56 protein-coding genes and 2 pseudogenes (1 of these 58 running past the window's edge) are annotated in these 57,671 nt (G+C 52.4%); 23 read left to right on the top strand and 35 right to left on the bottom strand.

The genetic code is table 11. The annotated features are described in order from the left end of the window. From B7L15_RS16930 to B7L15_RS16905, 6 genes are all read left to right on the top strand, one after another. On the top strand, window positions 1-343 hold the 3' end of the coding sequence (locus B7L15_RS16930; RefSeq protein ID WP_085920098.1) for a helix-turn-helix transcriptional regulator. It extends 389 nt beyond the left edge of the window; the window shows 343 of its 732 coding nt (coding positions 390-732); the start codon falls outside the window, past its left edge; it ends in the stop codon at window positions 341-343. Window positions 344-530: 187 nt separating this feature from the next. Next, window positions 531-1,769 carry a 5-aminolevulinate synthase gene (gene hemA / locus B7L15_RS16925; RefSeq protein ID WP_085920097.1) on the top strand — a complete coding sequence of 413 codons (1,239 nt, stop codon included), beginning with the start codon at window positions 531-533 and terminating at the stop codon, window positions 1,767-1,769. Continuing rightward, complete coding sequence (locus B7L15_RS16920) at window positions 1,753-2,277, top strand: GNAT family N-acetyltransferase (protein ID WP_176243719.1); 525 nt, start codon at window positions 1,753-1,755, stop codon at window positions 2,275-2,277. Before hemA ends, B7L15_RS16920 begins: the two co-directional genes overlap by 17 nt. Further along, window positions 2,274-3,356 carry a Gfo/Idh/MocA family oxidoreductase gene (locus B7L15_RS16915; RefSeq protein ID WP_085920095.1) on the top strand — a complete coding sequence of 361 codons (1,083 nt, stop codon included), beginning with the start codon at window positions 2,274-2,276 and terminating at the stop codon, window positions 3,354-3,356. The genes B7L15_RS16920 and B7L15_RS16915 overlap by 4 nt, the downstream gene beginning before the upstream one ends. A 50-nt stretch (window positions 3,357-3,406) precedes the next feature. After that, window positions 3,407-5,263, top strand: coding sequence for an asparagine synthase (glutamine-hydrolyzing) (gene asnB / locus B7L15_RS16910; RefSeq protein ID WP_085920094.1), 1,857 nt, complete (start codon window positions 3,407-3,409; stop codon window positions 5,261-5,263). A gap of 67 nt (window positions 5,264-5,330) precedes the next feature. Further along, the gene (locus tag B7L15_RS16905) at window positions 5,331-6,533 is read left to right on the top strand and encodes an MFS transporter (protein ID WP_254902973.1); all 1,203 of its coding nucleotides are present in this window, start codon (window positions 5,331-5,333) and stop codon (window positions 6,531-6,533) included. Between the two features lie 308 nt (window positions 6,534-6,841). Here the strand turns inward: B7L15_RS16905 and B7L15_RS16900 are convergent, their stop codons facing one another. From B7L15_RS16900 to B7L15_RS20040, 14 genes are all read right to left on the bottom strand, one after another. Continuing rightward, window positions 6,842-7,408 (bottom strand): DUF1993 domain-containing protein, encoded by a 567-nt coding sequence (locus B7L15_RS16900; RefSeq protein ID WP_085920093.1) that lies wholly within the window; start codon window positions 7,406-7,408, stop codon window positions 6,842-6,844. Window positions 7,409-7,608: 200 nt separating this feature from the next. Continuing rightward, entirely contained in the window at window positions 7,609-8,133 is a 525-nt protein-coding gene (locus B7L15_RS16895; RefSeq protein ID WP_085920092.1) for a hypothetical protein, read from the bottom strand. A gap of 83 nt (window positions 8,134-8,216) precedes the next feature. Beyond that, the gene (locus B7L15_RS16890) at window positions 8,217-10,553 is read right to left on the bottom strand and encodes a TrlF family AAA-like ATPase (protein WP_369596875.1); all 2,337 of its coding nucleotides are present in this window, start codon (window positions 10,551-10,553) and stop codon (window positions 8,217-8,219) included. Window positions 10,554-10,796: 243 nt separating this feature from the next. Continuing rightward, the gene (locus tag B7L15_RS16885; protein ID WP_085918935.1) at window positions 10,797-12,158 is read right to left on the bottom strand and encodes an IS1380 family transposase; all 1,362 of its coding nucleotides are present in this window, start codon (window positions 12,156-12,158) and stop codon (window positions 10,797-10,799) included. Between the two features lie 87 nt (window positions 12,159-12,245). Further along, window positions 12,246-12,929 (bottom strand): hypothetical protein, encoded by a 684-nt coding sequence (locus tag B7L15_RS16880; RefSeq protein WP_085920090.1) that lies wholly within the window; start codon window positions 12,927-12,929, stop codon window positions 12,246-12,248. A 147-nt stretch (window positions 12,930-13,076) separates the two neighbouring features. Further along, a complete protein-coding gene (locus B7L15_RS19875; RefSeq protein WP_254902972.1) occupies window positions 13,077-13,199 on the bottom strand; it encodes a hypothetical protein in 123 nt (40 codons plus the stop codon). A gap of 32 nt (window positions 13,200-13,231) precedes the next feature. Then, on the bottom strand, window positions 13,232-13,570 hold the full coding sequence (locus B7L15_RS16875; RefSeq protein ID WP_085920089.1) for a hypothetical protein: 339 nt from the start codon (window positions 13,568-13,570) through the stop codon (window positions 13,232-13,234). 43 nt (window positions 13,571-13,613) lie between these two features. Continuing rightward, entirely contained in the window at window positions 13,614-13,901 is a 288-nt protein-coding gene (locus B7L15_RS16870) for a hypothetical protein (RefSeq protein ID WP_085920088.1), read from the bottom strand. Between the two features lie 60 nt (window positions 13,902-13,961). Next, the gene (locus tag B7L15_RS16865; protein ID WP_085920087.1) at window positions 13,962-14,300 is read right to left on the bottom strand and encodes a hypothetical protein; all 339 of its coding nucleotides are present in this window, start codon (window positions 14,298-14,300) and stop codon (window positions 13,962-13,964) included. Window positions 14,301-14,386: 86 nt separating this feature from the next. After that, window positions 14,387-14,584 (bottom strand): hypothetical protein, encoded by a 198-nt coding sequence (locus B7L15_RS16860; protein WP_085920086.1) that lies wholly within the window; start codon window positions 14,582-14,584, stop codon window positions 14,387-14,389. Window positions 14,585-14,639: 55 nt separating this feature from the next. Continuing rightward, entirely contained in the window at window positions 14,640-15,002 is a 363-nt protein-coding gene (locus tag B7L15_RS16855) for a hypothetical protein (RefSeq protein WP_085920085.1), read from the bottom strand. A gap of 47 nt (window positions 15,003-15,049) precedes the next feature. Then, window positions 15,050-15,535 carry a hypothetical protein gene (locus B7L15_RS16850; protein WP_085920084.1) on the bottom strand — a complete coding sequence of 162 codons (486 nt, stop codon included), beginning with the start codon at window positions 15,533-15,535 and terminating at the stop codon, window positions 15,050-15,052. A 527-nt stretch (window positions 15,536-16,062) separates the two neighbouring features. Beyond that, window positions 16,063-17,364 carry an IS1380 family transposase gene (locus tag B7L15_RS16845; RefSeq protein ID WP_085920083.1) on the bottom strand — a complete coding sequence of 434 codons (1,302 nt, stop codon included), beginning with the start codon at window positions 17,362-17,364 and terminating at the stop codon, window positions 16,063-16,065. Between the two features lie 134 nt (window positions 17,365-17,498). Then, complete coding sequence (locus B7L15_RS20040; protein WP_085920082.1) at window positions 17,499-17,756, bottom strand: helix-turn-helix domain-containing protein; 258 nt, start codon at window positions 17,754-17,756, stop codon at window positions 17,499-17,501. Window positions 17,757-17,880: 124 nt separating this feature from the next. On the opposite strand from B7L15_RS20040, the gene B7L15_RS16835 reads away from it, so the two are divergent. From B7L15_RS16835 to B7L15_RS16810, 5 genes and pseudogenes are all read left to right on the top strand, one after another. Further along, window positions 17,881-18,120 (top strand): hypothetical protein, encoded by a 240-nt coding sequence (locus B7L15_RS16835; protein ID WP_085920081.1) that lies wholly within the window; start codon window positions 17,881-17,883, stop codon window positions 18,118-18,120. Continuing rightward, window positions 18,113-19,339 (top strand): site-specific integrase, encoded by a 1,227-nt coding sequence (locus tag B7L15_RS16830; protein ID WP_085920080.1) that lies wholly within the window; start codon window positions 18,113-18,115, stop codon window positions 19,337-19,339. Before B7L15_RS16835 ends, B7L15_RS16830 begins: the two co-directional genes overlap by 8 nt. Then, the gene (locus B7L15_RS16825; RefSeq protein WP_085920079.1) at window positions 19,326-20,291 is read left to right on the top strand and encodes a TraI domain-containing protein; all 966 of its coding nucleotides are present in this window, start codon (window positions 19,326-19,328) and stop codon (window positions 20,289-20,291) included. The genes B7L15_RS16830 and B7L15_RS16825 overlap by 14 nt, the downstream gene beginning before the upstream one ends. Before the next feature lie 893 nt (window positions 20,292-21,184). Continuing rightward, window positions 21,185-21,924 (top strand): annotated as a pseudogene (locus B7L15_RS16815) (IS5 family transposase). A gap of 232 nt (window positions 21,925-22,156) precedes the next feature. Then, a complete protein-coding gene (locus B7L15_RS16810; protein WP_085920077.1) occupies window positions 22,157-22,690 on the top strand; it encodes a hypothetical protein in 534 nt (177 codons plus the stop codon). A 765-nt stretch (window positions 22,691-23,455) separates the two neighbouring features. Here the strand turns inward: B7L15_RS16810 and B7L15_RS20105 are convergent. Continuing rightward, window positions 23,456-24,523 (bottom strand): annotated as a pseudogene (locus B7L15_RS20105) (IS1380 family transposase); the annotation flags it as partial. A gap of 298 nt (window positions 24,524-24,821) precedes the next feature. Here B7L15_RS20105 and B7L15_RS16795 point away from each other — a divergent pair. Together B7L15_RS16795 and B7L15_RS16790 are read left to right on the top strand one after the other, a co-directional pair. Further along, window positions 24,822-26,201 carry an IS1380 family transposase gene (locus B7L15_RS16795; protein ID WP_432414724.1) on the top strand — a complete coding sequence of 460 codons (1,380 nt, stop codon included), beginning with the start codon at window positions 24,822-24,824 and terminating at the stop codon, window positions 26,199-26,201. Between the two features lie 271 nt (window positions 26,202-26,472). Then, window positions 26,473-26,982, top strand: coding sequence for an IS701 family transposase (locus tag B7L15_RS16790; protein ID WP_085920073.1), 510 nt, complete (start codon window positions 26,473-26,475; stop codon window positions 26,980-26,982). A 36-nt stretch (window positions 26,983-27,018) separates the two neighbouring features. On the opposite strand, the gene B7L15_RS16785 is transcribed toward B7L15_RS16790, so the two are convergent. The 8 genes from B7L15_RS16785 to tnpA form a co-directional block, all read right to left on the bottom strand. After that, window positions 27,019-28,249, bottom strand: a protein-coding gene (locus B7L15_RS16785) for an IS3 family transposase (RefSeq protein WP_254902971.1) whose coding sequence is annotated in 2 segments (ribosomal slippage) — window positions 27,019-27,952 and window positions 27,951-28,249 — 1,233 coding nt in all. Because the reading frame shifts where the segments join, the coding sequence is not laid out codon by codon here. Window positions 28,250-28,393: 144 nt separating this feature from the next. Continuing rightward, the gene (locus B7L15_RS19610; RefSeq protein ID WP_176243718.1) at window positions 28,394-28,558 is read right to left on the bottom strand and encodes a hypothetical protein; all 165 of its coding nucleotides are present in this window, start codon (window positions 28,556-28,558) and stop codon (window positions 28,394-28,396) included. A gap of 149 nt (window positions 28,559-28,707) precedes the next feature. Beyond that, on the bottom strand, window positions 28,708-30,453 hold the full coding sequence (locus tag B7L15_RS16780) for a SulP family inorganic anion transporter (protein ID WP_085920072.1): 1,746 nt from the start codon (window positions 30,451-30,453) through the stop codon (window positions 28,708-28,710). A 2-nt stretch (window positions 30,454-30,455) separates the two neighbouring features. After that, window positions 30,456-31,691 carry an NAD(P)/FAD-dependent oxidoreductase gene (locus B7L15_RS16775; RefSeq protein ID WP_254902970.1) on the bottom strand — a complete coding sequence of 412 codons (1,236 nt, stop codon included), beginning with the start codon at window positions 31,689-31,691 and terminating at the stop codon, window positions 30,456-30,458. An 86-nt stretch (window positions 31,692-31,777) separates the two neighbouring features. Further along, entirely contained in the window at window positions 31,778-32,206 is a 429-nt protein-coding gene (locus B7L15_RS16770) for a TIGR01244 family sulfur transferase (RefSeq protein WP_085920070.1), read from the bottom strand. A 27-nt stretch (window positions 32,207-32,233) separates the two neighbouring features. After that, window positions 32,234-33,142 (bottom strand): MBL fold metallo-hydrolase, encoded by a 909-nt coding sequence (locus B7L15_RS16765; protein WP_085920069.1) that lies wholly within the window; start codon window positions 33,140-33,142, stop codon window positions 32,234-32,236. Between the two features lie 186 nt (window positions 33,143-33,328). Beyond that, complete coding sequence (gene tnpB, locus B7L15_RS16760; protein WP_176243717.1) at window positions 33,329-33,556, bottom strand: IS66 family insertion sequence element accessory protein TnpB; 228 nt, start codon at window positions 33,554-33,556, stop codon at window positions 33,329-33,331. Beyond that, window positions 33,553-33,921: an IS66-like element accessory protein TnpA gene (tnpA, locus tag B7L15_RS16755; RefSeq protein ID WP_254902974.1), complete on the bottom strand. Its 369-nt coding sequence runs from the start codon at window positions 33,919-33,921 to the stop codon at window positions 33,553-33,555. Before tnpA ends, tnpB begins: the two co-directional genes overlap by 4 nt. Window positions 33,922-34,944: 1,023 nt before the next feature. On the opposite strand from tnpA, the gene B7L15_RS19945 reads away from it, so the two are divergent. From B7L15_RS19945 to B7L15_RS16735, 4 genes are all read left to right on the top strand, one after another. Beyond that, window positions 34,945-36,099, top strand: a complete 1,155-nt coding sequence (locus B7L15_RS19945; protein ID WP_085920067.1) for a hypothetical protein — start codon at window positions 34,945-34,947, stop codon at window positions 36,097-36,099. 105 nt (window positions 36,100-36,204) lie between these two features. Next, window positions 36,205-36,633 (top strand): hypothetical protein, encoded by a 429-nt coding sequence (locus tag B7L15_RS16745; RefSeq protein ID WP_085920066.1) that lies wholly within the window; start codon window positions 36,205-36,207, stop codon window positions 36,631-36,633. A gap of 46 nt (window positions 36,634-36,679) precedes the next feature. Then, window positions 36,680-37,384 (top strand): C39 family peptidase, encoded by a 705-nt coding sequence (locus tag B7L15_RS16740; RefSeq protein WP_085920065.1) that lies wholly within the window; start codon window positions 36,680-36,682, stop codon window positions 37,382-37,384. Between the two features lie 201 nt (window positions 37,385-37,585). Beyond that, entirely contained in the window at window positions 37,586-38,098 is a 513-nt protein-coding gene (locus tag B7L15_RS16735) for a hypothetical protein (RefSeq protein WP_085920064.1), read from the top strand. Window positions 38,099-38,142: 44 nt separating this feature from the next. Here B7L15_RS16735 and B7L15_RS16730 read toward each other — a convergent pair whose 3' ends face one another. Together B7L15_RS16730 and B7L15_RS16725 are read right to left on the bottom strand one after the other, a co-directional pair. Beyond that, window positions 38,143-39,234, bottom strand: a complete 1,092-nt coding sequence (locus B7L15_RS16730) for a transporter (protein ID WP_085920063.1) — start codon at window positions 39,232-39,234, stop codon at window positions 38,143-38,145. A gap of 38 nt (window positions 39,235-39,272) precedes the next feature. Further along, entirely contained in the window at window positions 39,273-40,664 is a 1,392-nt protein-coding gene (locus tag B7L15_RS16725) for a sigma-54 dependent transcriptional regulator (RefSeq protein WP_085920062.1), read from the bottom strand. Between the two features lie 533 nt (window positions 40,665-41,197). Here B7L15_RS16725 and nhaD point away from each other — a divergent pair. Beyond that, window positions 41,198-42,664, top strand: coding sequence for a sodium:proton antiporter NhaD (nhaD, locus tag B7L15_RS16720; RefSeq protein WP_085920061.1), 1,467 nt, complete (start codon window positions 41,198-41,200; stop codon window positions 42,662-42,664). Between the two features lie 66 nt (window positions 42,665-42,730). Here nhaD and B7L15_RS16715 read toward each other — a convergent pair whose 3' ends face one another. From B7L15_RS16715 to B7L15_RS16705, 4 genes are all read right to left on the bottom strand, one after another. Beyond that, on the bottom strand, window positions 42,731-43,330 hold the full coding sequence (locus B7L15_RS16715) for a CBS domain-containing protein (RefSeq protein ID WP_085920060.1): 600 nt from the start codon (window positions 43,328-43,330) through the stop codon (window positions 42,731-42,733). A gap of 85 nt (window positions 43,331-43,415) precedes the next feature. Then, window positions 43,416-44,363 carry an ATP-binding protein gene (locus tag B7L15_RS16710; protein WP_369596872.1) on the bottom strand — a complete coding sequence of 316 codons (948 nt, stop codon included), beginning with the start codon at window positions 44,361-44,363 and terminating at the stop codon, window positions 43,416-43,418. Between the two features lie 100 nt (window positions 44,364-44,463). Continuing rightward, the gene (locus B7L15_RS20035) at window positions 44,464-44,832 is read right to left on the bottom strand and encodes a hypothetical protein (RefSeq protein WP_369596871.1); all 369 of its coding nucleotides are present in this window, start codon (window positions 44,830-44,832) and stop codon (window positions 44,464-44,466) included. After that, a complete protein-coding gene (locus tag B7L15_RS16705) occupies window positions 44,829-45,494 on the bottom strand; it encodes a response regulator (protein ID WP_085920059.1) in 666 nt (221 codons plus the stop codon). The genes B7L15_RS20035 and B7L15_RS16705 overlap by 4 nt, the downstream gene beginning before the upstream one ends. A gap of 90 nt (window positions 45,495-45,584) precedes the next feature. On the opposite strand from B7L15_RS16705, the gene B7L15_RS16700 reads away from it, so the two are divergent. Next, a complete protein-coding gene (locus B7L15_RS16700; RefSeq protein ID WP_085920058.1) occupies window positions 45,585-46,490 on the top strand; it encodes a GNAT family N-acetyltransferase in 906 nt (301 codons plus the stop codon). Between the two features lie 159 nt (window positions 46,491-46,649). Beyond that, window positions 46,650-47,096, top strand: coding sequence for a c-type cytochrome (locus B7L15_RS16695; protein WP_254902969.1), 447 nt, complete (start codon window positions 46,650-46,652; stop codon window positions 47,094-47,096). A gap of 114 nt (window positions 47,097-47,210) precedes the next feature. Here the strand turns inward: B7L15_RS16695 and rep are convergent, their stop codons facing one another. Further along, window positions 47,211-49,277, bottom strand: a complete 2,067-nt coding sequence (rep, locus tag B7L15_RS16690) for a DNA helicase Rep (protein WP_085920057.1) — start codon at window positions 49,275-49,277, stop codon at window positions 47,211-47,213. Window positions 49,278-49,372: 95 nt separating this feature from the next. Between rep and B7L15_RS16685 the strand changes: the two genes are divergently transcribed. Then, the gene (locus B7L15_RS16685; protein WP_085920056.1) at window positions 49,373-49,843 is read left to right on the top strand and encodes a tRNA (cytidine(34)-2'-O)-methyltransferase; all 471 of its coding nucleotides are present in this window, start codon (window positions 49,373-49,375) and stop codon (window positions 49,841-49,843) included. Window positions 49,844-49,847: 4 nt separating this feature from the next. Here B7L15_RS16685 and pyrE read toward each other — a convergent pair whose 3' ends face one another. Further along, window positions 49,848-50,513: an orotate phosphoribosyltransferase gene (pyrE, locus tag B7L15_RS16680; protein ID WP_085920055.1), complete on the bottom strand. Its 666-nt coding sequence runs from the start codon at window positions 50,511-50,513 to the stop codon at window positions 49,848-49,850. A 138-nt stretch (window positions 50,514-50,651) separates the two neighbouring features. On the opposite strand from pyrE, the gene B7L15_RS16675 reads away from it, so the two are divergent. After that, window positions 50,652-51,419 (top strand): exodeoxyribonuclease III, encoded by a 768-nt coding sequence (locus B7L15_RS16675; protein ID WP_085920054.1) that lies wholly within the window; start codon window positions 50,652-50,654, stop codon window positions 51,417-51,419. Between the two features lie 89 nt (window positions 51,420-51,508). Here B7L15_RS16675 and rph read toward each other — a convergent pair whose 3' ends face one another. After that, a complete protein-coding gene (rph, locus tag B7L15_RS16670; protein WP_176243720.1) occupies window positions 51,509-52,231 on the bottom strand; it encodes a ribonuclease PH in 723 nt (240 codons plus the stop codon). Window positions 52,232-52,390: 159 nt separating this feature from the next. On the opposite strand from rph, the gene B7L15_RS16665 reads away from it, so the two are divergent. Further along, window positions 52,391-53,269: a YicC/YloC family endoribonuclease gene (locus B7L15_RS16665; protein WP_085920052.1), complete on the top strand. Its 879-nt coding sequence runs from the start codon at window positions 52,391-52,393 to the stop codon at window positions 53,267-53,269. Between the two features lie 133 nt (window positions 53,270-53,402). On the opposite strand, the gene B7L15_RS16660 is transcribed toward B7L15_RS16665, so the two are convergent. Genes B7L15_RS16660 through B7L15_RS16650 form a run of 3 tightly spaced genes read right to left on the bottom strand, consistent with a single transcriptional unit; the run spans window position 53,403 to window position 57,524 of the window. Further along, window positions 53,403-54,191: a DUF3800 domain-containing protein gene (locus B7L15_RS16660; RefSeq protein WP_176243716.1), complete on the bottom strand. Its 789-nt coding sequence runs from the start codon at window positions 54,189-54,191 to the stop codon at window positions 53,403-53,405. Between the two features lie 4 nt (window positions 54,192-54,195). Further along, window positions 54,196-54,888 (bottom strand): M48 family metallopeptidase, encoded by a 693-nt coding sequence (locus B7L15_RS16655; protein WP_085920050.1) that lies wholly within the window; start codon window positions 54,886-54,888, stop codon window positions 54,196-54,198. A gap of 2 nt (window positions 54,889-54,890) precedes the next feature. After that, a complete protein-coding gene (locus tag B7L15_RS16650) occupies window positions 54,891-57,524 on the bottom strand; it encodes a type I restriction endonuclease subunit R (RefSeq protein WP_085920049.1) in 2,634 nt (877 codons plus the stop codon). Between the last annotated feature and the right edge of the window lie 147 nt (window positions 57,525-57,671).

Here is a 57,671-nt window from a genome sequence, read left to right as displayed (position 1 = left end):
AATCTGCGCTGACAAAAAAGACCCATATTTAGACTCAATAGTTGACGCCCACAAAGCTGAAATTCAATTTGTTTTACTAAGACACCATGAGAACTATGTAAAACAATATAAGCAAAACAGAAACATCAAAAGAAATGAACAGATAAAAAGGCTTTCTTGGAGAGAAAAAGAAGTAATAAACTGGATAGGCTGCGGCAAAACTTATTCAGAAACTGCCATAATCTTAGGTATTTCTGAACGTACAATAAAATTTCACGTAGCAAACATAAAAAACAAGCTGGATGTGTATAGCTCGAGACAAGTTATTTCAATTGCGTCTGAACATGGTTTGATAGGAAAATAATAAGATAGTTAGCCCCGAAAACAAAGCGGGGCTTTTTTCTGCCTAAAATTCACGCCCCTGACCCTAAGTACAGTTGCTGGTGCACCAAGAAGCGCTAGAATAATACTGTCTTTTGCAAAACTGATAGAAAAGATCATAAAAGCTTGATAACGGCTTTTATTGTCTAACTATTACACAGGGGGCTTGTATGTTTGAACATAATATTAAAAAGAGGTTAAGTGATTTAAAAAACTCCGGCCAGTACCGAGAATTCATTACTCTAAACAGGGTTTGCGGAAGCTATCCTCTAGCGCGAACACCAAGCGATTCATCATCTCATAACTCAATTGTTATGTGGTGCAGTAATGATTATCTTGGCATGTCGCAACATCCTTGTGTACTTGCAGCGATGCACAAAGCCATAGACGATTATGGTGCTGGCGCAGGCGGCTCACGCAATATCGGAGGCACGCATCAAAGCTACTCTGAATTAGAAGCCAGTATCGCTGACTGGCATGGTAAAGAAGCGGCTTTGGTCTTCCCTACTGGCTACAGTTCAAACGATGCCACCATCCAATGCCTTCTTCGCCTTACACCGAATGTACTTGTTATCAGTGATGAAAAAAATCATGCCTCAATCATCAATGGCGTTCGCTCCACAACGGTCGAGCGATCTGTTTTTCGTCACAACGATGTTAGCCACCTTGAAGAAATATTGGCAGCCCAACCACTAGATAGACCGAAGTTAGTTATCTTTGAGTCAATCTATTCTATGGATGGAGATATCGCGCCAATTGCAGAAATTGTTGCCATTGCGAAAAAATATCAGGCTTTAACCTATTTAGATGAGGTTCATGCAGTAGGAATATACGGACCTCGTGGTGCTGGAATTGCAGCTGACCTTGGTTTAGCCGACCAAGTTGATTTCATACAGGGCACGATGGCTAAGGCGGTTGGGGTCATCGGCGGCTATATCGCCGCATCTCACAACTTCATTGATGCCATTCGCTCCTTTGCTTCTGGCTTCATCTTCACTACAGCACTTCCACCAGCGATAGTAACAGCTTGCCACACCAGCATTTCCCATCTCATGACAAGCACGCATGAACGGCATGCCCTACATACTAAAACGCTAATATTACGAGACGCATTAAACAAATCGTGTATACCGGTCATGTCATGTTCACAGAGCCATATCTTGCCGGTACTGATTGGCGATGCGCGCAAGTGCAAAGCGGCTTCTGAAAGACTGCTCAAAAAGCATGGCATCTACCTACAACCCATCAACTCACCGACTGTGAAAGTTGGGACTGAACGCTTCCGGGTCAACGTCACACCAAACCATTCAATTGACCATATCAATGCACTGGTATCAGCACTTGTTGAAGTGCTAACGCATTTCGATGTCGACTTTGCAGAAGGGGATCGAGATGACGTACCTGCCTAAAAGCCATAATCACGTTCTATTTAACGTATGCCATGCTCGCCTAAAGGATATTGATGCGCTTATTCAACTCCGGGGACATCTGCTAGATGACGGACGGAGCAACTATGCCAGCCACTCGCCCGAGGAGAAAAAACTCTGGCGCACACACTATCGGGCGTGGCTTGAAAATATACTTGAGTGCAAAGACCAGACTCTAGTCGCAGTAGCCATTAATGAGCTTGAAAAGCCAATTGGCTGTGCTATCGGCATTATCGATCAACGAGCGCCGTGTCCAGGTGCATATAACGGTATGACTGGTTGGATACAGACGGTCGTAGTGGATCCGATTTTTCGCAACCTGGGAGTTGCAACTGCCCTTGTGGAGTTTATTCATAACTGGTTTCGGCATAATGGAATCACTAAATGGGTACTTCAAACAACACCGGATGCCGAAATACTTTATCAACGCCTCGGATACAGGGATACCGAAGAGAAAACGCTTTACTATATTGAGGTAGACAAAGCATGAATATTCTCATAGTTGGGCTAGGGTATGCAGGAAATCGGTTTCTTCGTGCTTTCAGATATTTGGATGAGCAAGGGCATTTCCATACTCCCCTGAAGCTAGCCTATGTTGGTCGAACAAAACGTGACAATACACTGCAGCATTATTTCTCCCTTAGTAAGGCTCTAGTCGCCTTTAACCCACAAATAGTAGTTGTCACGGTCAACGATGCAAATCATGCCGGTGTTCTTTCGCAGTTAAGGGATTACACAGGGCATGTGGTGTGTGAAAAACCACTAGTCACTGCGATCGATGACCTTGATGCAGTAAATGACGCACTGAGAGGTGTGAGCGGGTTCAGCTTTGATTTGATTGAACGTTATTCGCTCATTAGTACGTCACTCAAAAGTTTCATATTAGAAGAGGGACTCAAGTTACTGCGGAGCAATTTTCATTGGGGCAAGGATCGCATCAATGACAGACGCCCTACTTGCGGGGCGACCAGTGAAATCATTCATGCACTCGACCTGATCCAGTGGCTTTGTCCAAACGAGGGCCAGTTCAAGCTGCAAGATGTATCAGGTGTCATGTCTGACTTCTCGGTTTCAGGGAACCAAGTGATTGATACGGTTATATTTTCTAGTCGATTAGGTAATGCAGTGGTCACTGGATACAGCAGTTTCGTCAATATCGTTCGCCAACGCACTGTGGATTTGGTCTTTGCGAACCCATCAGGAGAGTTGGTGTATGCCCGCATGATTTTCGATACACCTAACTGGGACGAAGACAATCTACGTGTATGGAAACGTCTCGCAGGTGGCCAAGAAACCGAACTACTTAGCGTTTCAACTGAAGAGTCCCGAACGGGTACGGCTCTGCATACCATCTACAAGCTGGTGCATTTATGCCAGGACGTGCTCGATCAGGTTTACAAGCAAGCCCCACCAAGCATTTCTTCAGCAGACCTTACAACTGCTCTCTCGCTTCAGCGCCAGCTTAATGAAATTGATCGGCGCGCCAATTTAGTTGGCCCCGTCAAGTACGTGCAGGGTTCCAAGCGAACTTTCACGCAGGATGAATCAAGCCTTGAGGGGCTGGGTTAGTTCCTTCGCAAATAAAACGCTTCAATCCATTTATTAAAGAGAATCCGATTATGTGCGGAATAACAGGTTGGTTGTCATTTAAACGAGATATGAAATCAGAACAGGCCACTCTGAATGCAATGACAGCAACAATGTACAACCGAGGCCCCGACGCTGGTGGAACATGGGTTTCAGACCATATTGGGCTTGGTCATCGTCGCTTATCCATCATCGATCTTGAAGGGGGGCGTCAGCCGATGGTGGAGCGCGATTCGTCTGGGCAGGATACCGTGGTTCTAACCTACAGTGGTGAGGTCTACAACTTTCAGGAGCTCCGCTTAGAACTCCAGGCTCAAGGTCACGTTTTCGAAACACGAAGCGACACAGAAGTCGTTCTTAAGGCCTTTATGGAATGGGGTGATGATTTAGTAACCAAGCTCAATGGCATGTTTGCATTCGCTATTTGGGACGCCCGTTGCAAAGAGCTTTTCCTGTTTCGCGACCGGATGGGTATCAAGCCGCTTTACTACTTCCAGACACAAGATGGGATCGTTTTTGGCTCCGAACCGAAAGTTCTGCTTGCCAACCCGTTGGTACCGCGCCGGATTAAAGCTGATGGGCTCCGTGAAATACTTGAGATGGTAAAAACACCCGAGCACGCGATCTTTGATGGCATGAAAGAAGTACGCCCTGGGCAGGTTATTCGTATATCGCCCAACGGATTGGATAAGCGAACCTACTGGCATCTTGAGGCAGCGGAACATACTGATACTCAGGAACAGACCATAGCCTATACCCGTGAGCTATTAGAAGACATTGTTGATCGTCAGATCATCACCGACGTGCCTCTTTGTAGCCTTCTCTCTGGTGGTCTCGACTCTTCGATAATAACGGCCCTGGCGTCCAAGAAGCTGCTTGAAAAGGGCCATGAAAATATTCGGTCATTCTCCGTGGACTTTGAAGAACATGGAGCAGGCTTCGTAGAAGATGCCGTTCGTGGTTCGAGCGACGCTCTTTTTGTCTGGGATTTGGTAAATAGAATCCATTCTTCGCACGGAGAAATCGTTCTCAACAGTGCGGAGCTTGGAGACCCGGGGCTGAGACAGACGGTTATTCGAGCTTTGGATTTACCGCCAGCCTATTGGGGCGACATGTGGCCCTCGCTCTATCGTTTATTCCAGGAAGTGCGTAAACAATCGACCGTTGCTTTGTCTGGAGAGTCCGCTGATGAGGTCTTTGGTGGCTATCGCTGGTTCCACGATCCAGAAGCTATTGAAGCCGAAACATTCCCCTGGCTGACATCAGCCACAGGTAAGTACTTCGACGGTAAAACCCTCTTCAATCCGAGTCTACTCAAGCAATTAGATATGGAAAACTACTTGCATGATAGCTATCAGCAGGCGATTAGCGAAACGCCAGTGCTGCCGGGTGAAAATGCCACCGAGCAGCGCATGCGCCAGATGACCTACGTAAATCTAACCCGTTTCGTCCAAACACTGCTTGATCGTAAAGACCGCATGAGCATGGCTGTGGGACTAGAAGTCCGTGTGCCCTTCTGCGACCACCGCTTAGTGGAGTATGCATTCAATATCCCTTGGGAAATGAAAAGCTTCGATGGTCGTGAGAAGAGCATCCTTCGTGCTGCTACTGGAGATATTCTGCCTGAATCTATCTCCCAGCGTGTGAAAAGCCCTTACCCATCAACGCAGGATCCAGCCTATGAGAGGACATTACGTACCGAAATGGCACGCATCTCTAAGGATCCTAACGCGCCAGTCATGCAACTACTCGACCGAAAGCTTGTGGATCAAATTCTCGACCGTACGCTTGGCACGGTCTCCCCGATGTATGACCGCATGGGACTTGAATTAGCCACCGGACTCAACGCTTGGCTGACTGAATACGACGTCACTGTAGATATTCAGTAGCAAGTACTTACTCGGTTTTGGCAATTGCCAGCCTCAATTCAGATTTTATTATTTTTTGGAGGTAAACGTGAAACAGCAAAATATGGGGGCGGTTTTTCTGATTGCTCTGGGTGCCTTTGCACTAGGAATGGCGTCCTACGTCATTGCTGGGCTGGTGCCAATGATTGTCAGCGATTTCAGTGTGTCAGTTGCGACAGCTGGCCAGCTGGTTACGGCCTTTACGCTGGCCTATGGAATCGGATCACCAGTATTCGTTGCAATGCTTCCTGCCCATAAGCAGCGTTTGGGCCTACTCATTGCGTTGGCCATTTTTACAGTTGCAAATTTGGCCAGTGCGCTGGTAACAAACTATGCAGTACTGATCGTAACTCGAATTTTTGCTGGCGTTGGTGCGGGAGTGTACCTAGCCATGGGAATTGCAGCATCGGCTGCGCTCGTGCCAAAAGATAAACGTGGCAAAGCACTTGCAATCATTATGGGAGGGATGGCCAGCGGTACCGTCTTGGGAGTTCCTGCCGGACTGATGATAGCTGAGCAATTTGGATGGGCGTCAACAATGTGGCTAATTGCTATTCTGGGGCTTGTTTCAATGGTGGGTCTGGCAATAAAGCTCCCTGCACTTCCCGCCTCTGAAGCCTCTACCCTGCGAGAAAAATTTGCCATCCTTAAAGATAGAAAAGTCACATTAATTCTGACAGTTTCACTATTGGCAGCGGTATCCAGCCTTGGGCTCTACACCTACATCGCACCCATGATGGCTAATGAAAGCTTCGGCGGTATTTCAAATATTACTCCCTGGCTCTGGGTATGGGGTATTGGCGGCGTAGTGGGCAGTTTCCTTATTGGTCCAATAGCAGACCGAGTTAGCGGGCCAAAACTGGTAGTCATCATTATTCTTATGCTGGCAGTATCACTAGCAGCCTTGCCTTTCACTGCGGGAATTAATGCCTGGCTGGCAATGGTTCCAATTGCTATATGGGGTGCTGTGGGTTGGGCCCTACAAGTACCACAGAACAACCAGTTGATATCCGCTCGAGAAGGGCTTGGCGGCGGTAATGTAGCCGTAGCACTCAATGAATCTGCGCTTTACCTGGGTAGCGCAATTGGCGCCGCAGCTGGTGGACTGATTTTCGCCTTCCAGTTGGGGGGGTGGGCCCTGCCTTTTGCTGCCGCATCAGTGGCAGGGCTTGGCCTACTGTTGCAATTAGTAGCTTTGAAATCAGATGGTATTTTCAGCGCAAATAAACCTGCAAGCTGTAGCTCTTCCTGACTTTCGTATCAATGTGGCATGGCCTCGCTGCTCTCTAGTTGAACTTAACTAAGGCGGCGAGGCTCTGCTTGTATAGACTACAACCCGTTTCATCCACACAAGCGAGTTGGTCTACACCGGCATCCCCCGCGCCCGCGAATGGCTCACGGTGGTGGAAGCCAAACGTGGGATATTGAATGATGCGTTGACGAGGGAGGTTATGAGGGTGAGTGCGTACGCGGAGTAAAACCAGCCGGAGAACATTCGCTGGCTGTATGCTGAGCTCGTTCAACGGTTACGCTGCCACACTGCACGCCATAACCAAGCATTCAAGCTTTAGGAATCGTTTCCGGGCGAATATACGGAAACAGGTGCGCTACATAATCAGCTTTTCCAAGTTCTACCTTCTTGCTGCGCAATATGGAATAGGCGGTCATGATGTGAAAATAAAACTGACCCAGTGTCCAATCCCGCGCATATTGTTCCGCGGTTAAATCGAGAACCATGCCGTTGGGTAGTTCGTGCACCAGGGGCTTGTCCGCGCCTACATCCAACGCATCGTGGGAAAGGCCGTCGAGCAAAGCGGTGGTTTCATCAATACGCGTTTGCGCATCCGCGAGCGAGCCGGGTTGCTCTCCTGCGTTTCGACCTTCTTCAAGCAGTGCCATGATAGAGGCTGGCAGCGGCTTGTCTTGAAGCCGGTAGACCGCCTCTTGGACCTGTACACAAGCAAACCGAACCTGAGTCGACAGCGGATACATATCCGGCGCGAGACGTTCGGATAGCAGCGCTTGTGCGTCAGCTTCAGGCATTTGTGCCTGCGCCTTTTTCAGCCAGCTCGAAAGCGCACCAAGCATATGTGTATAGGTGGGAACCAGCAGTTGCGTTAATGACATTAGCGTTCTTCCTATTGAATCTATAGTGACAGAATGGTTGCTACCGCACGCTCATTTAATAAACTCGCCTGAGCGCACATGATAGCCATCAAGCCGTAAACCCTGCTAGCTACAAGCATTAGAACCCGTGTTCACCACACGCGTGGTGTTGGAGTGAAGTCGAAGCCTCAAAGGATGCGCCATAGCCGTGCATGGCTTTGTTAAGTATTTTCCTCGGCGCCAACCCGAAGTAAATCTATGAACTCTTGCCATTTTTTATCGCGTTCCTCGCCTTTGTATTTCTGCAACTCTTTGAGTGCGCGCTCATACTTGAACAAATCATCAATTTTATCTTTAGGAATATCTAAACTTGCACCAAGTTTATTTATTTTATTCCTTACTAGCGCCTTACTATATTTTGATGAGTTTTCATCACCCCACATACCCATAAGTGTAGAATTAGCAGCTATCAGCTCCGATAATATATAAGAAGTTTCTTTCAAAGATTCTTCCTTCGCATAAATCTCGCCCTTCGCTTGCTCAATTTTTTCGAGTGTAAGCTTTAAGTTTCTAACATCCAGCTCTTTAAGACGACTAAGAACCGGAATAACCACGCACACAAACGAAAGTAGTGATAATAAAGAAAAGTACCCTAAAACTCCAATTTTTTCATTAAGTAGCAACAGGGTGAATGTTACAAATCCAATTAATGCTACCAATATTGATATCACACCTTGGCTCTTCATCACGCACCTTATTCTTAACGCCTCAAAAGCTGGCACAGGTTTGCTGCTTCCGCTAACTTTTACTTATTAGCACATGGTTTGCTTTAAACATTGAACATCCTCTTATAGCGTTGTTGAAGAGCCACCTCTCCACCTTCCATTATTTCACAGACATTTCTTCGAACATTTACTTCTTGTAATGCACCAGAAGCTACAGGACTAATCTGACCTCGGTCTTCTAACGCGACCACATACTCCGAGTCACCATTCACAACAATATTTGGATTATGCGTTACAACTATAATTTGCCTATCTGACTTATTTTCATGAAGTTTTGTTACTATTAAGCTTGTTATAAGACCATTATCAAGATCATCTTCAGGTTGGTCCAAAACGAGCGGTTCTGTTCCATATGACAATAAGAACGAAAGTATTGCGGAAGCTTTTTGCCCCGCTGACCCTTGTGAAACATCTTTAAACCTATTTCCATCATTAAACTTTATTGTCAGCCTGTCTTCAGGAAACCATGTGCTTATGGAATCAAAATTTTGAGGCTGAAGCGAAGACATAAAATCAACAAACCGTTTACCCAACTTTGTATTTAATACACTACCACTGTTAAAATCAAAAACTTCTTGCTTAAAACAATGTATTTTCGATAGCCAAGGATCGAGGTTTTCAGATTCACTCGAACCCGGTGTAGAAGATAATTGCTTATTGAGATCAAAGAGAATTCCACACTCCCGATCCTGGTCAAATAGGTCTGCCGAAAATGCACCATCTGGACGACCAATAACGTTCCTAAATGAGTTCTCTAAATTATCAACATCAGAAAAAGGTGCGATCTCAATATGAATTGACGAGTTCCCAGCCAGATTTTTCTCTATAAAATTAATTCTATTTACAGTTAGTTTTTTCCTGCATTCAATTATTTCTTGGTAAGCATTATTTATCTGTGCAGTTAATTCATTGATTTCTTTCTCGAGAACACCCAGCTCCGCTAAAGATTTGTTAATCACTTCTCTTTGATTGATTAACCTTGAATATTCATCAGGACTTTCAACCCCTTGGCTTTGCAAGTCAGCTATGAGAGCATTATATTGCTCTTCCACGGAAACATGAGCTTGATTAAAGTCTGATCGAGAATACCAGCTCTTAAATTGATCTATTTCTTCACCAATTTGCTCTATGGCGCTATTAATATGGGCTTTAAAAGTGGAAGCAGCTTGATTCAAGCTTTGAATTTTATCAATGACTTCTTTTTCACTTTCAACATCCAAACTAAATGCTTCAGAATCAAACGAAATAATATTAGATGAATCAATCATCGACTTAATCTGGTTTTTTAGCCCCTCAACCTCTGCTTCATAGTGGTCAATAGCTGCTCTTTTAGATCTAAAATCCTGATAATTCTTTAGAATCTCAGAATGACCTGACTTCTCAATAGTTTTAATTTTTTGTTCTACATCAGAGAGCTGACCAAGAAGAATACTTTTATTAGCCAGTTTTGACTGAAGCTCCCTTTTCTGGCTACACAGTGTTTGAAAGTGAGCATACTTATCCTTCCACTCCATCTTCCATTGTTGATATCCTACGGTTGAAGATTCATCTATCAGTTTGAGAAGAGTGTTTGGATTCTTGGCAAGATTAAAAATTTGTTTCTGGCTAAAGATCTTTATTGGGAATCGAGAATACGCTTCACCCTCTTCCGCGATCCACGCGTCTCCATCAAAGCGAGAAATTTTTACTTGGTCGTTTTCCTTCGCCCACGTCAAGCAGTAATAAATGTTATCCCTCGAGTAAATACAACTTATATGAGTCCCGGCAAGCATAACACCCTCTGAACCCCTGCCAGATGACTCTTGAATGAAGCTTTCGAATGATCGTCTAATTTCATTATCAATACTTAAATCACGTAAATCTCTCCCTCTATCCATACCTAAACGGATAAATTCAAGTACAGATGATTTGCCACTACCTCGCCCCCCAATAATTGAATTCAACCACGGGTTAAATTCGATTGTTAGTGGAGATGAGCGACCGGCATACTTAGCATTTTCTATTCTCACGGAGTGTAACAACGTATTCGAGGCACGATTAGGGTTTGAGGTTTCTTCATCTGAACGAATTATCGAAGAGGAGCCATCGACTAGTGCAAGCTTAAGACCCTCAATGGAAGGGCGTGACATTTTTACCCAATTATATGCCCGTGCTATATCATTAGGGTGATGCGCATCCGAACCAATCACTAATGGCAAATCAATATTGAGGTTTCTGTATCTTGATAAAGGCGCATCAGGTCTCTCTTGGTCAGGGTAAATAACTTCAACGGCGCTTGCGAACTTGCAAACCTGTCTAATAGTGTGTGAAGAGTACTGCTGACAAAGACCAGCTTTCATATCAATGTGCGCAGGTATTGCTACGCCGCCTGCAGATAGTATTTCTTTAATTATCCTGAATCCGTGAAGCCGGCGCCGACACTTTCCCTATCACCGCCAGCGAGCACTTTTTGATCATTCGCCCCGTGCAAGTTGGCTTTCGCAAGCCCGTTATTGCCAAAACCCACCGTGCTGATCGGTGCTGACGGCCCGTTTTGTCATGCCTTTCCACCCGCCAGGCACGACATATCTGGCGATCGCGTGTCGCTTGGAACTGCTTGTGGATAGAGTGTCGCCGATTGACGGTCAGCATGGCGTTCCTCGTGGATAACGCAGTCGGCTCCGCAGCGTCTTGAGCACCGTCATGCGCCCGATATCCTGCCCGAAGTCGAGGATGATCTGCCGTGCCTTGTGAATCACGAGAGCCGCACGGTGCACCARCTCTTGTAGCACGGTGCGCAGCCGGCGCCGCTTGGCCGGGTGGCGAACCGGGCTCAGCTCGCCGGTCATGCCCAGCTGTCCCATCAGGCGCAGGATGTTGTAGGCCAACTGGGCGAGATGCAGGATCAGATCGTTGGTGGCGAACTTGCCGGACGGCAAGCGCTCCAGGTCGAGATCGGTCTTGATCTCGCTGTGAAACTGCTCATGGGTGGCATGCGCCTGGTAGCGYTTGATCACCGCCTCCGGCGCCTCGTCCAGGCTGGTCCACCAGCCTTCCAACTCATAGTCCGGTTCGAGCAGCAACTGGCCATCGCSATCGGCGGTGCGCTCTACCAGGCGCATCACGCGTTGGACGACGTATTCGGTCTTGTTGTCGTCGTGGATCGAGACGGTCTGCGTCCACAGCGCCTGGCGCTTGCCAGGACGCAGCTCTTCCCAGTAGTCCGCCGCCACCGCCAGCCAGGTATCTCGATCAGCCGTGGCCGAGCCRCGCGGGTTCCATTTGACGACATAGTCGAGCCGGCGCCCCTCGTCGGCAAAGACCTGGCGTTGCTGTTCGAGAAGCGCCAGGTGCGCCTGGCTGTCGAAGCCGCTGTCCTCGCGTAACAGGATCGGTTGCTTGGTCAGGCATTGGGCGCGAGGCAGTACCCGCTCCAGGAAGGCGTTGCTCTCCTTCATGGTGTGCTGCTTGCCAGGCCGCAGTTCCAGACCCAGGCACCACCCTTCGTTGCCCAGATAGGCGGCGATCGGGGTGTAGCCATCGACCTTCTGGTAGGTCCGCGAGACGCCTTCCTTCTTCGAGTTGCTGTTGTCCATGACGAAGGTGTCGATGTCCAGGCAGACGTGCGTCGTCTCGGCGGTGATCGGTGCTTCGATCAGTGACAGCAGGGTCGTGGACCAGGTGGCGGTGCGCGCCTGCAGGTCGTTGGCGGCAAGTTTTTCCAGCCGCTGTCGCAGCGTCGCCGCGCTCGGCACCTTCTGCAGGGTCAGCAGTTGTTGGAAGGGCTTGTCGCGGCGGAAGTTCTCGACAGCGTCATAGTCGCTCATGCCCAGACACAGCAGGCCCAGGTAGCTCTTGATCACGTCACTGGTGCGCATGCCCAGCGTGGTGGGGAAGCGGCTGTCGATGCTGTCGACGCCAGCGATCTCGAAGCATTGCCCGATGATGGACAGCCCGGCGTGGCTRGTGAGGGTGCGGCGACTGGCGCGGAACTTTATGTTGGGCATGGCACTGTCTGGGTGAATGGCGATAATGGCTATATTGCCATGCAGGTCAGTGGGTTAGAAGTGCTTCCGGGGGCCGGTCTCACGGATTCAGGTTTTTTTCTGTTTCTGCTTCGGTTCTTCTGGTATTTGGTCATGCTCAAGCCTTGTGTCAATTTTCTTTTCAAGAATATCTAAAACTGCTTCAGTTGCTTTCAAGCCATAACCTTCTTCATAAGCCTTTTCACCATAAAGAGCTTTAATATCGTTCTCTACTGCTTCTTTGATTTCTTTGTTTGTGCCATCGAAACCACCAGCTATATCATATGAATCACCATCTTTTGATACAATATATTCACCATCTTCGTCTTTGGCAAGGTTCAATACAGCTTGGTATTGTTTACCGTCAACATCAATATCTAACTCATAAATAGCGAAGCCTTCTTTCTCAAACTCATTTATGAAAGCACTTTCTATTTTCGGTGTGATATTGTTCTCGACTGCATTGAAACGAACGTGACTAGGTAAATCATCACCGATATTTTCTAAAAGTCTTTCTGCTCTATAAGTAGCCCTTTCAGAACCACCGTGGGTAAACACTTCTGAAGCTTGATTTATAACATCAAGGGCTGGTGTTTCAATTTCTACATACTCATTGAATTCAAGATTCACTCTACCCTCTGCTAACTTTTCATCTGTTAACGTATCCACGTAAGCTATATCTGCTCCAATCTGTTTACCTGTAATTGAGACAAACTTATCTAAATCATACTGTATTCTAAATCTATCTATCATAATTATTCTCCTATATTATTTTGGTTATTTATTAAACAACTTTAACCTTTAAAAGTTCCTTAATTATTGTTTATATTGTCGCTATAATATTTTTACTTATAAAATCAATATAACTTAATTATTAAACACTGTTAAAGAACTTTAAAGTTAATCTTTATTGTCTTCAAAAGAGATATCTTCATCAGCATCATCAAGCATCTTTCTTCTAGTTTCTTCGTCTATTTGTGCTATATCATGCCTCTTTAGCCAGTCTTCAAAATTTTCGCTCATATAGTAGCTCTCCTTTTTGTATGATATATTTTTTATAGGTTAATTTTTAAATGCTTACTCAATGAAGCTAAAGCAACACTCTTCAATAGTTGCTTAAATTCTTCTCTGTTTTTGCTTGCAATATAGTTAGCTCGGTTTCCTTCATAACTAATCACACGTATAGAATCATCATCATTATCATGGGAACACCTGAATACATCTGTTTTTAAAGACGTTATTAAAACAACACCACTACTAGCAACATCACTTTCTTGAAGTTTTATTATATTTAAAATTCTTAGATATACATCTAAATCAATCTTTGCGAGCTCATTTATGTGTAACATGTATATAAAACCTTTCTTATATCTTTTTAGAAAACTGTTCGTCATATTTTTCTCCTTTTTTATATCTTCAATTTGATGGTTATACTTTCTATTCAGCGAAACGAATTCCTAACTGCTGTGTCACCATATCCCCGTAAACACAATTTTCAGCTATATAAATCGCTTCCTTTTTATCATCTTCACCTATGAAGTGGTTAGTTAAATCAAGTATCATTTTTTTAGGTAAAACATCGTGAGACTGTGGCACTCGATATAAACCTAACCAAATACTCAACTTGATTTCTCTGCTTTCACCTCCGTAAGTAACGATTACGGTTCTTTCATCTTTGAAAACAACTTTCGCTTCGTTAACAAACTCATAAACTTCATCTTCCATATTATTCTCCTTATTTTTGGGCTCCAGCGGAATTACTGAAGCCCACTCGCTAAGTATTTATTAAACTTGTACTTCTTCTACTGACTCAATAGCTTCTAACATTAAATCTTCAATCTTACTTGATGCCTTATCCATAACAGCTAAATAAAGCAATAAAGATACATTGTCTTTATCAATATCCTCATCTAGCAATTTATCTAAGCAACCACCTTTAGCATATTTAAAATTATAAGTGTCATCTTGGCTACATACTTCCATTTCCATATGTTCTTTGTTGAGCAAGAATTTAATAACTGTAATAGAACTCTTTACATCCATATCTTCAATTTCTATTTTATTTTTTAAAAATGCAATTACCACATCACTCATATTATTACGTTGTTTTACTTTAAAATTCATAGTTATTCTCCTTTTTTAGACAAAGCTTCTCTATTAGCTTTAACGGAATTGTTAAAACTATTATATTACTTTTAATATTTAAATAATTATGCTGCTTCTACATTCAAGGCAAGTTTAGAACACACTGCTTCAAATATTTTATCTGATAACTCTCTATGCTTAACACGGCAAGCAATTACTAGTTTTAAGTGATGGACACTAACATTTTTATAATAATATTCATCAATAATAAAATCTGAAGTAAAATCAACAAACCATTCCTCTTTTTCTTTATTTTTTGTCATAGCCTCTCCTTTTATGAAGGTAGCTAAATACCACCTTCTTTATTTTTAAATTTAATTATTCAAAATCTTCTTCTGTAAGACTAGCTGCATTGATATACCCTTCAATTTCAATCATTAGAAATTGATTGAGCTCAGTTTTAATAAAAACCTGCTCATCTACATTGAGAGTCTTATTTTCTTTGGCTTCAATCTGCTGAACCAGATAGTCAATAAATGGCTCAAAATCGCCCTGAATTGGTTCTTCCCGCTTGATAGTAGACACAGAAGACATAATGCTTCCTTTTCTACTGATACCATATATAAGGCAAAATTCTTTATCTTCTGGACTCATGACAACAGCAAGGTGTTTACCGTTATCTTCCGTTTCAGTAATCATACCTTTAATTAAATCTGGATATTTTTTCTTAATTACATTCATTCATTTCTCCTTTTAGAGTTTTAAGTAAGTCTATATTTATAATTCAGCTATAAAGCTCGGATGCTCTGCCCTTTTTTACTGAACTGCTCTTCCACCCGCTTCTTCTCAATATGCTTCTCAAGGAAGTTGAAGCCAACCTCAATGATATTTTTTAGTAGCTTAAACAACTCAAGCTCTTTATCTTCACCTGTATCTATCTTTGACTTCAATTTGTTGATGGCAATATAACTATAATCGCTATCAATTAAGGTCAATGTTCTAAACATAAAGAAACTATAATTCTCGATATCATTAGGCGGTCTTATAACCACTTTAAATGGATCTCTTATAAAGCCTAGTATTTTATTAGGGTCAATAGTTATTTCAAAAATACCGTCTTCATTGATATCTTCATACTTATCATAAGCATAATCACCGCCTAATACGTCTTCTATACGGATCGTATGCGGGTTGCCATCAATAACGAACTTTATATTGATATCAAACATAAACTTTTTAGGTTCCGCTATTTCAATCTCATAATCTAATTCCATAAATCCTCTGCCGTATGTGGTTAACTGGGGAGCATTAAAGCCTTTCCAAAACTAAAAGTCAATTTTGTGGAACGGTTACTTTTTGATCTGTCAAGCCCTAAAAAGCACTTTTTTAAGGAAGCCGCGCGGATTTTGATACCATGTTTATTGATATCAATTACTTAGCGGTTTATATTTTTACGAAATAAAATGCATGATCGTTATTAACTATCGTAAAATCGATAGTCGATCATAAATTACAATCGAAAAAGGTGTTTTTTATATTGATTTGGTGGAAATAAGGGAGTATTGCGTATGTAGGTGAGCTATACAGGGTCATGGACCTTCTTCCTGTATATCGCCGTGAAGGCTTCTAAAAGCCTCTCTAACCTGGATTTCTCATAGCACCTCAGCCAGTACCGCACTCAGGCTAACACCGCTAAACACCTATTGGCTCGACTTACATCGGCTACTTTTTAACCACTTTTCGTCGTTCAGACACACCTCCCCCTTCCCCCCATTGCGTCGGGCCGGGGGMGCCCGAGCAGTCAGTTCGGCACCAACCGCCTGACGAGATCGGATAGCGCCGTTTTATAGGGGTAGCTGTCACTCATGAGTACGCGGATTCGACGCGTATTGCGGATGATGACCGCGCCTACTTTGATGAGCTTGAGCCTCAGGTTGCTCGGACTCATGCGCGCGAAGGGCGTGTGCTTCAGGTAAGTCCGTAACCGCTCGAACAGYGTATAAGCGAAGCCCGACAAGATYAGCCGCCACTGATTGGCCCACCAGTGCGTGCTGGAGGTMCGGTCAGCRAACAGGCTCAGTTGTTGATCCTTGATCCGGTTCTCCATGTCACCCCGGGCACAGTACTGCTCGTAGTAAAGCTTGAAGCCGTCATCGTAACGGGAACTGATGATAAACCGGGGATTAGAGCCCAGCTCGCCTTCTTCCAGACGGGCCACCACCCAGCGTGGGTATTTCCAGGAGTGKGCTTGATACTGGAAGCGGAACGTCCCCGCTACTTTCCCTCCCACCTGCCATTGGGTCTTGCGCACCAGCATCATGGGGACGTCCACTTCCTTGAGCAGCCGGCTGTTCTTKGCGATTCCCACGATGTAGTCGACGTGATGCCGATCACACCAGTTCAGCATCCGGGGACGACAAAAGTGGCTATCACCYCGTAACACGATRCGCGTATCGGGCCAGTATTGACGGATAAAGCGTACCAGTAAGGCGAGGATCGCCCAGCTATGGCGGCTGTCGCTGCGGTCACTGRTGCGCAGATAGCTCACCAGTAAGTGGCGCCCACAGAAGACATACAGYGGGAAGTARCAGTGGTGATCGTAATAACGGTTAAAGAACTTGCCGGGTTGCTCGCCATGCACGGGGATGTCGGTGCCATCAAAGTCCAGCACGATCTCCTTGGGTGGTTCGTCATGCTGTTCAATGAAGTGATGCCASAGCAACTCATGGGCCTTCACTATKGCTTGCCGATCGGCGTTCTGCTCCACCCGGCACAGCGTCGAYTTGCCTGCCAGCGTATCCTCTTCACCGAGYGCTGTCTGAAGGGCCTGATCATAGCGCAGGGCCTCATGGTCGTTGAAATCTTCRTAGCCAGCGGCGACACCGAACACCCGCTGACGAACCARAGTGTCGAGCTTATGACGAACCTGTTCCGGTGCGCGGGGATCATGAAGCACGGYGGCCAAGCGGCGTGTCAGGCGATGCTGTTTATCGACTTCACGAAGCAGGAGTAATCCGGCGTCCGACGTAATGTGGCCCCCGGAGAAGTCGGCTTCAATTTGGCGGCGTGAGAGTGGCGAGAAGGTCAGYTTTTCAGGTACCATTTTGGAAGCGGCTGTTGGTGCTTGATGGATTGGTTAGGTTCTTGAAATCATAGCACTTTCAGCCGCTTTCTTTTATACCCTGTGAGAAATCCGGGCTAGCGCGCATTTTTTATCTCCGTTGATTTCACCAACGCTTAGTCTTTTGGTATAGCCGCGTCATCTGGCGCTTTAACTTCCTTGATATGCGTTACTAGCTGCTCAATTTCACAGTCAAAGTAGTAGCAGAGCTTATCTAGGTTATCCGTCACCGTACTATGCCCTGGATGGTTGATGATCTTAGACAGCGTCATTCGATTAATCCCTGTCTCTTTGGCAATTTCCCCGATCGTAATTCTTCGCCTCTCTGCAAACTCCTTGTCCGCTATTAGCTCCTTTAAGTGATACCTAATCATCCCAATCCCCAAAAAAGATTAAAAGAATTATCAAAAAGCCCTTGAAATAATCAAATGAGCGTATATATTTCCTATAGAGCGATTAACGAAATTATCAATTGATCACTTTAGAGGAGATAATCGCATGGACGTTACATTTTTGACAACGGAAGAGCTTGCTGCCCGCATCAAATACGATGCGCGTACGATTCGTCAGCAACTCAAAGATAGCGTTCTGATTGAAGGCACTCACTATATCCGCCCCTTTGGGCGTCGGAAAATCCTCTATATCTGGGAAGTCATTCAGGAAGAAATGCTGCAAACAACCGCTCGCCAGCAAGAGCTTGCAATTCCGATGGCAAACGGAGGCATGTGCCATGGGTAAAGTTCGCGCTCGCAAGGAAAGCAAAAAGCTGTTTATCGACTTCCGCTATAACGGCCAACGCTTTCGAGAACAAACATTGCTAGACGACAACGCCAAGAATCGCAAGCAGTTAGAGAGCCTTCTTCAGCGTATGGAAGCAAAAATGCTGCTTGGCGACTTTGTCTATGCTGATTTTTTTCCTAACAGCAGCAACTTGCAGAAATTAAAAAACGAACGTTCTCAGGAGTCGCTAGCTTCTAAAGCTGACGAAGCCTTAGAGACAGACACTCCCCTGTTCAGCGACTTTGCGGCGCAGTGGTTTGAAGAGAGCAAGATTCAATGGCGCTCATCGCATGTTCGCAACGTCAGCTCGATTCTCGACAGTTCACTCATTCCGGCCTTTGGTCAAAAAGCGATGGGTGACATCACCAAAGCCGACATCATGGGGTTTCGGGCCAAGCTGGCCAAACGCAAAGGACGCAGTGCCACGGGGGTAATATCGCCCAAGACGATCAACAGCCACATGACCATTTTGCGGATGGTGTTGGATGAGGCGGCAGAGCGTTTTGATTTCGAAACGCCCTACAAGAACATCAAGCCGTTAAAGCTGCAGAAAACCCATATCGAGCCGTTCTCCCTGCAAGAGGTGCAGCGCATCATCGATAACGTCCGCCCGGATTATCGAAACTATTACACCGTGCGCTTTTTTACCGGGATGCGTACCGGCGAGATTGACGGTCTCAAATGGAAAAACGTTGATTTTGCCAAGCGGGAAATCCTGGTGCGCGAGACACTGATCAACGGGGAAACGGAGTACACCAAAACGGACGGCTCGCAACGAGAAATCCCGATGTTCGGTCAGGTATATGACGCCCTCAAAACGCAGTACGCGGCGACCGGGCATAAGAGCGCGTACGTGTTCTGTAATCAGTTAGGGCAGCCACTGGACCACAACAACGTCACCAAGCGGGTGTGGTACCCGCTTATGAAAGCCCTTGGGCTGAACAAGCGGCGGCCCTACCAAACCCGTCATACCGCCGCGACGCTCTTCCTGGCCTCGGGGGAAAACCCGGAATGGGTCGCCCGCGTTTTGGGCCACAGCTCCACCGAGATGCTGTTTAAGGTCTACTCACGCTACGTTCCTAATGCCACGCGCATGGATGGCTCGGCCTTTGAGCGTTTACTCGGCAACACCCGTCCTGTCACTTCTCGGAAGGAGGGTTCCCATGAAACCGCTTGATGCTCACCGCCCTGCTCACCCTCCCCATCTTGCCCGCTCTTTCACGGGCACCTACCGGCTCACAGGACGCGTGGTGTTTTTTGATGATGTGAAAACGCCTTTCTTGAAACTGCGGTTAAGTGATTGCGAGGGGGATCACGTGGCGCTGCTGAATTTGGATAAAACGTCGGTACCCGAGCGCATCGGTCACCTGGATACGGTGACCGCCACCGGCGTTAAGGGCTTGTCGAGCCCGTTCATGCTCCACGAATTTCGCCCAGCGACGCAAGACGAAGTGGCCTCGCTGGCAACGCTACAATCGTTACCCCGGGTTTACTGCCCAGTGCGGGAGACCTTTGACCAGCTCGTATCAACTGCTCAGTCGCTGCACTCAGCGCATCTGCGTGAGTTTTTGACGCGCGTGTTGGAACGCCAGGATCGCATGGAGGCCTTTTTAAACGCCCCGGCGAGCGTGTCGTATCACCACGCCTATCCGGGTGGCTTGCTGCAGCATTCGCTGGATGTGGCCAACAATGCCGTGGCGATGCTGCGCCTTAACGAGCCTGACACATCACGCCTCATGCAGGAAACGTGCTTCGTCGCGGGGTTATTGCACGATATTGGCAAAACCTACACATACGATTCGAAAGGCAAACCGAACGCCGCCTGGAAACTCTGCAGCCACGATGCGTTTACCTTGGAAGCCTGCGCCTACGGGCTGGCGTATTTGGATCAGCATGCGCCTGACCTGGCGATCATGCTGCGCCATGTATGGACATGTGCCTCACCTGGGGCTCGGTATGGCCAGCCGGCCGCGATGACGCTAGCTCGCTATGTTCGTGATGCCGATGGACAGAGTGCGATGGCCGATAACCAACAACGGGCGTTTAGCCGCACCAACGGTTGGGGCTTTAGCCGTCTGGGTCAAAATCTCTTCTGGCGACCGGAAGGACCCACGTTACAGCCACAATAGTAGTCGGTATGAAACCACCCTAATGCCGCCAGCGGATTTCGTTTGGCGGTTTTTTATACGTCAGATGTTGGCCAAGATCAGGTTTTCAGTGAGTGCTGATATAACGCCAGCTTCGATCTATTGGTTCATGAATGATATGACTATCCGCAAGAAAGGCCGCCATTCGATGGGCGGGATCACTGGTTGGCAAGAAACGGATGCACTAAAATCGACGCTTTCGAAACGACTGACGGATTCGCTAGGGGCCACGTTGGCTACTCAGTTCAATATTTATTAGAGCCATTGCATGTGGCAATTCTAGGAGATACGGTTTCTTCCATTTGTGGGTCAGCTCAGTGAATGAAGCAGGCTCAAATCGTGGTTCCTACACTTTAAAGTATGGTTACAGTGTCCTCGTTATAAAGAGATACCCTGTTGAAGCTCGGAGCCGTACTGAAAGCTGGGGTATCGGACTTCTATTGGGTAATGCCGGCTTTTGGACATCTTGAAGGCGGTAAAGCGCAAGCCCCCACTGCGGCCGGCACGCATGCCGCCGTGTAGGAGCCCATCTGAAAGCGCTGAACAGAATTTGGACACCAATATCGAATTTCATCCCAGTTGCAGCGCCGAGATCTTGATCAAAGCAGCGACCAATTCAGGGAACTTTGAGCTTCACTAGCAGTGGTCGAACAGTATTCGGGTGCTTTGGCCGACCAATGCCACTCTCATGGTATGGTCTAAAACCTTGACCGACATGCAGCAAGCCACCATCGATGACCAGGAAAACCCAGTCAATGTGATCCACTCGCACAAACTCTACTAGGTCGTGTTGACGTTTTAGCGAAGATGATTTGGCAGGATAGGGACAAGCTCGCAGAATAGAGGTTCTCACGCCAACAAACTGCGAGCCTGCGATGCCACGACAAATGCTCACGGATGAACACTGGTCGAAGCTAAAACCTATCCTGCTTCAACAAGGTATTTATGACAAGGCCAACTTGCGCACCACTGTGGAAGGCATTCTTTACCGAATGCGCGCTGACTGCCAGTGGCGGGATCTGCCAGAGGCGCCTGGGCTTTGGAATACTGTCTACAAGCGCTTTAAAGCCTGGTCAGCAGCTGGAAAACTGATGATGCTTTTCAAGGCGCAGGTGGAGGATCTGGATGTCGAGTGACTATTCATTGATGGCTCCCAGGACAGTGCATGGGCCGCCACCGATGAGACAGAAGCCATTGGTAAAAGCCGTGCAGGCAACACCAGCAAAACTCATCTGGTCGTTGACGCTTTTGGCCTTCCCTATACCTTACCTTCAGGATGACGGGCGATGAGGTTCACGACAGCACAGAAGCCCAGGCATTGATTAACGACTTGCCGTCAGGTGATTCGCTGGTGGCTGGCAAAGGCTATGACAGCGAGCGTATCCGTGAGCAGGTTAAGGCAAAGGGCATGGAGGCTGTGATTCCACGCAAGCGTAACTCGAAAAAGGGAGATACCAGCCTGGACAGAGGGTTATATCGCTATCGGCATCTTGCCGAGAATGCTTTTGCTCAATTGAAACCGTATCGCGCCATAGCGACGCGATACGATAAACTGAAGCGAAACTACGAAAGCATGGTGGCCTTGGCCTGCGGCTTTTTATGGCTACCCATGTGAAAGATCAACAGGCGCTAAGCGGGTGAAAAAATCAGCTAGGACACGATAACTAGCCATTAGAATTGCAACAGGGGAATCAATGCGCCTATTGGCAAGTTTCTCACTTATGATAAGTCAGTTGCACGCCTATAAAAGCTAACGCATAATCCTTCGGTATTTTGCGCTGCCACTAAGGCATGCCATACACATCGAAATACCTAAACAAACTGCGCTCTAGTAAGGGAAGCTACCAATGGACTTGAAAACAATCCTCTTAGCGGCGGCTTGCATTGTCGTCATTATTGGCATTGTCAAAGGATGGGGCGAAGACAGATCAATCATCGTCTTTCAAGATTTTGACGACTTAGGGCTAACGTTTTTAGTGCCTGCTTCAGGTTTCGGCATAATGATTTTATTTAACTGGATGGGGGCGAACCCAACCGTAGGCTTGGGACTAGGCTGCGCGATTTCATTATGGCTTCTAGTAAAAGTAGCAAGAAACACTCATGTCTTAAACGGCTGTGATATAGGAAGAACCACGCTGGCATTAGCAACCAAGCTTCCACTCTCCCTCATCTGGGTGCTCAACTTCATCCAAATGCTAAACCCAAGCGGTAAAACAGCAGCTCAAAGGCGTTCGAGCCGAGGCCAAGCCATGGTGCTTCTAGCTATCTTCACTCCGATAATCGGCGCACTCGTTGTTGAAAGAAATGGAAGTTACTTCAGCCCCGCGAACTGGATCAAAGGTCGACGTGTTGGGAGTGGTATTCGTGATCACCTGAATTAATAGCCCCACTAGCTAGGGCAACTTTTAACTGCCCTAGCTTTCCTGGACTCAAGCAATAAGCCGCCCACCATATGCCGTGCTTTTTGCCGATTGAAGTGATTATAGCTTCCTCCCGATCCCTGGATAGGGAGTGACAGACCTTGGCAGTGGCGGATACCCGGTAGTTTATTTCCTGACGGCTTGATCTCTATCGCCCGCTGGCGAACCCGCAAAGCCAACGCGCATCTGCTGAAACGCTTTTCTTCCTACTTCGGTCTGGACTTTAATCGTATAAAATCCCGACCCGACTTTGACGAGATGTGCCACTACGGCGCTATCGCGTCATGAAACTGTCCGAACCATTGACTGACTGAGAAGCCCCTGAATATAGCGTAGGGCATCGCACGTCTCAGAACGCGGAAAGAGAGGGCCTAACCGCTTTGCCAGGTCATCCAACAATGCTGAGACAGAGAGATCAAGCTCTTACATTCTTCACCCTGTGATCGCTTTCATATCAATCACATGCATTGTAGCTTATGCAGTTACGGCTGAAGTACTATCTGAATCCGTGATGGCGGCGTCGATACTTTCCCCATCACCGCCAGCAAGCATTTTTTGACCACCGATACCGTCTCAATCGACCAACACATGCCTGCGAGGGCCGACTATTGTTGCGTCGTCGACGACGACGATCTGTTTTGTCAGGCATTTCCACCGGCCGGGCACGGTGATTCTGACTAACGGTGTCCGTTAGCCCGCTGCCTGGCTGCCTTGTCCGACAGACGATCAGCATGGTGACCCTCTCGGGTAACGCAGCCGAGTGTGCAGGGTGTTGAGCACCGTCATACGCCCAATATCCTGCCCGAAGTCTAGGGTGATCTGCCTCGCCCTATGGATCACCAGAGCGGCGCGATGCACCAGTTCCTGTAATACGGTGCGTATTCTGCGTCGCTTTGCGGGATGGCGGACCGGACTTAGCTCGCCGGTCATGCCTAGTTGACCCATCAGCCGCAGGATGTTGTAGGCCAGTTGGGCGAGGTGCAGGATCAGGTCGTTGGTGGCGAACTTCCCCGACGGTAACCGCTCCAGATCGAGATCGGTCTTGATCTCGCTATGGAACTGCTCGTGGGTGGCATGTGCCTGATAGCGCTTGATCACCGCTTCAGGCGACTTGTCCAGGCTGGCCCACCAGCCTTCCAGCTCATACGCCGGTTCGAGCAGCAATTGGCCATCCCGATCGGCGGTGCGCTCCACCAGGCGCATCACGCGCTTGATCACATGCTCGACTTTGTCGACCGTGATCGAGACGCTCTGCACCCACGCCGCCCAGCATTTTCCGGGCCGCTCTTCCTGCCAGTAATCCTCGGCGACAGCACACCAGGTGGACAAATCGGCCTTGGCCGAATCCCGGGGGTTCCACTTGACGATATAGTCGAGCTGGCGTCCGTCTTCGGCAAAGGCCTGGCGGTGTTACTCGATCAACGCCAAATGGGTCTTGCTGTCGAAGCCACTGTCTTCTCGCAGCAGCATCGGCTGTTCAGTTAAGCCTCGGGCACGGGGCAGCACCCGCTCCAGGAAGGCGTTGCTCTCCTTCATGGGGCGCTGCTTGCCAGGACGCAATTCCAGGCCCAGACACCAACATTCGTTGCCCAGGTAGGCGGCGATCGGCGTGTAGCCATCGATCTTGTGATGGGTTGGCGAAACGCCTTCTTTCTTCGAGTTACTGTTGTCCATGACGAAGGTATCGATATCCAGGCAGGCGTGCCCCTTTTCGGCGATGATGGGTGCTTCGACCAGCGACAAGAGAGTGGTCGACCAAGTCGCGGTGCGAGTCTGCAAGTCATTGGCAAATAATAGATAGGCCGGCATGGCTGGTAGGGGTACGGCGACTGGCGCGGAACTTGACGTTGGGCATGGCAGTGTACGGGCAAATGGCAGTATCGACTATATTGCCATGTAGTTCAGTAGGTTAGAAACGTTTTAGAAGGTCGGTCTCACGGATTCAGGTACTAGTACTACAGCCGTAACTAAATAAGCTACAGTATATCCCGGCTTATTCATGAGATCGGTCTGAAAACGAAGATAGCGGATGGTATTCTCTTGAAAATTCAGTGTGTTCCGCCAAGAACCTGAACCAAGAGAGCCATCCGCCATGGGTGAAACCCTAACGACATGGTCGCCCTCGTGCAACGGCTCTGTCCGTGTTGAGCTGAGCGGCCAGCGCACCACCAGCGACAGCGGCGCTCTGCTGCTGCGTGAAGCCCTCGACAACAGCGGCGTGGTCGAGGCGCTGGAAGACAATCTGGTCGACCTCCGCAACCCGCTACGCATCCACCACTCGCTGGCCAGTCAGTTGCGGACTTTGGTGCTGCAACGGGCGATGGGCTGGATCGATCTTAGCGATACCGACACGCTGCGCCGCGACCCGCTCTGGCAGTTGGCCTGCAGTGATGCGCGAGGGATGACGCCCCTGGCCCAGCACCGGCCGTCTCAAGCCACGCTGTCGCGGCTGCTGAGCTGCCTTGGCCGCAACGACAATATCGATGCCGTGCATGAAGGCCTACTGCGGCTGGTGGTCTGGCGCCTGACCTCGCTGAAGAACGGTGAGCGTCCCAGGCAGCTGACGCTGGACATCGATGGCCTGCCGATCGAGGTGCATGGCCACCAGGGCGGGTCGGCCTATCATGGCCTGTATGGGGCCCGCATCTACTCGCCGCTGGTCGCCTCGCTGGCCGAGACCGGCGACATGGTGGGTGGCCTGCTGCGCGAGGGCAACGCCGGCCCGGCCGAGAACGCCGACACCTGGATCCCGCATCTGGTGCGGCGACTCAACGAGAGCACCGGCGCCCAGGTTCGCGTGCGCATCGACGCCGGTTTTACCGACAACGACACGCTGGCGGCGCTGGAAGATCGCGGCATCGAGTACCTGGGCCGGCTGCGCAGTCACACTGGCCTGCAGAAGTTGGCAGCGCCACTTCTGAAGCGGCCACCTGGCCGGCCACCCGAGCAGCCTCGCGAGTGGTGCCACGATCTGGAGTATCAAGCGGGCTCTTGGTCGGCACCGCGTCGCGTCGTGCTGGTGGTGCAGGAACGCCCCGATGACCTGCTGCTGCATGCCTTCTTCCTGGTCACCAACCTCGGCAAGTTCGACTGGCCGCCGGAGAAGGTCCTGGCACTCTACCGCAAGCGCGGCAGCGCCGAGGCGCACATGGGCGAGGTGAAGTCGGCGCTCGACGTGCACCTCTCGTCGACGGATCGCGGCGCCTCCACCGTTCAGGACGTGATGGCGCGCAACGAGGTGAGCTTGCTGCTCAGTCTCTACGCCTACCAGGTCCTGCATGGCCTGCGCTGCCTGCTGGAACGGCAGACCCGGCAGGGCTGGAGTCTCAGCCGGATGCGCGAGCAGGTGTTGAAGGTCGCCGCCACGCTGAGGCTGCACGCTCGGCGAATCACCGTTCATTTGGGGGCCGCCGCCGACAAGTGGTGGCCGACGCTGCTGAAGGGGCTGCCGAAGCTGACCGCACTGAGCTGACGCTCCTGCGAGACCACCACGGCATCAGAAAGCGAGCGACCGGAGCGGCGGGCGGCGATCACGGCTGCTTGGACGGTCGCAATTGATTCCAGCTAGCTATAAGAAAGCGGGAAAGAGTCAGCATTCTGGCATTACTCAACGACCATTCGCGCTGAAGAAGTCAATCTTGATGAGCGATGCCACCAGCCAGGACCTTCAGACCGCTCAATCAGCAACCTCGTGAATGAGGCGGGTATATGTGATTGATTTGGACCCGATCACAAGGTGAAGAATGCAGGAGCTGGCTCTCTCTGTCTCAGCATCAGTCGATGACTTAGCTGGCCGGTTAGGCCCTATTTTTTCGCGTTCGGAAACGCGCCATCGTGCTCTACGCTATATCCAGGGACTGGTCAGTCAGTGCGAACGTAAGAATAGCTGGCATCTTGCCGAGTTGCTCGTGGATCCCACGCCAGACGGGGTGCAGTATCTTCTGGATCGCGCCCGTTGGGATGCGGAAGAGGCACGCGCTGTTCTCCGCCAATGGGTCATTGATACGTTGGGTTCGCCTGACGGTGTCTTGGTCCTGGATGAGACAGAGTTTATCAAGAAAGGTCAGCATTCGGCGGGTGTTCAGCGTCAGTACAGTGGTACCGCTGGCCGTGTCGAGAATAGTCAGATCGGTGTTTTTCTTCTCTATGCCAGTCAGGCAGGGCACGCCTTTTTAGATCGCGCCTTGTACTTGCCCAAGTCCTGGACTCGAGATCACGAGCGCTGCTGGCGTGCCGGCATCCCCGATGATTAAAGTGGACCCCATCGTCAAGACAGAAAACGTCCCGATTTAAGTTATCGTCTCGGCCTTGGCTGCAGCTGCACAGCGCTGCCCTGTGTCATGGTCCTGAGCGGTGTCACGTTGATGACCAAAGTGATCGGGAATGGCGGCACCGCCGCCAGTCCCCAACGCATACACGGTGTCCGGGGTCTGGTTCTCCAGCGATTGGTGAGGCCGCTGGGCGTTGTAGAACGAGAAGTACGCGGATAGGCCGAGGGTCAGCTCTCCCAAGCTCGCATAGCCCTTCACATACACGTCCTCGTACTTGACCGTCCGCCATAGCCGCTCGACGAAGATGTTGTCGAACGCGCGCCCACGGCCGTCCATGCTGATGGCGACGCCGGCTTGCTTGAGCACCCCCGTGAAGGCCTGGCTCGTGAACTGCGAGCCTTGGTCACTGTTGAAGATCTCCGGCGTGCCATGTAGCCGCAGGGCGCTTTCCAAGGCGTCGACGCAGAAGGACGCCTCCATGGTATTGCTCACCCGCCAGCTGAGCACCTTGCGGCTATACCAGTCGATGATGGCGACCAGGTACACGAAGCCGCGCGCCACCCGAATGTACGTCACATCGGTACTCCACACCTGATTGGGGCGTGTGATCGACACGCCGCGCAGCAGGTACGGGTAGACCTTGTGCTCAGGATGCGGCCGGCTGGTCATGGGGCCCGGCGCCATACCTGCCAACCCCATGCCGCGCATCAGCCGCTGCACGCGCTTGCGATTGACGCGAAAGCCATGGCGACCGAGTTCCACGACCATCCGGCGGCTACCGTAGAACGGCCATTGCGTGTAGATCTCATCGATCGCATGGCAGAGTTCGACATCCTGCTCGGAAGGCTCCGTTGGCTGCCGTTGAGCGTAAACGGTGGACCTGGCGACCCCTGCCAGGGCGCACTGGCGGAGCAGCGGCACTCGGTCGGCCGCGTCGATCCAGCCGCGGCGGATCATGGCAGGTTGATTCCGGATTTTTTTTCAGCCAGTCGAGCTCCATCTTCAGACGGCCGATTTCCCCGTAGAGCTTCTCGTCTGACTGGTACTCGGGCTTTGGCTTTGGCCCGCGCTTCTTGTCGAACAAGGAGGCGGAGTCCGCCAGGAGGGCCTTCTTCCACTGACCGACCTGCACAGGGTGGACACCGAATTCCTGAGCGATTTCGTTCGCCGTCTTCAGGCCACGGACAGCCTCCAGGGCGACCTTGGCCTTCAGCTCCGGTGAGTGGGTGTTACGTTTCTGTTTCGACATCTCTGGTCCCTTCGAAATCGGCCTCGGCATATCTTAAACCAGTGTCTTGATTTCAGGGTCCACTATAGTCCGCCGGGCGATGCCGAGAACCGTGCACATGCGCTGAATGCCTTACGATGTTGATAGAGAGAGGCGTACTCTACTTCAGGCTTTTAACAAATTAGACTGCGGCTTTTTTGCAATATTAATCTCTTCCATCTTCTTGGCCAGGGTTTGCTCGCGCTTTGACGCTGCTGGACCTAGGCCTTGTTTTGGGAGTAGCGGATACGAATCTTCTGGATCTAAGCTGCTTGCCTTGCCATGAGTCATCTAGTCTCAGTGTAATGTCTTAACTAGTCTTCTGCTGCTGGGCAAGATCACTGATCGATCATGAAATCACGGTTTTTGAAGTTAATCGACCTGATAGATCGTCAACAAAAGGGTTAGATTGGTTGCTGCTAGCTACTGCGCAGACTCTCCTAGCTGGTGGCCAAAGTCGGCGAAGAGAGTACACCGCTTTGTTTGTGTAAAACGCGCCAAGCGTCGTAGGTGGTGAAAAACACTTGGCCAGTGAGTTCGTGATAAAACGCCGTATGCTTTAGGCGATCCATCACCGGCCCTTTCACTTCAGCCAGGTGAAGTATGGCACCGGCATCATTTAGCATCCCATTGATAGCTTCCAAGCTTTCGAGAGCCGAAGCATCAATGACATTCACCGCCTGACAGGTCAGCACGATGTGCTTGAGCGACGGCGAGCGGGCGGCCAGTGTCATCACGGTATCTTCCAGATAGCGGGCGTTGGCAAAATAGAGGCTTTCATCGATGCGTAGCAGGGCGACATGTTCGTCGGTTTCTACCTCATGGCGCTTCACGTTCCGGAAATGCTCGGTACCTGGCACCCTCCCTACTACGGCACTATGGGGCTGACTAGTGCGGTATAGATGTAGCCCCAGTGAGAGTACTACCCCGCTGATAATGCCCACTTCCACACTGTGCAGAAGGGTCAGCAACAAAGTGGCGACCATTGCCACGCCATCGCTACGTGAGTATTGCCAGGTTCGCTTTACCGCAGGCAAATCAATCAACGTCCCCACTGCCACGATAATCGTGGCGGCCAGCGTGGCGGTGGGTAAAAAGGCCAGCAGATCGGTGAGTAGCAACGTCGCCAACACAATCCCGAGCGCGGTAAAAGCCCCCGCTAGCGGCGTTGCCGCCCCAGCTTCAAAGTTGACCACCGAGCGCGAGAATCCACCCGATACTGGCGAGCCGCCGCTAACGCCTGCGCCTAGATTCGCCATACCGAGTGCGATCAGCTCTTGGTTGGGGTCGATACGCTGGCGGCGCTTGGCGGCCAGGGTCTGCGCCACGGACACCGACTCTACAAACCCCACCAGACTAATCAGTAGCGCCGCAGGCAGCAGACCAAGCCATAGCGATTGATCGAGATTCGGCAACGTAATGGCGGGCAGGCCGCTGGGCACAAAGCCCACTACATCTACACCGCGTTGCTCCAGTTGAAAGCCCCAGGCGAGCAATGTGGTCGCCACCACCGCCGAAATAGGCGCGGCTTTAACGATTAACCCCGCCCAACTGGAAGGTACCCCCGACTTGGTCAGCCAGACATTTAAACGCTTGCGACATATCAATAAATAGGCCCATACGCTAAGGCCAATCAGTAGCGTTATCACATTTACCTGCTGCCACTGACCAAATAGCGCACTTAGCAACTCCACTACATTATGGCCGGATGCCTCAACGCCCAAAATGTGCTTCAACTGGCTGATAGCGATTAAAATGCCCGAGGCGGTTACGAACCCGGAGATCACCGGATGGCTGAGAAAATTGACTAAAAATCCCAGCCGCAGTACGCCCATCGCGATGAGAATAAGCCCTGAGAGAGCGGCCAGCACCAGGGCGGCGCCAATGTACTCTGGACTACCAGGCTCTGCAAAACTGCTGAGCGCCGAGGCTGTCATTAGCGCTGCAACGGCCACTGGCCCTACCGCCAAGCTCGCGCTGGTACCGAAGATGGCGTAAAGCAACAGCGGTAGCATGCTGGCATAGAGCCCCATTTCCGGTGGAAGTCCTGCCAACAATGCATAGGCCAGAGCTTGAGGCACCAACATCAGTGTGACAATGACGGCAGCCAGCAAATCCTGCGTCAGCAATCTCCGGTGATAGCTTCGCAGCCAGCCAATTAATGGCACCCAACGTTCAAGTATCATAATTAGCTAAGCCACTCTTTGCCCCGCAGCATTAACCGCCAGTAAATCCACGGCAGCGCTTTGGCTTTTAGCTGCCAGGCAGCTCGGGTGGGACGAGTGCCATCGTTGACCCAGTTAGGAAACGTTGGCTGTAGTTGACCGTTATAGCCAAATTCTGCCAGCACGATTTTGCCCCGCTCAACGGTCAGCGGGCAGGAGCCGTAACCAAAGTACTCAGCGCTCAGCGGCTTATCTTGGAGCGAGGCCAAAACATTTTGAGCGACGACTGGGGCCTGCTTACGCACCGCCGCTGCCGTTTTGGCATTGGTAGTGCCGCTAGCATCGCCCAGCCCAAAAATATTTGAGTAACGTTCGTGTTGCAGCGTATTGGCATTCAGGTCGAGCCACCCGCCTGCATTCGCGAGGCCGGATTCAGCAATTAAAGACGGCGCCTTTTGGGGAGGTACCACATGGAGCATATCAAACGGCCGTTCCACTGTTTGCGAGCCGTTTTCGCTAGCTACTTCAAATAGCGCTACTTTTGCAGTGCTGTCTACAGCAGTTAAGCGGTGCTTATAAGCGGTTTCGATGCCGTAGCGCTCAATGTACGCTTGCAGTGCAGGCACGTAATCTTTCACACCGAACAGCACTTCACCAGCATTGCAAAATGTGGTTTCAATCTGCCCAAGATGGCCCTGCTTACGCCAATGATCGCAAGCCAGATACATAGCCTTCTGAGGCGCACCGGCGCACTTGATAGGCATCGGCGGTTGAGTGAACAGTGCCTTGCCTTGCTTCAGCGACTTCACCAGAGACCACGTATAAGGTGCAAGATCATAACGGTAGTTTGAGGTTACGCCGTTATGTCCAAGCGTCTCTTCCAGCCCGCTGATAGCGCTCCAATCAACCACAAGTCCGGGTGCAACGATCAGGCGTCGATAGCCCAGCGTGTGGCCGCTTGTAAGCACGACGCTATCGGCATCCGGGTTAATGCTTTTAACTGTGGTTTGATGCCAGGTGGCTTTTTTAGGCATCACTTCTGCCATGGGCTTGCGGGTAGATTCCTGCGTAAAAATACCGCCACCCACCATGGTCCAGCCTGGCTGATAAAAATGGTCTTCCGCAGGCTCAATAATTGCGATGGTTAAATCTGATTGGCGATTGAACAAGCTGGAAGCGACCGAAATGCCGCCCGCACCGCCGCCGATGATGACCACATCGTAGGTTGCCGTTTGTTGAGAATTCATAAAGGGCTCCAAAAAAACGTTAATTATTATTAATTTTTGGCTTTTCGCATTGATCGTCCACGCTGCTAATCATTATTTCATTTACATTCAGCAGCTGTTTATGCGTTCTGGCTTTCCAGGGCTTGCCGATGATCCTCAAGATCAAACCCTGCATCTTTGGCAGCTGTAAATAACGTTGCCAAATCGCATTGCTCTGATTGCCGCTTGGCATAGGCCCATAAATGAGTGGCTCGTTTGCCTGTGCGACAGAAGGCCAGAATAGGTCGGGGAAGAGTTGCTAATGAGTCGGCAAACATCTCAATATCTTTCTGACTGTATTCACCAGGTTTTACGGGGATATGCACCCAATAAAGACCTAACAGCTCTGCTTTCTGACGATACGCCGCTTCACCGGGAAAATCCTCACTTTCACCGGGCTGGCGATTACAAATCACCGCGTTAAAACCACGGGCTTTTACCTCTTCCAGCTCATCTACCGACAGCGCTGAGGTGATCTCAACGCCTGGCTCTAATTTCTTCGTTTCCATGGCCACACCTCATAGTGGTTCGGGTAGTCAATCCCAGGCTGCGCCTTCCAGGGCGTCCAAGGGGATCTTTAGATAACTCTTACCGTTGGCTTCGGGCTCCGGCAGGCGTCCGCCAAGAGTATTCACCTGTAGCGCATGCAAAATCAGCTTGGGCATGGGCAGTTCGCTATCACGTTTATGGCGTAGCGCGATGTACTCTTCCTCACTTTTGCCCACCAAGTGGGGGTTGCGAGCTCGCTGCTCGTCAACACGGCTTTCCCACTGCGGCTCCCGACCATTGGGCATATAGTCGTGGCCGGTGAATAGCCGCGTCTTACCGGGCAGCGCGAGAATCTGCTGAATAGAATTCCATAGGGATGTGGCGCTGCCACCGGGAAAGTCGGCTCGCGCGGTACCGAAATCCGGCTGGAACAAGGTGTCGTGAACGAAAGCAGCATCACCGATCACGTAGGTAATCGAGGCTAGCGTGTGGCCCGGCGAGTGCAGCACGCGGGCACTGAGGTTTCCGATGGTAAACGTGTCACCTTCGACAAATAGCGTGTCCCACTGGCGACCGTCGGTGGGCATCTCCGGCCAGTGGTAAATCTCCTTCCACAGCGCCTGCACTTGGGTCACGTATTGACCAATCGCCGTCGGCGCGCCGGTTTTCTCTTTCAGATACTGGGCTGCCGAAAAATGGTCCGCGTGAGGGTGGGTATCCAGAATCCACGCCACGGTCAGCCCCTCTTCCTCGATATATTTCAACAATGCATCAGCGCAGAAGGTGGCCGTTGCGCCGGATTTCTCATCAAAATCCATCACCGGGTCAATAATCGCGCACTGCTTGGTTGCGGGGTCACTGACGATGTATTGGACGCTGAAGGTGCGTGGGTCAAAAAAACCGGCTACGTCGGGCGTGCCTTCTCCAGTACTGCGGGAAAGGGCATAGGTCTGCATGTTTATTCTCCTAAAAACGTTTTGTGATTCGCTAGCTTTGTGCGCAGCTTTTAAATAGATAGTGTTATAAAGATAGCTGATTTTGGAATATAAGCAATAGCGACAAAAAAACCGTCAGCTTGAGGACAGGTAGCGGCGATCAGGTTAAGACGGCGTTGGTAGAAAATCGGTATGGGTTAAAACACATTATCTAGCGCGAAACTTACCCTGGTTCAGGCGCCGGGCGCACAGCCAGATGTCCAGGCCATCGTGGATCAACACGTTCATGCGGTTACCACGGCGATTGACGAACAGATAGGCGCAGTGTGGCCGGGCGGTGCCGAACACCTTCACTACCCTGGCTAGGACCGTGTCGGGATCAGCGCGCATGTTCAGTGGTTCGGTGGCCAGCCAGATCTCGTCGATACGCATCATGACAGCAGATCCCGAAGTAGCGCCCGACACCCCTTCGCATCGGACAATGGCCATTCGAGGGTCACGGTGCCTTTGGGACTCGGCAGTGAAAAGCGAATATGCTCGGCTTCCCGATGCGAGGTCGACGCCGGCGTTGCGGTGCTTGCCGTCGGCACTGGGACAAATGCCGGGGGTTCACTTACCGGCATCGAGTGACGAGCCTCACGAATCCACTTATGGGCCAGATTGGCATTCAGGGCATGCTCCAACGCGATGCCAGCCACTGAGGCATCAGGTTGTTGGCACGCTTCGACGACGCCAGCCTTGAACCCGGCTGTAAAACGGCGGCGCTTTCGAGGCGCCTCAAATACACTTAACTCACTAATAATAGATGTCCACCAAAGAATAAGTGGACATCTAACGTCATCGAAGTCGGGCCTCAGCGGAAGGTGTGTTCACCGGCCGGATACAAACAAGCTGCAGGCATCAAAATTATACGGGTAGCTCCTTTCCATAGACCTACTTGATGAAGAGTAAATTGGTTGCTCCTAATGTGGGTACGCCCGGCGTCCTAATCGAGAGACCACGCGAAGCGTTTGAGAAAGCTCGTGTGCCAATGTCAGGCATGCTCAGATTCTCTGAAGGGTAAACATAATATACTCCTAAAATATCAAATTGTTACCATCTTTATTATTGCGTAAATTAGCCCATTTTTTTCAGAGCCCCTTGTCAGTTACCAACTTTATTTTTTGTTACCAAACTTTGAAGTGCTTATGATGGTGGGGGTATGGCGAATTTGTTACCAACTTTATTATAATTCTACAACAAGACAGTTGCTGCCCCTTTTTCACCAATGTTATTTCCCTTCCTTTAAAACTTCAGCCAAGTTTTCCAGTGGCTTATATATCTCTGACGGATGTTTCAAGACAGTGCTCATGCCCAGTCGATGGACACAATGCGACATGATTCTCAGAGCATCTCTTCCGGTTCGATAAAAGCTTCAGTGCCAGTGGTATCGCATTGGCATTTGATCAATGATCGCATCAGTTTTTTCCCATTCCTTGGTGTAACGTTCTCGTTGCACTTTATGGAATGTTAGAAAACAACTGTTTTTAAAAAGAATACGCTTAAATTTAAGACTTTTATCGTTCAACTGTTCCGCGGGTGAAACACTAATCATAAAGTGACAAACCCAAGGGCAATGTCTGAATAGAATCAAAGTGTCCGGCGTTTATAAATTTTCTTTTCTTACAGTTGATTACATCCAATTGGGTTTTAACTGGCATGGATCATGCTCCTGGGTTGGTGGCTGCGAGCGAGATGCATTCTTCAAGGGTCCAGAATTGAACATTAGGGATGATGGCAAAAGTTCGCAGGCTGCAGCAGACAATTCAAATGGAGACACGAACATGAAAAAGTATCTCGTAGTAGCCGGTACACCTCTACTGGCCATTGTGATGGCCATCTCTACGGCGAATGCCAACCCTAGCGCAGGATTAGCTGAAGAGGTAGATCAGACGGTGGATTCTCAGGCCACCGCGACTGGCGGCAGCAGTGGAAGCGCGAATGGCGCTAGTGGGTCTGGTCAGGGCACCGGCGGTAGTGTCTATGCCAATGTCGACGGCGACTTTGATGAAAGTTCGGATGACAATAACCTCACCAGTGGTAACGGTACCGGTGGCGCTGCAAGTGGAACAGGGATGGGCGGCACCGGGGGGACAACGGGCCGTGGAGGGGATGCTTGGGCAATGAGCGAATCCTACAACACCTCGACCAACGTTATCTCGATGCAAGATATGAGCGCCACTGTCAGTGGCGCTAGTGTCAACGTCTATGGCGGCGGCGGAGCCACTGGAGCTGCTGGCGGTGCTGGCGGTGACGCTTATGCCGATAGCTACGGCGAAGGCACCGGCGGTGGCGGTGGCCAGGGACAGGGTGGCTATGGTGGTAATGCGACTGCTGATGGCGGTGATGGCTATGAAGGTGGCTACGGTGAAGGCTATGCCGAAGGATACGGTGACGGCTCTGGCGAAGGAGGCGATGCGGATGCTGCCAATGGCAATACCGATGCCCAGGGAGGCACAGCCGAAGGCTATGCATCTATCGCAGCCGATGATGTTGATGACGACAACACCAATACGGCCACTAATGGTGATAGCACCAACGGTGACGCTACCGCTAGCTCTGCCGTGGCGGGTGGAACCGCAGGTAACGGTTCTGGCACTGGCTCCGGCACCGGTTCGGCTTCTGGCGCCGGCGGTGATGGCGGTGATGGAGGCCTAGCGACAGCCAGCGGCGGTAACGGCGGTTCAGGCAGCGGTGGCAACGGTGGTAGCGGACAGGGAGTGGGCGGTGACGCCACTGCGGTAGCCGGCAACGGTGGCAATGGTGGCAACGGCGGCAATGGCGGTGCTGCAAGATTGGCAACGGGTGCAGCCAGCGTTTCCGTGGCGGCTGGGGTGTTCGGCGGCATCAACAACATGAACGTGACCACCGGCCTGTACAACGCTCAGGTATCGGGTACCAACGTCGCGGCTCACAGCAATGTGAGTATCGGCAACTGATTTAGAGCGCTAATGGCGCTTTAATGAACCGGGAGCTGGTGGGCGCAAATCCATCGGCTCCCCTGATGAACTGTCCGTATGGATAGGGTGCCGGGAGCCAGTGCCATGAAGGTGTCTTCAGTCAGTTCAATTCAATCCGAGTTACTTGGTCCCCAGCGTGTGCTGACGGTCATTACGCTCGTCTCTTCAATGATCGTCCTGGGAATGACAAAGAGTCAGGCCGACGATAGTCATGCGCTTAGCAGCAATGGTTTTGCAGCGATGCAACGGATGAATATCGAGGAAATGGATAGGGCAAGGGCCAGGGAAGGTGAGGCGATCGTCAATTTCAATACAGTAAAAAGCATCCAGAACATGCAAGCGTCGGTGACAGATACCTCCTTCAATATTGGCGGAAATATGGTTTCAGGCAATATCAGCTTTGCTTCTGATGCCTTGGGGAACTATAGCGGCACAGGCATTTTCAGTGCCGTGACGGGGAATGGGAATTCCATCAACAATGCCGTGGGTATCAGTGTCTTTATCGCCAACTGAGCCGTGATCGGGGTTGGATACACGATTCCCCAGGGAGTGATGCGCCATGAAACTAAGTCGACAACTTTGCTCTGGCATGGTGTCACTCTTTCTTGTTGGCAACGTGATGGTTGCCCATGCCGGACAGGTCGCCATATTCAATCGTTTCGGTAGTTTTCAGGTCGAGGCTCAGAGTCTGCAGGAAAAGGGTTGGGACAGAGTGGTTCGCCAGCAATATGATTTCAGCTGTGGTTCTGCATCTGTTGCGACCTTGCTGACGTTCCATTATCAGCGAGAGACCACCGAGGCAGACGTGTTTGAAAGCATGATTCGTGCCGGGGATGCCGAGCAGATCCAGCGACATGGCTTTTCCATGTTGGATATGAAGCGATATCTGGATGCTCAGGGGCTCAACTCCGATGGGTTCAGAATCAGCCTGGATGACTTTATTCGCATTGGTGTGCCCGCCATTACGATGGTGAACACAGCGGGTTACAAGCACTTTGTCGTTGTGAAGGGTGTGGATGCCAATAATATTCTGATTGGAGATCCCGCGGCAGGTACCCAAGTGGTGCCCAAAGATCACTTTGAATCACTGTGGGACGGAACGGTTCTGGGCGTGCGCGAGGAAATCGAGGTTGCCCGGAAAAACTTCAATAACGAGCAGGATTGGGCCGTGCGCCCCGCTTCACCTCTATCGGTAGGAGTGAGCCGTTCAAGCCTAGGTGCCAGTCTGCTGACCCTTCCCGCCAGAAATGAGATGGGTCGGTGATGAGGAGATACGAAAATGCCATCTCGATCAAGCACCATGTGTAGGCGAACGGGAGTTCGGTGGATTGGTGCAGCGCTGATGATAGCCGCGACCGGCACTGGGGCAGCTTCCCCACAGGCAAGCAATGTAGCGTCAGAACCATTAAATAGCCATTGGGAACCTTCTTCAGGCGTGAGTCTTTACACTGAGGTTATATCCTCATTGGCTGTAAATGATGAATTTCGTCGAGGCGTTGTTATTGCTGAAACAGAGCTCGATCAATTGCGAGCGGGATTCAGTCTTGGTGGGCTCGATGTGGACTTCGGAGCCAGGCTACAGACCCTGATCGATAACAAAGTTGAACTGGTGTCGGTTGTCAACTTTACCAGGGCGGGCGTCGACGTTGTGTCCCAGACATTTCGCGCCCCTTCTGGTTCAGTCAGTCAGGTGGGGCCTGGTACGGGAGTGCTCGTCACTGATATGACGCCCCGAGGCCTAGATCTATCAGGTCTGGCAGGTTTTTCTGGCGTTACCTTGAGCGACGCCAAGGGCTTTACGGCAGCTTTGCAAAATATCACTCGTGACGCCATTGTCAGTGGCGTAGTGAGCAATGCTTCTGGACGCAATATACAGCAGCGTATCGATGTTGATGTTCAGCTCAACAATATTGGGGCATTGAAGGCAGCCAGGCAACGGGCCGCGATTGTTGATTCCTTTGCAGGTATCCTGCGCTGATACGACAGCTGCCGATGAAGCAGCTGTCGAGTTTGTTCTTTCAGCTAAAAAATACCCATACCGATAGGCATGCGAAGTGTCAGGGTAGTATCCGGTGCATCATCGGTGATGCCCAATTCCAGGCCCAGGTTGAGCGAGACATCCGGGTTCAGCTGGTAAGACCACCCGAGCAGCAGGGAGCCAACGTTCAGGGTATTTGAGCTGACCTTAACCGTGTTGCCGGTACTGTTATTGACAAACTTTGTTGTCGTTTCGCCGATGAAGTCGTTTTTGTAGCCCAGCGTAAAGGACGTTTTCGGATTGATTGAGTAGGCCATGCCGAAACTCAATCGAATGGTATCTCCGGGATCTACCTCGCCTATGATCAGGTCGTCATCATCTTGAGTAACTTGCTGATTGACATCATCTTCAAGGTTGAAAACATAGCCAAGGTTAGCGAAATAGACAGCGGGCGCCGAGGGGACGAGCATGGTGAGGCTGGGCTCGAAGGAATGAAAGCCGGTGCCGGTGGTTAACTCCAATGGAGTGCCGGCGCTGTTACGACGAATATCGAAGGGGCCTTCACCGGTGGTGCTCTTGTAGCGCAGGTTACCGATGAAGTAGGGCATACCATTCAGGCCACGGTTTAGCTGGTAGTGGGCGGCAAATTCGATATCGCCTAGTGCATTATTGGATAATTCACGGTTCAACGTAAAATCGGGATTAACTTCTGAGACCGTGACACGGTTCGACTCATCCCGATAGACATAAGGCACTTTCATCTCGAGTTCCAGGCGGTCGGTAAAACCCAGCCGTCCCGTCAGTGAGGCCGTATAGCTATCACGGTCGACATCCTGTGCGGTAAACACCCCGATCAGCAGGGTGCTCAATACTTCGATACCCTCGAAGGTCGTTCGGTTAATGCTCTCGTGGGAGTACTGGAATTCGGGCTCCAGAACCAGCCTGCCCTTGGGGGTCAAGACGCCTCCATATTCTGCCATTGCCTGGACGTCTGGCTGGGTCTCCTGCTGGTCGGGGCCCTGTCCAACGGGCTGGACCTGCGAGTCCTCGGTTGTCTGTTGAGCCAGCACCGGTGTGCAACTGATAAAAGATGCCAAGCCGGCGGTATAGAGGAGTTTAGTGCCACGTGGAGTCATGGTGTCTTTCCTTTTTTCTTTTTGCGTAGTGCCTCGTCCTAACGGGGAGAGACATGGATCGTTTGCCGTTCATGGGGGCAGCCGTTCTTTGCGATACCGTGCTTTTCGATTAATCGGTATAAGGTGACGCGTGAGACACCCAGTTCGAGCGACGCACGCAGCACATTGTGTTTGTTGCGTGCCAGGGCAGACCTGATGGCCTCGAACTCTGCTGCGTCGCGAACCTGCTGAAGGGTATCAATACCCCGGGAAAGTCCATGTCGCCTTTCCAGCCCCATATCGGCGGGCGTAATGAGCCTCTGTTCGCACATGACCATTGAGCGTCTAACCCGGTTGACCAGTTCGCGGATGTTGCCCGGCCAGCGGTGCTGACGCATGACAGTGATACATGCGTGGCTGAATCCACAGACACGGGTTGGTTTTTCGGTTGAGAATTTCTGGAAAAAAAAGTGGGCCAGGGCTTCAATGTCTTCAAGGTGCTCTCTCAGTGCCGGTACCCTGACTTGAAGCACATTGAGCCGATGGTAGAGATCTTCACGAAAATCGCCCCTGCTGACGGCTTCATCAAGGTTGACGTGGGTGGCGGCCAATACCCTGACATCGACAGGAATCTCCTTAAGCCCACCGACGCGCAGCACTTTGAGGTCTTCCAGAAAGCGAAGCAGATTGACTTGTAAATCCAGCGGCAGGTCTCCGATCTCGTCGAGAAACAGGGTACCTCCCTGCGAATGCTCTATGATGCCGACCTTGCGCTGATTAGCCCCGGTGAAGGCGCCTTTCTCGTGACCGAAGAGTTCGGACTGGATAAGCCCGGGGGGTAGAGCGCCACAATTGACGACGTTAAACGGGCCATGGCGTCTGGGTGAATGATTATGAATAGCATGAGCTGTGAGTTCCTTTCCCGTGCCCGACTCTCCGGTGATCAGTACAGGTGCACTGGCACAGGCCACTTTGGCGATCGTTCGATAGAGCCGTTGCATGGTCGGGCTATCGCCAACGATATGATATTCGTCGTCCAAACAGGAAAGAGTCGGGATCCGGTGAGCGCCTTTGAGGTTGGCCATTGCCAGCGCATTCTCCATCAAGGTATCGAGTTTTCTTACATCGATGGGAGGGACTTGATAGGCGTAACAAGTATTAAAAATCCGCTCGCGCGTCTTCTCCTGACTTAACCCATTACGTTCGATGATGGCTACCCAAGAGATATCTGACAGCCGAGAGTGACTATCGATTTCCAAAGGAAGGATGGATGTTGAAGGATCGATAGTGAGCAATCCAACTCGACAAGGTGCTTTGTCGAGCAATTCCATTGCTTGATGAGCGTTGATAGCATGGTTAATTGACCAGCCATACCCTAAGAGCTGTTTTACGGTGTTATGAAGAAACGTCTTGTTTCCTGCTGTTATGAGTTGCCTGGCTGGCTCGATCATGACGTTACCTCATGGTTGCTGGCAACCACTGCTAATAGTGATCAGGCCCTACGTAAGGCAAGTTCTTGAAACGGCGTTTCAGCCGCGCATCATGAGTTATCAAGCCCCTATAGAAAGCACCCTTTTCCAGTCTCAGGCTGAAAATGAAGGGGTAGGTTTTCTAGCATGCAGCACTATGCCGACAGGAATGTGATTAGTGTTGGTCGATCATGGGGGAATGTAAAGTCCGGTGACTTAGCGTTAAAGCGGGTATTAAAAAGTATGAGATTTGCCAGTGCTTACATTAAATATATTTTTTAACAAAGCGTTAGAGAAAATTTGACTATGCCAGAAGAGTAAATGAGCCGTCAGGTTAACTAATAAAATGGTACCTGCACTGAAATGCTTTACCTATGTCAATGGCGTAAGCGAGTCAACTTTATTCTGCCTATCTCTCTTCGGTGACTGCAATGTTGCATTGCTCTACTCCGTTAGTCGGCTTATCATTATGGCGGTTTTTYTTTCCTTCGTTCGACCGCTGGGACTTCTTCGCCATGAAACCACCTGATTTCCGCATCGCTGGGCATTATTGCCGTCGCGTGATGTGGCTGCTGCTTGCGTTATGCTGTCTTGCTGTTCCTTCCTTGTCTTATGCCGCTGCCGGCTCCCTCGATCTAACCCGCTCTATCGCCGGTGTCTTATCTGTTGCCATATTCGTGCTCGCCTATGCGTTAGTCATGGCCGAAGAACTTTTGCACATGCGCAAATCAAAGCCGGTATTGGTGGCTGCTGGTCTGATCTGGGCATTGGTGGCCTGGGTCTACGTTCAGGCGGGGTTGCCCCAAGAGGCGGAAACGGCGTTTCGTGAAACGCTGTTGGAGTATACCGAGCTACTCTTGTTCTTGCTGGTGGCCATGACCTATATAAACGCCATGGAAGAGCGGCGGGTGTTTGACGCTCTGCGCGCATGGCTGGTGCGAAAGGGGTTTAGCTACCGCACCCTGTTCTGGATTACCGGCATTCTGGCATTTGGTATATCGGCGATCGCCAACAACATGACCACGGCGATGCTGATGTGTGCCGTGGTGCTGAAAGTGGCCGAGGGCGATGATCGTTTTATCAGCCTTTGCTGCATTAACGTAGTGGTCGCCGCTAATGCGGGTGGCGCCTTCAGCCCCTTCGGCGATATCACGACGCTGATGGTCTGGCAGGCCGGTCAGGTTGCCTTCGGTGATTTCTTCCAGTTGCTGGTGCCGTCAATCGTCAATTTCATGGTGCCAGCGGTAATCATGAGTTGCTTTATTCGCAACAGAAAACCCGCAGCCTTGTCTGAAAATGTGTGGCTGAAGCGAGGTGCACGGCGCATTGTCGTGCTGTTCCTGATCACCGTGGCGATTTCGGTTCTCTGCCACTCTGTGCTGCATTTGCCGCCTGCCATGGGCATGATGTTTGGTCTTGGTCTGCTGCAGTTCTTTGGTTACTACCTGCGCCGCAGTTTGCCGCGCTCACTGGAGCGCAAGCGTGAGCGCTATTCCCGCCGCGGCGATTGGAAAAAACTCGAGCAACTGGGCAGCGTTGTTCCCTTTGACATCTTCAGTCGGATAGCCCGCTCCGAGTGGGACACGCTGCTTTTCTTCTACGGCGTGGTGATGTGTGTGGGTGGTCTGGGCTTTATCGGTTATCTCGGCCTGCTGTCGGAGACCCTTTACGGTAGTTGGAATCCGGTGTGGGCCAACGTGGTGCTTGGCCTGATTTCAGCGGTGGTGGATAACATCCCAGTGATGTTCGCGGTGCTTTCGATGGAACCGGACATGTCGCTGGGCAACTGGCTACTGATCACGCTGACGGCAGGTGTTGGTGGCAGTCTGCTATCCATGGGCTCTGCGGCAGGGGTTGCCCTGATGGGCCAGGCCAGGGGAATTTATACCTTTGCCCGTCATCTGCGCTGGGCGCCAGCCATCATGCTGGGCTATATCGCCAGCATTCTTACCCACCTTTGGTTAAATGCCGGGCTGTTTTAGGCCCATTTCAATACAACCGCCCGCACGTTGACGCGCGCGGGCGGTAGATTTGAAGCCATGAGTCGCTTAAATGTCGTGGCCCGTTATGACATGGCAGATATCCGCAAAGCTTTGTGCCCTCGGGATGGCATTGATCGTCTTGCCGATCGCCGCTTGAATGTCGCCGGCTGAAATGATGCCGCGAATACTGGGATCGTGACGATCATCATTTTCTATAATCAGCAAGTGCTGATCCGTAAAGCTTTCCATCGATATCACCAAATCCTCGATGCTCAGCGACGAAAGTTGGCTAAGCGGCATAGCGCTTAATTTGTGCCAGGGGGTCATGATCATTTCGGCCGTGATGTCCTCTTGACTTAGCTGGCGTTGCTGCATGGCGATATTGATTCGCCGCTTGCCAATGATTTCTTTGGCCGTGATCACCCCGATACAATGCTCATGGCTATCCATGACAAACAGCAACCGCACCCCCGCGTCGCGCATTTTTTGGTGGGCCTGATCAACCGGGGTATCGCCATCAACCCATTGAGGACGTACCTGGCTAAAATCGGTCAGAACGCTTATAGCTGGGCTTTGTGGCGATAACGACGGCTTTTTAGGGACAACCAGCGTTGGCGTTGACCCCAGTTGAATTAAAGGCTTGGGTGAAAAAAATATCTGGTTCATTAGAGTACCTGCGTTTAGTGACGTAATGGCAAACAACAGATGTCCTGCCGTTACGTCACATTTGCACGATATTCTTATGGCAACCTTAAGAAACGCTGGGGTCGATTGAGGTCATTCTGTGTCGGGAAGGATAACGCTGCAGCGTAATGCAAACGCGCAGTCCACCCTGAGGCGCCTGTGTCATGGTGAAATCACCATTGTGACGTTTGACGACACGGTCAACAATGGATAGCCCCAAGCCTGCCCCGGCGCCTGGTCCGGCACGCTGGAAACGTTCTATCACCTTTGAGTATGCCTGATCCGGGATACCTGGCCCCTGGTCATCCACGCAGAGTGAGACGTGATGAGCGGTGGCGGTTAAGGCGATGTCGATAACGCCTTTAGTCGGTGTGTGCTGGAAAGCGTTACCCACAATATTTTGCAACACGGTTTCAACGGCACCGGGCTCCGCTTCCATCTGCCAGTCCAGCGTTTCATCGGCATGCAGGGTCACCTGCTGTTGGCGTTCGGCGGCTAGCGGCGAGAGTTCGGCGAGGGTTTCACGTGCTTCGATGAGCAAGTTGGCTGGACGGTAGTGACGTTGTATTTCGGTTTCCGGTGCTAGACGGGCCAGGGCAAGCAACTGGCTGACCACTCGCGTGGCGCGGGTAACACCGTCGCGTAGGTGATCAAGCGCCTCTTCACGGTCTTCATGGCTATGGGCGCTCAGCGCATTTTGCGCGTGGAGGTCCAGCACGGCGAGTGGCGTGCGTAATTCGTGGGCAGCATCAGCGATAAAACGCTCTTCGCGGGTGCGTATCTGACGGATACGCGCCAATAATTGATTTAACGCGCTGGCGATCGGGGCTAACTCTTGAGGCAGCGACGTCAGCGACAGAGGTTGAAGGTTGTGGGGGCCGCGTGTCCTTGTCTGCTCGGCCATTCGCGACAATGGCGCTAACCCCCAGCCAATACACCACCACAACAGCAAGGCGACCAGGGGCAAGCCTATCAGCTCAGGTAATAAGGTGCGCAGGGCGACCGAACGACTCAATTCACCGCGGCTGTTTTCGCGTTCGGCGACGACAATTCGTTGATTGGTATCTGACTGATTCAGGGCATAAATCCGCCATGCCTGTTGGTCAATAGTGAGGTCATAGTAGCCCGTGTCCTGTCGGTGGGGGGGGTATAGCGGGCGCTGTTGAGGAGCGCAGCAATAGCTGATCGTTTTCCCACAGCTGGAAGGTAAGCTGACTTGAGTAGCGATGTCCGTAGGGTGAATCGGCCGATTCGGCGCGCTGTAACGCGTTTTCAATATTGCTCAGCATCGCTTTGCGATCCTCACTCAGTCCAGACGCTTGCGCCATGCCTTCGAGAAGCCGGGCATGCTGTGCAAGTCGAGCATCTGAAAGCTCGCTTATCTGATGCGCGGCATAGCGGTAGCTGATCACCCCAATCACCAGCGTGCTGACGCCAAAGACCAGAAGTACCAAGGTGAGGGTGCGGTATTGAATCGATCTCATCCGGGGTTATCCATCACGTAACCAATGCCCCGCACGGTACGTATGACATGGGGAAAAAACTTGCGCCTCAAATGATGAATATGGACTTCAATGGCATTACTTTCGACATCTTCATCCCATCCGTACACCAACTGGGTTAAGGTATCGCGTGTGAACACACGTCCAGGGTGACTCATGAATTCCTGCAACAGTGTCAGTTCGCGGCGTGAAAGTGACACTTCTTGTCCTTGATAACTTACCTTGAGAGTGACCGGATCAAAGCGTATCCCCTGACACTCCAGCAGCGAGCGGGCTTGCCCATGGCTACGCCTTAACAAAGCGCGTAGCCGGGCGGTAAGCTCGGTGACATCAAACGGTTTGACCAAGTAATCATCGGCGCCGGCATCCAAGCCGGCAATTCGCTCATCGACCGCATCACGGGCGGTCAGCACCAGGATCGGTACCTGATGACCTTCGCTTCTGACGGCTTTGAGCACGTCGACGCCATCCAGGCGGGGTAACCCCAGGTCAAGTATCACGGCATCGAAGGGCATCCCTTCCAGCAGCGTTGACCGGGCACTCACTCCATCGCTGAGATGGTCAACCGTGTACCCTTCAGGCTTAAGCGCCAGGCGTATACCAGACGCTAAACTTGAGTCGTCCTCTACCAGTAGGATGCGCATGATGAGAGATGATGTCCTTGGGTGAGTTTACCTATTCAGATGAATACGATAGTCAGATAAACACAATGGATGACAACGATAGTAGCGTCTATGGCACATACCTCAAAGATTATCCTATGCTCGCCTGAACACCGCCACGAGGCACTCCTGCATCTGGCCAAGTCGCAGTCGTCGAAAGGACAGAAAGCATTGACCGAGGCGCTAAAGTCGATGACGAAGGCGCCGGAAACGGCTTGGCAGAGCTTATGGATAAGCCTGGAGAGAGGGCGTATCAACGGTGTTGTTTGGGTACAGCGGCTGCCACAGAATATGGCGCAGCTATGGCTACCCAATGTGCAAGGTGATCACATAAGCGCGTTGATCGAGACGGCACGACATTGGGTCATTCAGCAACGCTTAACGCTTTGTCACATTGAGCTAGACCCAGAGGCGACCCAACAGCGAGCGCAATTGATCGCCCATGGCATGCAGCCGCTCGTATCGCTGCGCTGTTTAAAAGCAGGCGTGGACCAGCGCTTTCCTGCTGCAAAGCCCTTCACCCAACTGCATTGGGCACCATGGGACCTTCTGACAACGGCTCAGGAGCATGCGTTGATGACCGCGGTTGGGCATGACTCGCTGGACTGTCGTGGATTACGCGACATCTTATCGGTCAACGACTTACTGGCTGGTTTCTACGGGCAAGCCCCCCACGCCCCCGCTCACTGGCATGCGCTGTATGTGGATGAATCGCCGTCGCCCATCGGCGCCTTGCTGTTGGCACCGCGGAGCGAGATTAACCGTTGGGAGCTGATGCTGATGGGACTGGTGCCTGAGTGGCGGCGTCTGGGACTGGGCGGCCATATTCTCAACCATGCCTTGGCCCTCGCCCAGCAGGCGAATGCATTGGAGCTATTGCTATCGGTGGATCATGAAAACTTGCCGGCGTTTAACCTCTACAGGCGCGCTGGCTTCAGCGAATATGCTCAACAGTATGTCATGGCCTGGCGCGGCTAGCCGTCAAGACGTCGTTGCCGCGTTGACCCGGCAGGCGTGGTGGGTTTTGTGGCACTTTGAATTACCACTATACTGCTAATATTCATTAAGTAGGCGTATTGGTAGCCTTTAATCTTCAGCCGCCCAGACGCCGACAATAATAAATAAGAGGTGGTGCGAGTGAACGTTAAGCAGATAGCAAAAGGTCTTGTTGCACTTGGGGTTGCCATGCTGAGCGGGTCGGGAGCAATCGCTGATGATGCCTCCCGGGAGGCGATTGCGGAGCGGCTGGCGCCGGTAGGTAGCGTTTGTTTACAGGGCCAGGACTGTGGCACCCAAGCGGCGCAAGCAGAAGCCGAAACCAATGCTGAAAGCGGTGGTGGTGGATTGGATGGCGCCTCGCTGTATAGCAGTATCGGTTGTGCGGCGTGCCACGATAGCGGCGCGGCGGGAGCGCCAGGGCTAGGGGACGCCGAGGCGTGGGCATCTCGTCTTGAGCAAGGTATCGAGGCTCTCTATCAAAGCGTGTATGAGGGGAAAGGCGCCATGCCAGCGCGCGGTGGCAGTAGCGCGTCCGACGAAGAAATTCAGGCGGTTGTCGACTATATGGTCGCCGAGGCCGAATAAACAGAGTGTTGCTCTTTGTGCTTATTTAAATTGTCCACAAGCGGTTGTGGCTGACGGCCTGTGGATAATTTATAAGCGCCGAATCTCGCTTGCACTTCTGATTTAAAGCACACCTCAGCCAAGTAAAGAACGCAGCCCCGCAATGGCATCCTGCCCCCGGGCCTGCTTTTTCTCCGGGTCTTCCTTATCCGCGCGGCCTTCCCATTCCAGGTCTTCAGCAGGCAATTCGTCCAGGAAGCGGCTAGGTTGGCAGTCCATCAACTCGCCGTAAGCTTTGCGCTGGCGGGCAAGCGTCAACGTCAGCGTGCGTCGTGCGCGGGTAATGCCTACGTAGGCCAGGCGACGCTCTTCTTCCACCGTGCCCGTTTCAATGGCATTGCGGTGGGGCAATAGATCCTCTTCCAGGCCCATCAAATAAACGTGGGGAAACTCCAGCCCTTTGGAGGCGTGCATGGTGAGCAGTTGCACCCGGTCGGAGTCGTCTTCTTCCGCCTGTTGCTCGAGGATATCGCGCAGCACCAGGCGTGATATCGCCGCTTCCACGCTATCGGTTTCGGTGGCTTCAGATGCATCATCTTCCGGATCGCGGTTGAGCGACTTTTCCAACTGGTCGATCAAAATCCACACGTTGGCCATGCGTCGTTCGGCGACGGTCGGTGCGCTGGCGTTCTGGTACAGCCAGGCCTCGTAATCCATGTCCCTCAGCATGTCGCGAATAGCGGCAATCGCATCGCCCTGGTCCATGCGTTTGCGTACACCGTCGATAAAGTGGGTGAAACGCGATAGCCGCTCCACGGCTCGGGTCGGCAGCACCTGCTCCAGGCCCAGCTCATGACAAGCGGCAAACAGCGAAATCGAGCGCTCGGTGGCGTAGTTGGCAAGTTTCTCGACGGTTCCGGGACCTACTTCCCGGCGCGGAACGTTCACGATACGTAAAAAAGCGTTGTCGTCGGCGGGATTAATCAGCAGCCGCAGATAGGCCATGGTGTCCTTGATCTCGTTGCGCGAGAAAAACGACGTGCCGCCGGACAGCTTGTAGGGGATTTGGTAATGCTGCAGCTTTAACTCCAGCAGCCGTGCCTGGAAGTTACCCCGGTAAAGCACGGCAAAGTCCCGCCATTCGGCTTTTTCCTTGATCCGCCGGGTAAACATTTCGCTGGCGACTCGCTCCGCTTCGGCTTCCTCGTGGCGATTGACGATGACTCGAATGGAGGCGCCGTCGCCCATATCCGACCACAGGGTTTTTTCGTAGACGTGGGGGTTATAGGCAATCAGCGTGTTGGCGGCGCGCAGGATCGTGCCGGTCGAGCGGTAGTTCTGCTCCAGCTTGATCACCTTCAGGCGCGGGAAGTCTTCGCCCAGGGTAATCAGGTTTTCCGGCCGGGCGCCACGCCAGGCATAAATCGACTGGTCATCGTCGCCCACCACGGTAAAGGTTGCCCGTTCAGCCATCAGCAGCTTAACCAGCAGGTACTGGGAAACATTGGTGTCCTGATATTCATCCACCAGCATGTAGTGGATCTTGCGCCGCCAGCGGGCCAGCGCTTCCGGGTCGCGTTGCAGCAGGACCACCGGCAGCAGAATCAGGTCGTCAAAATCCACGGCGTTATAGGCTTTCAGATGGCGAACATAGGCTTCGTAGACCCGTGCGGCAAAATGCTCGTCGTCGTCCGCCGCAAACGACAGCGCGTCGCTGGGCAGCATCAGGTCGTTTTTCCACTGGGAGATTTTGCCCTGCACCGTGTTGATTTGCTCGGCATCAACCTGGGCGTCTTTATTCATCAGGTCGCGCAGCAGCGCTTTGGCATCCTCCGGATCGAAGAGCGAAAAGCCGGGTTTGTACCCCAGGGTTTTCAGCTCACCGCGGATGATGTTCAGCCCCAGGGTGTGGAAGGTGGAAACCGTCAGTCCGTGGCCTTCCTTGCCGTGCAGCATTTGCCCTACGCGCTCTTTCATCTCCCGGGCGGCCTTGTTGGTAAAGGTCACCGCGGCGATCTTGCGTGCGCTCATACCGCATTCCTGCACCAGGTAAGCGATTTTGGTGGTAATCACACTGGTTTTACCGGAGCCTGCCCCTGCGAGTACCAAACAGGGGCCATCAATATAGCGCACGGCTTCCTGCTGGCGCGGATTGAGCCCGTTAATGCGGCTAAGGATGCTCTTTGGCGGCTGGGGCGTCATGGCGACGGGTAACCTCTAAAGTGTTGCAGGGCGGTTTCGATTATAATCAGCGGCGCTGGGTAAACGCATAATGGGCTAACAATAGGCAGGTGTTAATGTTTGAAGTTGCTTTATTTGAACCGCGGATGGCACCCAATACGGGCAATATCATGCGCCTGGTGGCCAACAACGGTTGTCGATTACATCTGATCGAGCCGCTGGGCTTCGACCTGGAAGAGAAAAAGCTGCGCCGCGCCGGGCTGGACTACCGTGATCTTGCCAATGTGACGCGCCATGCCGATTTTAGCGCCTTTCAAAGCGCCATGCAGGGACGCACCATCTGGGCAATCACCACGAAAGGCACCCGTGCCCACAGCGCGGCGCCCTATGCGCCAGGTGATGTGCTGCTGTTTGGTTCGGAAACCGCCGGGCTCTCGCCCGAGGTTCACGCTGCCTTGCCTGCCGAGCAAACGTTGCGTATCCCCATGCAGCCCAATAACCGTAGCCTCAATCTCTCCAACGCGGTCGCTATCGTGAGCTATGAGGCGTGGCGCCAGCAAGACTATGCGGGCGCCCACGCACTTTAGCCGTTTAGTCGGCAATTCCGTAGCGGTCACGATAAGCCCGAACGGCTTCGGCGTAGGCCAGCATCTCGCCACCGGCATGCTCTTCAAGATAGGTAAGCACCTGCTCAAGCGTCACGATACTAACCACCGGGATGCCGTACTGAGACTGCACTTCCTGAATCGCGCTCTGTTCACCCTGGCCACGCTCCTGACGGTCCAAGGCAATGATCACGCCCCGAGCACGAGCACCATTCTGCTCGATTAGACTCATGACCTCGCGTATAGCGGTGCCTGCGGTAATCACGTCGTCGATAATCAGAATATCACCGGCAAGGGGTGCGCCGACAATGTCGCCGCCTTCTCCGTGGCTTTTGGCCTCTTTACGGTTAAAGGCGTAGGGGATGTCATGATCGTGGTGGTCAGCCAGGGCTGCGGCAGTCACCGCTGCCAGGGGAATGCCCTTGTACGCCGGGCCAAACAGCACATCGGCCTCAAGGCCGCTATCGACGATCGCCTGGGCATAGAAGCGGCCCAGCTTGGCGAGCGCGCGGCCGGTCTGGAACAGGCCTGCATTGAAGAAGTAAGGACTTACACGCCCGGATTTAAGCGTGAATTCGCCAAACTTGAGCACCCCCTGCTCAATGGCAAAAGCAATGAAATCGCGCTGGTAGGGTTGTAGAGTGGTGGCCACGGCGGTCTTCCCTTGTCGATCAAAAGTTGGGGCAAAGGCAACAATAAAAAGCAGGTAAATAGCAAGATTTGGTTTGTCTATTTACCCAAACGTCTAAACGTCGGGTATCATACAGCAGCGACGCAAAAGGGACGATTTATGAAAATTGCCAGCATTAATGTCAATGGTATACGTGATGCCGTCGACCGTGGCTTCCTGGACTGGCTGGCTCAGCAGGATGCCGACGTGGTCTGCGTGCAGAACATCAAGGCAAAAAGTTTTGAATTGGGTGACCATATTCTGTACCCGGAAGGCTATGAAGGCTACTTCCTGGATGCTGAAGAGGATGGTTTCTCCGGGGTAGCACTGTATTGCCGTCAAATCCCCAAGGCGATCATGTACGGCCTTGGCTTCCCCCAGTGTGACCACGAAGGGCGTTTTCTGCAGGCGGACTATGACCGTTTCAGCATTGCGACCTTCCTGATGCCCGACGGGAGCGACCAAAAAGCCAAACAGGCGTTCATGGACCAATACCAGGAGTATCTGACCAAGATGTCGCGCAAACGCCGCGAATACATCATCTGCGGTACCTGGAACATTGCCCACAAGACCGTCGATCTGGCCAACTGGTCCGACAATCAGCTCACGTCGGGTTTCCGCCCGGAAGAGCGCGCCTGGATGGATCAGGTGCTTGGCCCAACCGGGTTTATCGACACCTTCCGGGAAATCAACCGCGACGCGGGCGAATACACCTGGTGGCCGAAGCTTCACCAGGAAGTTCCCCGTGAGCGCCAGGAAGGCTGGCGAATCGACTACCAGCTGGTCGGTCCCAACTTCCGCCGCCACGTGGTCGATGCGTGGATCGATTACGATGCGACCTTCTCCGAGTTCGCCCCGCTGATCGTCGAGTACGACCTGGCGCTCTAGGCGCGTACTTCCCGCGTCGCCGTCCGTCCGCAGCTGACACGTCATAGGCCGACCCTTGGGTCGGCATGTGGCGTTGTGGCTAACGCTTATCAGCCTCGAATACCCAGCGCTTCGCGCTGCTTTTCACGTAGCTCGTCGCCGGCTTTCTCGGCGATATCGAGCATGGCATTCAGCTCGGCACGATTGAAGGCGCCTGCTTCGGCGGTGCCCTGCACTTCAATCAACTCGTTGCTTTCGGTCATCACCACGTTCAGATCGGTGTCGGCCTTGCTGTCTTCCGCGTAGTCCAGGTCCAGCACCGGCACGCCTTTGTAGATACCCACCGAAATCGCGCTGACCAACTGCTTGAAGGGGTCACCTTTGATCTTTTTATCGCGCTGCAGGTAGCGGATCGCATCCACAAGCGCGACGCAGCCACCGGTAATCGCTGCGGTGCGGGTCCCGCCGTCGGCCTGGATGACATCGCAATCCAGCGTAATGGTGAACTCGCCCAGTTTCTTCAAATTCACTGCGGCGCGCAGGCTGCGGCCAATCAAACGTTGAATCTCCAGCGTACGGCCGCCCTGCTTGCCGCGGGTGGCCTCGCGGCCACTGCGCGAGTGGGTCGCGCGGGGCAGCATGCCGTACTCGGCCGTTACCCAACCCTGATTCTTGCCGCGCAGCCAGCGCGGTACGCCTGCTTCCACGCTCGCATTACACAATACCTTGGTATCGCCAAACTCCACCAGTACGGAGCCTTCCGCATGGCGGGTGTAATCGCGGGTTATGCGAATATCACGCAGCTGGTCGGCCTCGCGACCGCTGGGACGCACAACATCAGGACGCTTAGCACTGCTCACAAATAGTACCTCTCAATCAACGTGTCACTAGGAAAAGCCCCCCATTGTACACGTCTGGGCGTGCGCTGATTGGCCTATCGGGTAGACTGTTGGCAATGCATCATTAATCGTTTTTGACCAACAGGATGAACCATGGCCGCTTCCAGTCGCGTACACAGCATGACCGCCTTCGCCCGCGCCGAGCAGGTTGCGCCTTTTGGCACCTTGCAGGTGGAAATCCGCTCGGTGAACCAGCGTTATTTAGAGCCCCATTTCCGCCTGCCCGATGCCCTGCGCGACCTGGAGCCGACGCTTCGTGAAACACTGCGTACCCGCCTGGCACGAGGAAAAGTCGAGTGTAGCCTGCGCTTTGAGGCCACCGAGGCCCATCAGGCGCCCGCCGTGAATGCTAGGCGGCTAAAAGAGATTGCCGACGCACTGGCGGCTATTCAACAGCAGGTGCCCAGTGCCGTGCCGCCGACCACCCTTGCGCTACTCAACCAGCCCGGCGTCATGGAAACCCAGCACCTGGATCAGGAGGCCATTACCTCGGCTGCCAAGGCGCTGTTCGACCAGGCGCTGGATGAGCTCATTGACGCCCGCGCCCGGGAGGGAGAGAAACTCGCCGTCATGATCACCACCCGGCTTGCCGCCGTAAGCGAGCAGGTCGCCACCGTGCGCAGCCTCCTGCCGCAGATTCTTGAGCGCCAGCGCCGCCTCCTGCTGGAGCGTTTAGAGGTCGCCAAGACCGACCTCGATCCCCAACGCCTTGAAGCTGAGCTGGTGCTGGTGGCGCAAAAGGCCGATGTGGACGAAGAACTGGACCGCCTGACGGCGCATGTCGACGAAGTCAGTCGTCAACTGAAACAAAAAGGCCCAAAAGGCCGTCGTCTGGATTTCCTGATGCAGGAACTCAACCGCGAAGCCAACACGCTCTCGTCTAAATCCGTCGTCGCCGAGACGACCCGCTGCGCGGTCGAGTTAAAGGTGCTGATCGAGCAGATGCGGGAACAGATTCAGAATATTGAGTAGTGACGGTAAAAATTGACTTTAGTGTATAGAGTATCCAAAATAACAAACAAATGGACTGGGAGTGCCCGGTCGGCGTCTAAACCTCGGTGAGTTTCATCGAGGTTTTTCGCTATCTAGAGAATGAAAAAAGTGATCAAGGCAAATGCTTCAACCCCCACTGATCGTAGCCATCCCCTACTGCCAATCGCCCTCCCTCGCAGTAGAACTTGCGCTTGAGCACGTCGAATGCCTGATTGGGCTGCGCTGCATCAAGTACGTGGCGTCCGATAGGCCGTGCGACCAGGTCAGCCAACTGTAGACCCGCCGAATTACTAGCTTTCGCAGCCATACGAATGCTAAACGGCAGGTCACGTTGGTATTTGTTGTCACCGTCGCAGATACGGCGAAACTCTAGCTCCAGTTCGTCGTCCTCTTTCGCCCCACGCTTCTCTACGATAACATGCGTTACGAGCTCCTCCTGCCCTTTCTCCTTGACGAGATCGAATAGCGTTTCCAGGCAGTGCTTCAGTGCCAGGTGATACGGATTATCCATTTCCTCGCGACTACTTAGCCGATGTTTTTCAATGACGCATGAGGCGAGGATAAAGTTGCTATCATCAATTAACTTGCTCAGACGTCCCATGAAAGCCTGCTTGTCGGCCCTATTTTTGAACAACCTGAAATCGCCTTTCTCCTTGCGAATTTCGTGTTCATGCAGGATGACCAAGTCATGGCCGAAATAGTCGAATTTCAGCTGTTGCAACGCAGGAACAACCTTGGTCAGATAATGGCCTTTATAAAAGATGCAAAAGGCCAGCACGAAGACTGGATAATTGGGATCGATATTGGCCATGCCGTGATCGCCGCTTTCATCGACATACACCACGAAATCACTGAAGCCACGCTCCCTTCCAATATCCAGACTCTTATTTTCATCGGTCATGATGTCAGATCCCCTCGACTTCCATGCCATGCTCGGCCAGCCACTGCTTGCGGTTTTCGTAATCCGGCATGGCGCGCTCTAGGCGCAACCAGAAGGCCTCGGAGTGATTGGGCTCATGCAGATGCACCAGCTCATGCACTACCACGTATTCGGCGATGCGGGCGGGTAGCAGCATGGTTTTCCAGTGAAAATAGAGCATGTCGCCCTTGCCGCAGGAGCCCCAGCGGTAGCCCAGATCCTGCACTTTGATACCGGCAGGCTCGACCTCCAGCCGCGCGGCAAACATCCGCACACGCTGCCACAGCCACTGTTTGCCGCGCTCGCTGTACCAACGGATGAAGTGATGCCGGGCATCCGGCCGCGCATCCCGGCGCAGGTGAAAACGACCATGGTGCCACTGAAGCGGGGCCTCCTGCTCATCGACCAGATTCAACCGGTGATGACGGCCGAGATACAGAAATCCTTCGCCCTGTACGTAGCGCTTGTGTCGGATCTGCTTCTGCATCAGCGCTTTTTCGGCCAGCTTCTGATAGACCCACGCCTGCTTGCGACGCACGAAGGCTTCCAGCGTCGGCATCTCGACGCCCGGTGGTGTGCTCAACACCAGCGACCGATCGCGCTCGACGGTCAAGCGTAGCGTCTTGCGTCGCGCGCTTTCGCGCACGGTAATGGTCAGGTCATCCACCTCGAGCGTCATGGTTACTCCAGCTTGTAGCTGTTGGCCCTGGCCAGGTCGCGTAGCTTGTCGACCAGCGGCTCGATCTGATCGAACGCCAGCAGCTCGCTCTCCAAAATACGTTCGAACAGCGCCTGCTCCAGCGCCTCCTGCATCGGTCGACGGTGCGGCTCCCAGAAGCTCGACGTTTTCACTTCATGGCTAATGTGCGCCACCAGATGCTCGGTGAGCTGGATCAAGTCCGACTGGGTGGCGAGATCGGGCTCGGCACCCCCGCATTTGGCCTCGCGCAACATGCGGTAAAAGGGCAGGTAGCTCTCGGGCACATCGGGCAGGCCCTCTTCAAAGCGTGTGCTACCGCTATTGACCTCATCGATGATCGACTGCAACGCAGCAATCATGGCATCCCACTGGCCGGCCAAGCCCTCCAGAATATCCTTGAGCCGCTCGCTCAACTTGGAATAGTAGACCGGGTCTTCGTCCAGCTTTCCGGTGACGTGGCTGCGAATGGCATGCTCCATTTCCGACGCCACGGCTTTCTTCGCTTTGTCGCCATCCTCGGCGCGGTCGACGCCGTAGTGAGCGGCCTGCTCGCGTACCTGATTGAGTTGCTGCCCGAACTGCGCATCGGTCAGGGATACCGGCGCGATTTTCGGGTCAACGCCCAGCGAGATCACATGCTCGTCGATCAGCCGACGCACCTTGGCGCCGACATCCTTGCCCAGCACCGTGCTATCCCGATACCGCCGACGCGCCTGGGCGTAGATCATCGCCAGCGCCTTGGCATCCTGGGTGAACGGCAGCGCCTCCGGGCGCGGCAGCACGGTGTCGAGGCTCTGCATGAAAGCCTTGACCTTGACGCCGAACTCCTGGCGCATCCGCTCGCTGTCCAGCGCCTGGACGCAATTTTCGATATCGTTCAGATCCTCGATACCGCGCGCACGCAGCACATCCACCGCCCGTAGGTGGCGGTCGCGCAGCGCCGGGATCTCATCCTTCAGACTGCGCAGCGCACCATCGACATCCTCATCGCTGTAGGCCGCCAGCGCTGCCTTGAGGTGATTAGCAACGCCGAAATAATCCACCACGATGCCCACCGATTTACCGAAGCCGGTACGGTTGACGCGGGCGATGGTCTGCAACAGCTCGGCTTCGCGAATCGAGCGGTCGAGATACATCACGCCCTCGATGGGCGCATCGAAGCCGGTCAGCAGCATCGATTTGACGATCAGAAACGCCAGCGGATCAGTATTGGCCGTCTGCCCTTCCTTAGGTAGCAAGGGTTTCTTGAAGCGCGCGATGGCCTCGTCCTGACGGGCGCGGTCGGTGTGCTCTTGCCATTCGCTGCCGTCGTTATTGCTACCGGAGACGATCGTCGCGAACTCCAGCCGCGCCAGCAGCTCGCGGTAGCGCCCCGCCTGCACCAGCGCCTGCAGTTTGGGCGACTTGCGTGCCAGCGCCTCGTCGTTCAGCGCTTTCATCTCCGGGCTGAGCCCGTCGGCGGCCTGCAACAGCTCGTCCCGCGCCTCTTCGAATGCCGTTTTGTAGCGCACCGCCGCCAGGCGGCTGTAGCCCACCACCTGCGCCTTGAAGCCGTTGGGCAGAATGTGGGTGACGTAGTGGCGCAGCATGTCACGCGCCTTCTCTTCGATGAGCTGCTGTGCCTCCAGCACGTTGCCTTTGGTGGCGTACTTCTGCTTGATTGCTTCCAGCTCGTCGTCGCTGCGCTCGGCAAAGAAATCCTCGAACAGCTCGTCGAGGCTGCTGCCATCCTTCACCGCGCCCTGGGCCGTGCGCCCTTCGTAAAGCACCGGCACGGTGGCGCCATCCGCCTCGGATTCACGGATGGTGTACTTGTCGATGAACTCGCCGAAGATCTCGTGGGTGCGTTTCTTCTCGCCCATGATGATCGGCGTGCCGGTAAAGCCGATGCGCGCGCAGTTGGGCAAGCCTGCCTGCAGGTTGGCGTGCAGGTCGCCCGCCTGGGTGCGGTGGGCTTCATCCACCATCACCAGAATGTCCTGGCTGGTGTTGAGCTGCTCGAAGTCGCTGGCATTGGCCTTGCCCTCGGCGTCGCGGTATTTCTGGATCATCGCGAACACCAGCCCCGGCCCTTCCTGACGCAGAATCTTCTTCAGCGTGGCGGCGTTGTTGGCCACATGGACCAGATCGCCGCTCAGCGCGGCGGTGGCGGCGAGCTGCTTTTGCAGGTCGGTACGGTCGGTGACGATGACGATCTTGAAGCGGCGCAGCGCCGGGTCGGTGCGCATGCGGCGCACCAGAAACATCATCGTCAGCGACTTGCCCGAGCCCTGGGTGTGCCAGATGATGCCGCCGCGCCGGTCGTGCTCGCCGTCCTCGGTTCGCGTTTTGCCGTGCTTGAGTCGGTCGACCGCCTTTACCACGCCGCGATACTGCTGATAGCGGCACACCCGCTTGAGGGTCTGCCCGCCACTGCTCATGAACAGCGTGAAGTGGCGCACGATATCCAGCAGGTTTCGAGGGGCCAGCATCCCCGCCACGGTGCGCTGCTGGGGCGAGAGCACCGTCACACCGAGCGCCTCGGCCACCTCTGCTTCGCGCTGGTGCGGGTTATCGGCGCTGGCCACCGTTTTCCACGGCAAATAGTGGCTGGCGCCTGCGCCAATGGTACCCACCCGGCGTAAGCGTTCATTCCAGGACGTCCTGCCACCCCGCTGAAAATCGCCCTACAGTAACCTCATATTTTCCAACACGAGGTTACCCCCATGAAAAAGCACCGTACGCCGGAACAGTGGCAGGCCCTGGTTGATCAGCAGCACGCC

Source organism: Halomonas sp. CSM-2 (genome assembly GCF_002119345.1).
GTDB lineage: Bacteria > Pseudomonadota > Gammaproteobacteria > Pseudomonadales > Halomonadaceae > Vreelandella > Vreelandella janggokensis.
The sequence above is the reverse complement of the archived record's forward strand: the minus strand, read 5'-3'. Positions and strand labels throughout refer to the sequence as shown.

Excerpts from the sequence above, each read along its gene's own strand:
- B7L15_RS16705 (WP_085920059.1), bottom strand. The coding sequence starts at position 45,494 with ATGCGCATCCTACTGGTAGAGGACGACTCAAGTTTAGCGTCTGGTATA.
- B7L15_RS16860 (WP_085920086.1), bottom strand. The coding sequence starts at position 14,584 with ATGACAAAAAATAAAGAAAAAGAGGAATGGTTTGTTGATTTTACTTCA.
- B7L15_RS16825 (WP_085920079.1), top strand. The coding sequence starts at position 19,326 with ATGAAACCGCTTGATGCTCACCGCCCTGCTCACCCTCCCCATCTTGCC.
- B7L15_RS16685 (WP_085920056.1), top strand. The coding sequence starts at position 49,373 with ATGTTTGAAGTTGCTTTATTTGAACCGCGGATGGCACCCAATACGGGC.
- B7L15_RS16715 (WP_085920060.1), bottom strand. The coding sequence starts at position 43,330 with ATGAACCAGATATTTTTTTCACCCAAGCCTTTAATTCAACTGGGGTCA.
- B7L15_RS16855 (WP_085920085.1), bottom strand. The coding sequence starts at position 15,002 with ATGAATGTAATTAAGAAAAAATATCCAGATTTAATTAAAGGTATGATT.
- B7L15_RS16675 (WP_085920054.1), top strand. The coding sequence starts at position 50,652 with ATGAAAATTGCCAGCATTAATGTCAATGGTATACGTGATGCCGTCGAC.
- B7L15_RS19610 (WP_176243718.1), bottom strand. The coding sequence starts at position 28,558 with ATGACTCATGGCAAGGCAAGCAGCTTAGATCCAGAAGATTCGTATCCG.
- nhaD (WP_085920061.1), top strand. The coding sequence starts at position 41,198 with ATGAAACCACCTGATTTCCGCATCGCTGGGCATTATTGCCGTCGCGTG.
- B7L15_RS16880 (WP_085920090.1), bottom strand. The coding sequence starts at position 12,929 with ATGATAGATAGATTTAGAATACAGTATGATTTAGATAAGTTTGTCTCA.
- B7L15_RS16745 (WP_085920066.1), top strand. The coding sequence starts at position 36,205 with ATGAAGGTGTCTTCAGTCAGTTCAATTCAATCCGAGTTACTTGGTCCC.
- B7L15_RS16810 (WP_085920077.1), top strand. The coding sequence starts at position 22,157 with ATGGACTTGAAAACAATCCTCTTAGCGGCGGCTTGCATTGTCGTCATT.
- B7L15_RS19945 (WP_085920067.1), top strand. The coding sequence starts at position 34,945 with ATGAAAAAGTATCTCGTAGTAGCCGGTACACCTCTACTGGCCATTGTG.
- B7L15_RS16915 (WP_085920095.1), top strand. The coding sequence starts at position 2,274 with ATGAATATTCTCATAGTTGGGCTAGGGTATGCAGGAAATCGGTTTCTT.
- B7L15_RS16830 (WP_085920080.1), top strand. The coding sequence starts at position 18,113 with ATGGGTAAAGTTCGCGCTCGCAAGGAAAGCAAAAAGCTGTTTATCGAC.
- B7L15_RS16660 (WP_176243716.1), bottom strand. The coding sequence starts at position 54,191 with ATGACCGATGAAAATAAGAGTCTGGATATTGGAAGGGAGCGTGGCTTC.
- B7L15_RS16850 (WP_085920084.1), bottom strand. The coding sequence starts at position 15,535 with ATGGAATTAGATTATGAGATTGAAATAGCGGAACCTAAAAAGTTTATG.
- B7L15_RS16780 (WP_085920072.1), bottom strand. The coding sequence starts at position 30,453 with ATGATACTTGAACGTTGGGTGCCATTAATTGGCTGGCTGCGAAGCTAT.
- rep (WP_085920057.1), bottom strand. The coding sequence starts at position 49,277 with ATGACGCCCCAGCCGCCAAAGAGCATCCTTAGCCGCATTAACGGGCTC.
- B7L15_RS20040 (WP_085920082.1), bottom strand. The coding sequence starts at position 17,756 with ATGATTAGGTATCACTTAAAGGAGCTAATAGCGGACAAGGAGTTTGCA.
- B7L15_RS16655 (WP_085920050.1), bottom strand. The coding sequence starts at position 54,888 with ATGACGCTCGAGGTGGATGACCTGACCATTACCGTGCGCGAAAGCGCG.
- B7L15_RS16770 (WP_085920070.1), bottom strand. The coding sequence starts at position 32,206 with ATGGAAACGAAGAAATTAGAGCCAGGCGTTGAGATCACCTCAGCGCTG.
- B7L15_RS16875 (WP_085920089.1), bottom strand. The coding sequence starts at position 13,570 with ATGACGAACAGTTTTCTAAAAAGATATAAGAAAGGTTTTATATACATG.
- B7L15_RS16865 (WP_085920087.1), bottom strand. The coding sequence starts at position 14,300 with ATGAATTTTAAAGTAAAACAACGTAATAATATGAGTGATGTGGTAATT.
- B7L15_RS16740 (WP_085920065.1), top strand. The coding sequence starts at position 36,680 with ATGAAACTAAGTCGACAACTTTGCTCTGGCATGGTGTCACTCTTTCTT.
- B7L15_RS16765 (WP_085920069.1), bottom strand. The coding sequence starts at position 33,142 with ATGCAGACCTATGCCCTTTCCCGCAGTACTGGAGAAGGCACGCCCGAC.
- tnpB (WP_176243717.1), bottom strand. The coding sequence starts at position 33,556 with ATGATGCGTATCGACGAGATCTGGCTGGCCACCGAACCACTGAACATG.
- B7L15_RS16665 (WP_085920052.1), top strand. The coding sequence starts at position 52,391 with ATGGCCGCTTCCAGTCGCGTACACAGCATGACCGCCTTCGCCCGCGCC.
- B7L15_RS16730 (WP_085920063.1), bottom strand. The coding sequence starts at position 39,234 with ATGACTCCACGTGGCACTAAACTCCTCTATACCGCCGGCTTGGCATCT.
- B7L15_RS16790 (WP_085920073.1), top strand. The coding sequence starts at position 26,473 with ATGCAGGAGCTGGCTCTCTCTGTCTCAGCATCAGTCGATGACTTAGCT.
- B7L15_RS16870 (WP_085920088.1), bottom strand. The coding sequence starts at position 13,901 with ATGGAAGATGAAGTTTATGAGTTTGTTAACGAAGCGAAAGTTGTTTTC.
- B7L15_RS19875 (WP_254902972.1), bottom strand. The coding sequence starts at position 13,199 with ATGAGCGAAAATTTTGAAGACTGGCTAAAGAGGCATGATATAGCACAA.
- B7L15_RS16700 (WP_085920058.1), top strand. The coding sequence starts at position 45,585 with ATGGCACATACCTCAAAGATTATCCTATGCTCGCCTGAACACCGCCAC.
- B7L15_RS16835 (WP_085920081.1), top strand. The coding sequence starts at position 17,881 with ATGGACGTTACATTTTTGACAACGGAAGAGCTTGCTGCCCGCATCAAA.
- B7L15_RS16795 (WP_432414724.1), top strand. The coding sequence starts at position 24,822 with ATGGGTGAAACCCTAACGACATGGTCGCCCTCGTGCAACGGCTCTGTC.
- B7L15_RS16895 (WP_085920092.1), bottom strand. The coding sequence starts at position 8,133 with ATGAAGAGCCAAGGTGTGATATCAATATTGGTAGCATTAATTGGATTT.
- B7L15_RS20035 (WP_369596871.1), bottom strand. The coding sequence starts at position 44,832 with ATGAGATCGATTCAATACCGCACCCTCACCTTGGTACTTCTGGTCTTT.
- B7L15_RS16725 (WP_085920062.1), bottom strand. The coding sequence starts at position 40,664 with ATGATCGAGCCAGCCAGGCAACTCATAACAGCAGGAAACAAGACGTTT.
- B7L15_RS16900 (WP_085920093.1), bottom strand. The coding sequence starts at position 7,408 with ATGTCATTAACGCAACTGCTGGTTCCCACCTATACACATATGCTTGGT.
- asnB (WP_085920094.1), top strand. The coding sequence starts at position 3,407 with ATGTGCGGAATAACAGGTTGGTTGTCATTTAAACGAGATATGAAATCA.
- B7L15_RS16920 (WP_176243719.1), top strand. The coding sequence starts at position 1,753 with ATGACGTACCTGCCTAAAAGCCATAATCACGTTCTATTTAACGTATGC.
- hemA (WP_085920097.1), top strand. The coding sequence starts at position 531 with ATGTTTGAACATAATATTAAAAAGAGGTTAAGTGATTTAAAAAACTCC.